Here is a 57,671-nt window from a genome sequence, read left to right as displayed (position 1 = left end):
GAGCAGGGCTACATCGTGCCGGGCCTCGGCGACGCGGGCGACCGCCTGTACGGCGCGGCGGAGTAGGCGCCGCGGGAGCGCGGGGGTCGCGGATCGCGCCGCCCCGCGGCCGGGAGGGCTGTCGTGGTGGCCGTACGGCCGCCTCAGCAGCCCTTCTTCGTGACCGCGGGCTTAGGCGCGGTGAGCGCGGTGAGGGCCTTGGTGGCCTCCGGCGCGGTGGCGAGGGTCTTGAACCCGTTGCCGATGATGAGGTCGACGGCGGCGCCCTTGCGGGCGGCGTCGGTGCGGCGTTCGGCGGTCGCGAGCTGGGTGGCCAGCACCGGCAGCGAGGTGTTGAGCGAGGCGGCCGGGCCGAGCAGGACGCCCGTGCCGGTGACCTTTTTGTCGTAGACCTTGTCGGCGTTGCCGACCTCGCCGATGCGGAAGCCGCGCTTCTTCAGCTCGTCCGCGGTGGTCTTCGCGAGGCCGCTGCGCGTCGTCGCGTTGAAGACGTTGACGGTGACCTGCGCGGGCTTCGGCAGGACCACGGGGGCGGCGCTCGCGCCCGGCCCCGCCTTGGTCGTGCACCCGGTCCGCGAACCGGCCGCGGAAGCGGTGCCTCCGCCGCCGGTGAACACGTCGATGAGCTGGAGCGTTCCCCAGCCGGCCACGCCGAGCAGGGCTCCGCAGCCGACCACCACGACGGCCAGCCGGCCGCGCCGCCGACGGGGGCGCATCCGCGGGAACTTGTCCCCCGTGATCCGGTACTTTCCGCCCATGCCGGGGGGCGTCAGCATGCTCATGAGCGCAGCGTAGTGCGCCTGAGCGGCCATGCCTACTAGATGATCATTCGACTGGCCGCAAGGAGAACCCGAAAGAGCCAACCGGTTACGCCACAGGGGCCTGCCGGGTGGCGGAGGGAGGGCGTCCGGTGCGCCGGGGGGTGTTCCCGGTCCGGGGGCGTCGGCCCGGCCCCGTCTCAGTCCAGTTCGAGCACGCGCGCGTGCAGCACCTGGCGCTGCTGGAGGGCGGCGCGGACCGCGCGGTGCAGCCCGTCCTCCAGGTAGAGATCGCCCTGCCACTTCACGACGTGCGCGAAGAGGTCGCCGTAGAACGTCGAGTCCTCGGCGAGCAGGGTCTCCAGGTCGAGCTGCTGCTTGGTGGTCACCAGCTGATCGAGGCGGACCGGGCGCGGCGCGACGTCCGCCCACTGCCGGGTGCTTTCCCGGCCGTGGTCGGGGTACGGCCGGCCGTTTCCGATGCGCTTGAAGATCACACGGAAAGCCTACCGGCCCAGACCTTCCGGGCGCAGCCATGGCGGCGGAGTGCCAGGCTGGAAAAGATCTGACAAAAGAGGTCGAACGAAGCGGAAACGGAACCAGCGAAGCAGGGAACGACCACCAGGGAACGAGGGGCCGCCGATGACTCCGCCCACCAGCCCGTCGCAGAACCCGCCGCCCGGCCCGGACGAGGCGGCCGACGACGTCCCGCGCCGGATCGCCGCCGGGTACGCCTTCACCGGTCCCGCGCTCGACCTGGGCGCCCTGCTCTGGGAGGGGGCCTGCCGACCTCAGGCGCGGGTCAGGATTCCGCTGCCGATGCTGAACCGGCACGGCCTGGTCGCGGGCGCCACCGGCACCGGCAAGACCAAGACGCTCCAGCTGATCGCCGAGCAGCTTTCCGCGCAGGGCGTCTGCGTCTTCCTCGCGGACGTGAAGGGCGACCTGTCCGGGATCTCGGCCCCCGGCGCGCCGAACCCGAAGGTGGCCTCCCGGTCCGCCGAGGTGGGCCAGGAGTGGACGGCCACCGGCTTCCCCGCGGAGTTCTACGCCCTCGGCGGTCTCGGCCACGGCATCCCGGTGCGGGCCACCGTGACCAGCTTCGGCCCGGTCCTGCTCGCCAAGGTGCTGGGGCTCAACCGCACCCAGGAGCAGTCGCTCGGCCTGATCTTCCACTATGCCGACGGCAAGGGCCTGGAGCTGGTCGACCTCAAGGACCTGCGGGCGGTCGTCGCCTTCCTCACCTCCGAGGAGGGCCGGGCCGAACTCCGGGAGATCGGCGGCCTCTCCACCGCCACGGCCGGGGTGATCCTGCGCTCCCTCACCGCGTTCGAGGCGGAGGGCGCGGCGGACTTCTTCGGCGAACCCGAGTGCGACACGGCGGAGTTCCTGCGGTCGGCGCCCGACGGGCGCGGGACCGTCTCCGTCCTGGAGCTTCCCGCCGTGCAGGACCGGCCGCGGCTCTTCTCGACGTTCCTGATGTGGCTGCTGGCCGACCTCTTCCACGACCTGCCCGAGGTCGGCGACCTCGACCGGCCGAAGCTCGTCTTCTTCTTCGACGAGGCCCACCTGCTCTTCGCGGACGCCTCGAAGGCCTTCCTGGAGGCGATCACGCAGACGGTCCGGCTGATCCGCTCCAAGGGGGTCGGCGTGTTCTTCGTCACCCAGACCCCGAAGGACGTGCCCGCCGACGTGCTCGCCCAGTTGGGCAACCGCGTCCAGCACGCGCTGCGTGCCTTCACCCCGGACGACCGGAAGGCGCTCAAGGCGACGGTCAGGACCTTCCCCGACTCCCCCTACGACCTGGAGGAACTCCTCACCGGCCTCGGCACCGGCGAGGCCGTCGTCACCGTCCTCAGCGAGAACGGCGCCCCCACCCCGGTCGCCGCGACCCGGCTGCGCGCCCCGGAGTCGCTGATGGGCCCGGTCGACCCGGCGGAACTGGACCGGGCGGTACGGGAGTCCGCGACGTACGGGCGCTATGCACAGGCTGTGGACAGGGAGTCGGCGTACGAGCGGCTGACCGCGCAGGCGGGGGAGCGGGCGGCGCCGGACGCGCCGTCCCGGCCCGAGACGCATCCCGAGGCGCACCCAGGGGCGCACCCCGATCGGGAGCCCGCGCGGGAGCCGGAGCCGGAGCCGAAGCCGCGACGAAGGGCCCGGTCGGAGCCCGAAGACCGGTCCGTGGTCGAACAGGTCGTCGGCAGCGGGGTGTTCAGGTCGCTCGCCCGGTCGGTCGGCACGCAGCTCGGCCGCGAGATCACCCGCTCCCTGTTCGGTACGGCACGGCGGAGGCGGTGACCGTCCGGCACCCGTCCGGGCGCCCGGCCGGGCCGCCTCCGCCGTCGGGTCAGCGGCTCCGTTCGCTCTGCGGGAGCCGGGACGGCTTGTCGTGATCGGTGAGCCGGGCGGTGGCGCGCGGCTTGGGCGCGTTGCGGGCGGCCTCGGCGCGCAGCAGGGCGCGCAGGACGGCGTACGGGTCGAGGGGCATGGCGGAACCGGTCCTGTCTGTGGTCTCGGTGGTCTCTGCGGTCGGTGGGGCTGACCCGGTCGCCGGGCGCTCTCCCCGGACAGGGGGAGGGGCCGGGACACGGCGAGGGACCGGTCAGCAGCGCAGGACCACCGCCCGCAGCACGTCCAGGACGTACCGCGGCCGGGGTGCGGAGGGCCGGACGGGGCGCGGGGGAGCGCCGCCGGGCGGGGCCGCGGGGACGGGACGGGTGCGGCACGGCCGTACGGCGGCGGTGCGGCGGACGGCCGGGGCCGGGCGGGCCGCGGTGTCGGAGACGTCGTACTCGACGATCTCGGCGGCGGCGGGCGCCGACGCCGCGGCCCCGGTGGGGGCGGTCGGCAGGAGGACGGCGAGCAGCAGCACGAGGACCCGGAGCCAGGAGCGGCCACGGGGGAGGAGGCGGGCGGTGCTGCGCATGGGGGACGTCTCCCCGCGACACGCCCACCGCCCAGCGTCCGGCGGGCCGGAACCGCCCGATCGGGGGAGAGCGAAGGGTGCGCGGCGGCGCGGAGAGGGGCGCGAGCCCGCCGGAGCCGCCCCCGGGCCCCGTCGGGGGCTGGGCAGGGGGACTACTTACCGCGTGACGTCGTCTTCTTCGTGGCCCGCTGCGTCTTCGCGGGCTTCTCGCCCTTGGCCGCCTTGGCCGTCGTGCCTGTACTGCTCGTGCTGCCCGTGCTGCCCGTACTGGCGGTCTTCGCCGTCTTCGCCGCCTTGGCCGCCGCCTTCATCTCCTGCTTGTGGGCGCGGACCTTGGTGAGGGAGTCCGGGCCGGTGATGTCGGCGACCGAGCGGAAGGAGCCGGTCTCGCCGTAGGCGCCCGCCGCCTCCCGCCAGCCCTTGGGGCGGACGCCGAGCTGCTTGCCGAGGAGGGCGAGGAAGATCTGTGCCTTCTGGCGTCCGAAGCCGGGCAGGTCCTCCAGCCGTTTCAGCAGCTCGGGACCGGTGGCGACGCCGTCCCACACGGCGCTCGCGTCACCGTCGTAGTGCTCGACGAGGTACCGGCAGAGCTGCTGGACGCGCTGGGCCATCGAGCCGGGGTAGCGGTGGACGGCGGGCTTGTCGGCGAGGAGGGCGGCGAACGCCTCGGGGTCGCGGGCGGCGATGTCGTGCGCGTCGAGATCGTCGGCGCCGAGCCGGTCGGCGATCGTCCGGGGGCCCTTGAACGCCCACTCCATCGGGACCTGCTGGTCCAGCAGCATCCCGACCAGCGCGGCGAGCGGGGACCGCCCGAGGAGCGCGTCGGCCTCGGGGTCCTGGGCGAGGTGCAGGGTGACGTCCATGCCCCGATCATCCCGCGGACCGGCACCGCCCGCCCGCCCGCGCGCCGCGGGGCGGGCAGGCCCGGCCCGGCCCCTCAGGTCTCGCGCCAGTACCCCAGCGCGTGGACGCGGTCCTTCGGGACGTCCAGCTCCTTGCGGACGTACGCGCCGAGGGTGCGGGTGGTGCGGGTGTCGCAGGCGATCCAGACGTACGGGGCCGGGGTGGCCGCCAGCAGGGCGGGGAGTTCGGACTTCACGCGGTCGACGAGTTCGGCGCGCGGCACGCGGCGCAGGTCGTGGCGGGCCGGGTCGGTCCGGAACGGCAGGTCCGCGCCGCCGCCCTCGAACCAGACGGTGGCCGGGGCCGTGCCGAGCGCGCCCAGCAGGGAGTTGATCGCGGGCAGCGAGGCCGGGTCGCCGACCGCGAGCACGTGCGAGGGCGCGGGGGACGGCTCCTCGAAGCCGGTGCCCTGGACGGTCGCCTCGATGGTGTCGCCGGGCCGCGCCGCCCGCGCCCAGTCGCTGGCGGCGCCCTCGTGCAGGGCGAACTCCAGGGAGAAGGTGCCCGCCGCCGGGTCGGGGTCGACCAGGGTGTAGGCCCGCTGGTGCGGCTTCCCCGCCTGGGGGAACCACATCCGGACCCACATCGTCGGGTGCGTGCCGGTCGCGGCGAGCAGCCCGCCGTCCGTGAAGCGGAGCCTGCGGTACTCCGGCGTCACGTCCTCGGCCCGCGTGACCGTGAACGTGAAGTCCTTCGCCCTCATGAGCCTGAGGACCGCGCCCTCCCAGCCCCTCCCCTGCGCCATGGCCCCTCACCTCTCGCGTACGATTCCGAAACCCAGCAACTAATTAGGTGAGCCTAACCTAATAACGGTGCGGACCGACCGTGCCGGACAGCCGAGCCCGGTGAGGGGTGCAGGGGTGACGAGCGAGACCAGGAGACCAGCCCCGGAGACGGACCCCGCGGCGGGCCCGTCGGCCGGTCCACGCACCCACGACGGTCCACGCGCCCAGGCCGGTCCACGCACCTCCGACGGTCCGCGCGCTCAGGACGGCCCGCGCACCCCCGACGGCCCGGTGGCCCCCGGTGTCTACCGGGACGCGTGGGGCATCCCCCACCTGCGGGCCCGTGACGTCCTCGGTCTCGCCCGGCTCCAGGGCCTGGTCACCGCCCGCGACCGGGCCTGGCAGCTGGAGGTCGGACGGCACCGCGCCCGCGGCACCTCCGCCGCCTTCCTCGGCCCCGAGGCGCTCCCCTGGGACCTGTTCGCCCGCCGTGCCCGCCTCGACGACACCGCCCGCCGCTGCTGGGCCGCCCTGGAGGAGAACGACCCGGAGTCCGCGGCGTGGACCAGGGCCTACGTCGACGGCGTCAACGAGGGCTTGGCCGCCGTGGCCGCCGCCCCGCGCCCCGCGCCCGGCTTCGCGCGGACCGGTCTCGCCCCCGGCCGCTGGGAGCCGTGGACCCCGTTCGGCGTGTGGCTCGCCACGCACATCCTGTGCGCCGGGTTCCCCGCCAAGCTCTGGCGCGAGGAGGCCGTCCGCCACCTCGGCGAGGACGCCGTCGGCCTGTTCGCCACCGACGGCCCCGGCACCTCCGGCAGCAACGGCTGGCTGCTCTCCGGCGCGCGCACCGTCACCGGGCGGGCCGTCCTCGCCGGTGACCCGCACCGCTTCGTCGAGGACCCCGGCGTCCACCAGCAGATCCGGCTGGCCTGCGACGAGTTCGACGTCGTCGGCCTCGCCGTGCCCGGGGTGCCCGGCATCGCCCACTCCGGCCACACCGGCACGGTCGCCTGGGCCGTCACCAATGCCATGGCCGACCACCAGGACCTCTACCGCGAGCGCCTGCGCCGCACCGGGGCGGGCGTCGAGGCCCTCGGCCCGGACGGCACCTGGCGGCGCGTCACCCGGCACACCGAACGCGTCGAGGTCGCGGGGGAGGAGCCCGTCGAGACCGAGGTGCTGGAGACCGCCCGCGGCCCGGTCGTCGCGGGCGGCCCGGAGGGCCTGGACGACGGCACCCCCCTCGCCGTCAGCCTCCGCTACCCGCCCCGTGTCACCGCCGACCTCGGCTTCGGCGCCCTGCTGCCGCTGCTGCGGGCCCGCCGCGCCGCCGACGTCGACGCCGCCTTCGACGCCTGGGCCGAGCCGGTCAACGTGGTCCTGGCCGCCGACACCGAGGGCGGCCTGCTGCACCGGGTCGCGGGCCGGGTCCCGTTCCGCTCCGCCGCCAACCGCACCCGCCTGGTGGCGGCCTGGGAGCCCGGCCACGAGTGGACCGGCTGGCACACGACACCGCGCGCCGGAGTGACCGACGGCGTCGCCGTCATGGCCGACCAGCGCGGCCCCGCCACCCCGCTGGGCGTCGAGTTCGCCGCCCCGCACCGCGCCCACCGCATCCGCGACCTGCTCGCCGCGCGGCGCGCCTGGGCCGCCGACGACATGGCCGCCGTCCACACGGACACCCACCTCGCCTCCGCCGACTCCCTCCTGTACCTGCTGGCCTCCCTCGACGGCCCCACCGGACCGGCAGAGCCCACGAGCCCCGTGGGCCCGGCAGGCCCGGCAGCACTTGCAGGCCCGACAGCACTGGCAGCACCCGGTGGCTCCGCCACGCCCACCCCCACCTCCGCCACCACCTCCTCCCTCTCCACCCCCCTCACCCCCGCCGCCCGTGCCCTGCGTGATCGGCTCCTGGCGTGGGACCGCCGGATGGACGCCGGGAGCGAGGGGGCCGCCCTGTTCGCGGCGCTGCGCGGTGCCGTCGTACGCCGCCTGGCCGCCCACCCGGCCTTCGCCGCCCTGACCAGCCCGCCCGCCTACCCCGAGGTCTTCCAGCCCTGGCTCGCCCTGGTCCCCCGCGTCGGGTACGCCCTCGACCACCTGCTGCGCGCCGACCGGCTGTACGGCGTCGACCGGCCCGAACTGGTCCGGCAGGCCGCCGAGGAGGTCGCCGCCGCCACCGCCGGAACGCCCGCCCCGCGCTGGGGCGACACCCACCGCCTGGCCCTCTGGCGAGCCCTCCCCCCGGAGCCCGGCTCCGACACGGGCACCGTCACGGACCCCCTCGCCCCGCCCCTCTCCGGCGACCACGACTGCGTGCTCGGCACCTCCTCCGTCCCCGGCAGGACCGACCTCGCCGCGCGCGGCCCGGTCGCCCGCTTCGTCTGGGACCTCGCCCGCCGCGAGGACAGCCGCTGGATCGTGCCCCTCGGCGCGCACGGCGACCCCGACCACCCCCACCACCACGACCAGCTCCCCCTCTGGCTGCGGGGCGAGCCGGCCCCGGTCGTCACCGACTGGGCGCACCTGACCCGGGAGAGCGAACACCCCGATGCCTGAGCCGACGGCGACGACCGAGAGACCTACGACCCGGCGGCCGACCGCGTCGGCGACCGCCACCCGGTCGAGCCAGGCGACGACGCGCGTCCACCTGCCGGAGAAGACGGCTCAACTCGCCTTCCTCCGCCGGAAGGTACTGTTCCCCGCGTGACCCCCGAGGACCTCGTCGCCCACTACGGGCTGGAGCCCATCCCCCGCGAGGGCGGCCTGTTCCGCCGTACCTGGTCGGGCCCCGAAGGGCCGGACGGAACACCGGCCGGTTCCGCGATCGTCGCCCTGCTCACCGCCGACGGCTTCTCCGCCCTGCACCGCCTGCCGGGCGACGAGATCTGGCACTTCTACGGCGGCGACCCGCTGGAGATGCTGCTCCTCGCCCCCGACGGCACCTCCCGCACCCCCGTGCTCGGCCCCGACGTCCTCGCCGGACAGCAGCCGCAGCTCGTCGTGCCCGCCCGCACCTGGATGGGCGGCCGGGTCCGGGCGGGCGGCGCCTGGACCCTCTTCGGCTGCACCATGGCCCCCGCGTTCACCTACGAGGGCTACGAGCACGGCGACGCCGCCGACCTGACGGCGCGCCACCCCGACCGGGCGGCCCGTATCGCGGAACTGTGCCGCCCATGACCTTGCTGACGGGCCGTACGGCCCTGATCACGGGCGCGTCCGGCACCGTCGGCCGCGGCATCGCCCGGCGCTTCGCCGAGGAGGGCGCGGCTCTCGCCCTGCACTGCCGGACCGGTGTGGCGGCGGCTCGCGCGCTCGCCGAGGAGATCGGGGCCGCGGGCGGCCGGGCCGTCGTCCTGCGCGCCGACCTGACCGCCGAGGCCGACGCGCGGCGGCTGGTCGCGGAGGCGGCCGCGTGGGCCGGGGACGTGGCGGGCGGGCGGCTGACGGACCTGGTCAACAACGCCGGTGTCCAGCCGGTCCAGGACCTGCCGTCGATGACGGCCGCCGAGTGGCGCCGGGTCGTCGACACCAACCTGACCAGCGTCTTCGCCACCACCCAGGCCGCCGCCGAGGCCATGCGCGAGCGGGGCGGCGGCACGGTCACCCACATCGCGTCGGTGGAGGCGGCCCTGCCCGCCGAGGGCCACGCCCACTACGCCGCCGCCAAGGCCGCGGTCGTCGTCCACGCCCGCGCGGCGGCCCGCGAGTACGGCCCGTACGGCATCCGCGTCAACACCGTCTCGCCCGGCCTGATCGAGCGGGACGGCCTCGCCGAGGACTGGCCCGAGGGCGTACGGCGCTGGCGGGACGCGGTCGCGGTGGACCGGCTCGGCCGCCCCGAGGACGTCGGCGACGCCTGCGTCTTCCTCGCCTCGCCGCTCGCCTCCTGGATCACCGGCCACGACCTCGTCGTCGACGGCGGGGTGTCGGCCCGCACCCCCTGGTGAACCCGCGCCTCCCCCGAGGGGCGCTCCGGGGGACCCCGGTGAGACGGACGGCCGTCGCGTCCGTACCCTTCCCCGAGCACCCGGGCACCTGAGACCGTGCGCGCGTGACTCGGAGGCCAGGCGGCGGCACCGCACCGGTGCGGCCGCACGGAAGCGGTACGGAGCGGTGACGACGTGGGCGAAGGGCGCGAGGGCGACCGGCACGGGGGCGGACGGCGGCAGGCCGGAGGGCGGCCGGGCGCGGCGGGACGGGCAGCGGGGGCCGACCCCGTGGACCGGTCGGCACGGTCGGCGGGGGCCGACCCCGCGAGCCGGGCGCCACGTACGCCACAACCCCTGAGGATGAGCCCGCGCCGTCCGGCGGCCGCCCGCGCCGTGCGCGCCCCGCTCCGCGCGCTGACGCTCCTCGGCACCGTGCTCCTGCTGGTCCTGCTCGGCGGCGCGGGCCAGGCCTCCGCGCACGCCGCCCTGGTCCGTGCCGACCCGGCCGACGGCTCGGTCGTCAAGACCGCGCCGACGAGCATCACGCTCACCTTCACCGAGTCCGTCGGCCTGCTCGACGACACCTTCCGCGTCTTCGACCCGCGCAACAACCGGGTGGAGACGCGGGACGAGGGCCACGCGGCCGGCCGCTCGGACACCGCCCGCGTCACCCTCCCGACCGGCCTCGGCACGGGTACGTACACCGTGGCCTGGCGGGTCGTCTCCGAGGACGGCCACCCCATCGCGGGCGCCTACACCTTCTCGGTCGGCAAGCCCTCCGCGACCCTCGCCACCGTCCCGACCGGCGACGTCGAGGACCCGGCCACCGAGGGCCTGCACAAGCTCGCCCGCTACCTCGCCTACGGCGGCGTGACCCTGCTCGTCGGCACGGCCGCCTTCGTCGCCCTGTGCCGCCCGCCCCGGCTGCGTCCCCTCCGCGGCCCGCTGCTCACCGGCTGGACGGCCCTCGCCGTCTCCACGGTCGCGCTGCTCCTGCTCCGCGCGCCCTACGAGTCCGGCGCGGGCCCCGCCCAGGCCCTCGACCCCGACGGCCTGGCCCGCACCCTCTCCGGCCGCCCCGGCATCGCCCTACTGGCCCGGCTGCTCCTGGTCCTGGTGGCGGGCGCCCTCCTGCTGCTCCGGCAACGCACCCGGCCCGGACGGACGGGCGTCTCCCGCCCGGAGCTGGTGACCGGCACCGTCCTCGCGGTGGCCCTCGCCCTGACCTGGGCGGGCGCCGAACACGCCTCGGCCGGTATCCAGGTCCCGGCCGCCATGGTCTCCTCGGTGCTGCACATCCTGGCCACCGCCGCCTGGATCGGCGGCCTCACCGCGCTCCTGGTCCTGCTGCGCCGCACGGTCGTGCCGGCCGCGGTCGCGGTCCGCTTCTCCCGGCTCGCCACCGTCTGCGTCGTCGTCCTCGCCCTGACCGGCCTCTACCAGTCCTGGCGCGGCCTCGGCACCCTCGGCGCCCTCACCGACACGGAGTACGGCCGCGTCCTGCTGGCCAAGCTCGCCCTGGTCAGCCTGCTGCCGCTGGCGGGCGCCCTCAGCCGGGGCGCGGTCCTCCGCCTGGCACGCGCGGAGGAAGAGGAGCAGGGCGAGAAGAACGAGGGGGCGGAGGCGCCGGTGAAGGAGAAGACGGAGACGCGGACGGAGACGGAGGCGGTCGTGGACGCGGAGACGGAGGCGGACGCGGAGGTGGAGGCGCCGGTGAAGGTGAGCGCGGGGGTGACCGCCGCGGTCGGCGCGCGCACCGAGGACACGGTGAGCGCGCTTGCGGAGGGCGCGCGGGAACGCCGTACGGAGGAACCCGGTATCGGGAAGCCCCGTACGGAGGAACTTCGCGCCGGGGAACCGCGAACCGGGGAAGCCCGTGCCGAGGAAGCCCGTACCGGGGAACCCCGCGTCGAAGAGCCCCGTACGCCTGCCGAGGACGCGCACCGCAAGGCGCTGCGCCGCTCGGTCGTGGCCGAGGTGGCGGTCTCCGTCCTCGTCCTGGGCCTGACCACGGTCCTCACCGGCACCCTGCCGGGCCGCGCGGAGGCCGAGGCGGCGACCACCCCCGCCTCCAGCCAGGCGATCGGCCTGCCGGTGGCGTCGGTGACGTACGTCCCCTTCGACCTGAGCAGCCCGGAGACCCCCGGCGCCCGCGGCAACGTCCAGGTCACCCTGGACCCGGGCCGGGTCGGCGTGAACAGCCTCCAGGCCGTGGTCTACGGAATCGACGGCGGCTTCGCCAGCATCCCCGAGCTGCGGGTCTCCTTCAGCCTCCCCAGCAAGGACATCGGCCCGCTGACCGCCAAGGTCACCGACCAGGGCGGCTACTGGGCCGCCGACGCCGTCAACCTGCCCATCCCCGGCACCTGGGAGATGGCCGTGACGGTCCGCGTCTCGGACATCGACCAGGTGACGGTGAAGCGGCCGGTACGCATCACGCGCTGAGCGGGGACTCAGTGGCCGAGCGTCGCGACCCCGGCCCGCGCGTACTTCTCGTCGAGGTCGCCGGAGGGCGCGCCCGCGACGCCGATCCCCGCGACCGGGCCGCCCTGGGCGGCGACGGGGGCGCCGCCGCCGAGGAAGAGCGTGCCGGGGATGTCCTTCAGGTTCGGCGTCTGCGCGAGCCGCTTCACCAATTCGGAGGTGGGCGCGTTCCAGGAGACGGCGGTGAAGGCCTTGCGCGCGGCGGACTCGGGGGACTGCGGTCCGGCGCCGTCGCCGCGCAGGGCGACCAGGGTGGTGCCGTTCCGGTCGACGACGGCCACGGACACGTGCTGGTTCTCCTTCTCGGCGGCGGCCACGGCGGCCTGCGCGGCCTCGGTGGCGGCGGCGAGCGTGAGGTGCGTGGTCCGGGTCAGCTCGCCCTTGCCGGGCGCGGACGCGGAGGCGGCCTTCGCCGGTGCGGCGGCGGGTGCGTCGGCGTAGGCGTAGGCGGTCCCGAGGCCCCCGGCGGTGAGGACGGCGAGCAGGGCGCCACCGGTGAGGAGCCGGGTGCGGGGGGCGAGGGGGCGACGGCCCTGGGGGCGGGTGGCGGCGGCGCGGGTACGGCTGGAACGCATGGCGGTGGGCCTTTCAGGAGGCTCGAACGGGTCGGTGCGGGTGCTGGTCGGCTGGTCCGGGAGCCACCGGAGCGGCTCCCGCCATCGATCCTGACCCCGCGCCCGCCTCCTCCGGATCGACGGACCGGACGCCCTCCGGGTCGTCCGAACGGACGACCCCGCCCGCCCCCGACCGGGCAACAATGCAGAGAGGCGCGCCCACACCTCCACTCCTCTCCTTCCGGGCGGCGTCCGTGTCGGCGAAGGGAGGCGACGCGCCATGTCCGACCACCACCCCGGTCCCCGCACCGACGAGGACGACACCCGCGTCCTCACCCTCGTCATGCACGCCGCGTTCGCCGTCCTGCTGGCCGCGTCCCTCGCCCGCTACCTCGCCCGGCACGCCGCGGAACCCCGCACCCCGTGGGTCGTCGCCCTCACCGCCCTGCTCGCGCTCCTCTACGTCCTCGGCCCCGCCCTGGGCCGCGTCGGCACCGCCCCGCCGGCCACGCGCCCCCGTACGAGGCTCCGCCCCCGGCCCGCCACCAGCACGCACCGCACGCACCGCACACACCCGACACCGCCGGGCCCGCCCTCCCAGCGGACGACCGGACTGCGGCGCGCACCCGCCCCCGGCGTCCGCCTCACCCACCTCACGCGGCTGGCCCGGCTGGCCCGGCTTGCCTGGCTGGGCCCGACGGTCGCCGCGTGGGCCGTCCTCGTCCTGCTCGCCCCGAGCTACGCCTGGTGCGCGGTCCCCCTCTTCTACGCGGGCCTGCGCAGCTTCCCGCCGCGCACCGCGATCCCCTTGGTCGTCGTCCTCACCGCGCTGGCGGTCGCCGCCCAACTGCGCCTGGCGGGCTGGCCCGACCCGAACGTCCTGCTCGCACCCCCGGCCGTGGCCGCCGTCGCCACCACCGTCTACGTCGTGACCCAGCGCCAGACGGCCCGCCGCGCCGTCCTGATCGACGACCTCGTCCGCACCCGCCGCGAACTGGCGGCCACGGAACGCCGCGAGGGCACCCTCGCCGAACGCGAACGCCTGGCCCGCGAGATCCACGACACCCTCGCCCAGGGCCTGTCCAGCCAGCGGATGCTGCTCCAGGCGGCCGACCGGCTCTGGGACACCGCCCCGGACACGGCCCGCGACCACGTCCGCACGGCGGCGGCGACCGCCGAGCGCAGCCTCGCCGAGGCGCGCCGCTTCGTGCACGACCTGACACCGGCCGACCTGGCCGAGGGCGGCGGCCTGGCCCGCGCCCTCGACGCCCTGGCAGCCCGCGAGACGACCCCGGCCCTGACGGTCGAGGTCCGCACGGACGGCACCCCGACCCCGCTCCCCGCGGCGGTCGAGTCGGCGCTCCTGCGGATCGCCCAGGGCGCGCTCGCCAACGTCCGCGAACACGCCGCCGCCACCACGGCCACCCTCACCCTGACCTGCCTGGACGACCAGGTGGTCCTGGACATCACCGACAACGGCCGCGGCTTCCCCGCCCACGGGGGACACACCAACGAGAACCCTGCACCCGACGGACGCACCCAGGACGGAGCCGTACGCCACACCGTCGGCACCCTCGGCACCGATGACTCCGCCGCCCGCGGTCACGGCCTCCCCGCGGCCCGCGCCCGCCTCCGCCAACTGGGCGGCACCCTCACCATCGAGTCCACCCCCGGCGAGGGCACGGTCCTGTCGGCGTCGATCCCCTTGGAGCCCCGATGACCCCCGACCCTTCCCCTTCCCCTTCCCCCTCTCCCTCCCCTCCGACACCGGTCCGGGTGCTGGTCTGCGACGACCACGCGGTCGTCCGGGCGGGCCTGCTGGCCCTGCTGGGCAGCGCGCCCGGCATCGAGGTGGTCGCGGAGGCGGGCAGTGGTGAGGAGGCCCTCGCCCTGGCCCGCCGACTCGCCCCGGACGTCGCCCTGATGGACCTCCAGCTCGGCGACGGCAGCGACGGCGTCGAGACCACCCGCCGCCTGCGCGCCCTCACCCCCGCCCCGTACGTCCTGGTCCTCACCACCTACGACACGGACGCCGACGTGACCCGCGCGGTCGAGGCGGGCGCCACCGGCTACCTCCTCAAGGCCGAACGCCCCGAGGACCTCTTCACCGCGATCCACGCCGCCGCGGCGGGCCGCCCCTCCCTCTCACCCCCGCTGGCCGCCCGCGTCCTCACCCACCTCCGCACCCCCCGCCCCACCCTCACCCCCCGCGAACACGACATCCTGACCCAGCTCACCCGGGGCCTCGCCAACAGAGACATCGCCCGAGCCCTCTACATCAGCGAAACCACCGTGAAGACCCACCTCCGCCGCATCTACGACAAGCTGGGCGTCGACACCCGCTCGGGAGCGGTCGCCCTGGCGAAGGAACAGCGGCTGGTCTGACCCGCCCCCCAGGGCGACCGATGACTTCAGGGCTCCCGACCGGTCCAAGCTCATGACGCGACACCCGAGGAAAGGGCAGTGCCATGTCAGAGCTTCTGGTCGACTTCATCACCTCCCTCGACGGCTACGCGTCGGGAGAGGGCTGGCCCGGCTTCTGGGGTCTGGAGGGCCCGGAGTACCTCGCGTGGCTGGGCGAGCAGCCCGAGGCGACCCACCTGATGGGGGCGAACACCTACCGCCTGATGTCGGGCTTCGCCGCAGGCGAGGTCCCGTCGGGCCAGGACGAGTTCAGGCCCGAGGAGGAGGCGTCCGTCGACGGCCTCACGCGGGCCGCCAAGGTGGTGTTCTCCACCACCCTCCCCGACCCGCTGACCTGGGCCAACTGCACCCTCGTCCGCGAGGACGCCGTCGAGACGGTCCGCGCCATGAAGGCGACCGGCTCGGGCCTCCTCACCACCATCGGCAGCCTCAGCCTCGCCCGCTCCCTCCTCCGGGCGGGCCTGGTCGACCGCTTCCGCGTCGTGATGTTCCCGGTGATCACCGGAGCCACGGGCGAGGAACGCATCTACGACGGCTACCCCGACGTCTCCCTGGAAATGACCGACCACCGCACCTTCGACCACCGCATCCAACTAGTCGAATACAGGCCCCACGTACTGGACCACGCCCCACTCGCCACACCGGCGTGACGGCCACCCCGGCCCGGCCCTGTCCCGATCGGCGGGGGCGTCCGCCGATTCTCAGGGGTCCTGCTCAGCTCGGCGGGCCGTTGCTTGCGGTATCCGGCTCAAGCGTCCCCTGGCGCCGTGCGTACAACGCGATCCTGGCCAGGTGCGGCAGCGCTTGCGGGGCGGCGCCGGGAAGCGCGGGGAGGGCGCGACTCCAGGCGCCCGTCCGCAGCAGTCGCCTCACCGTGTGCCGAGCCTGACCCTTTCTCGACGGGCCGTCCCCGGTGGCCGCGGCCCGGGCCAGCGCGAGGCAGATCCTGACGGTGCGGTCGGCCGCGCGCGGATCGATGGCCTGCGCGGTCTCGACCCCTGCCAGGTGAGCCGCTACGGCACCGAGAGCGAGTGACCGTTCCGCCGGGGTGCGAAGGGACTCGGCGTGTCGCCACGCCAGGCCGATGTCCCCCTCCACGGCGGCGAGCAGCGCCACCTCCGCTCCGGAATCCGGACCCGGCCGGAGTGAACGGCGCCATCGGTCGACGGCCGCCTCGGCGCTCTCGGCGCTCTCGTCGGAGAGGCATCCGAGCCGTCCGAGCAGGGTCAGGACGGTCATCGTCGGCGCATGCCGCGGAGCGGACGAGCCGGCCACCTCCCGCACGGCTTGGTGCAGGGCTTCCCGCAGGCGCGGGCCGGGCTGTTGCGCGTCCGGTGTGGCGAGGAGCAGAGCCGCCAGCTCAGGGAGAGATCGGAAGGGGCCGGTCCGGTTCGGTTCCGCGATCCGGCGGGCCACTTTCGCGGCGAGGCCCTCGGCGAGACGTACTGCCTCCTCGGGACGGTGCCGGGCGAGCCCGACGGCCATGGCAGCCTCCGCCTGGCGCCTCTGCGCGCCGGTACCACCGGTGAGCGGAGCGGCGGCCGTGCTTTCGGCTCGGGCATACGCAAGGGCTTGGTTCACCTCGGCGGCCAGGACGGGACCGGCGTCGTCCGGTAGCCCTTCCCGCGCCGCGGTGGCGTATGCGGCCGCCGCGCTGCCGTGCCCGCCGAGGGCGCAGCCGAGGGCGAGGGCTGCCAAGTGCCTTGCCTGTTCGGCCGGTTCGGACAATGCAGCCACCAGTGCGTCGGCGGCGTCGAATCCGCCGACCGTACCAAGGGCCTGGCAGAGATCCGCGGACCAGAGTTCCGGGGCGAGGGGGCCGTCGGCACCGCCCCGGGCCTGCTGGCGGGGCGCCTCCCGCAGCGCCGCGTCCAGCAGTACCCGGCTCTCCGCCCGGCTGCTCGGAGAGTTCTCCGTGCTGAGACGCTCGTCCACCTCCTGGAGCAGGAGGAGATGCGGCGCGGCGGTCTGCGCATCACCGGCCAGGGCGGGAAGACCCCACGTCCTGCGACGAGCGGGAGTACGCCGAGGGGCTGGAGGCCGCTGACTGCGCGGTTTGGGGGAGGCCTTTGCGGCAGGCACCTGCCCGCTTCGTTCTCCTGCCTTCCGCTCGGCCTGATTCCTCCGGTACTGGTTGTTCCCGCTCTCCCTCTCCCGCCGCTTCGCCAGTGCCATCGCGTGCCGCTTCTCGTCCTGCTCCGCTTCTTCTGCCGCGGCCTCTCGTTCCTTCTCGGCCAGGTGCTTGTCGGCCTCGTCGAGAATCCAGCGGGCGCGTTCCGTCGTGAGATCCCCGAAGGCGCCGACCCGCAGGGACGTCCGCAGGGAGTCCAGTTGCCGTCCGAAGTCGCGAAGGTCCGCTCTTGTCGCCTTGGTGTCCCTCAGAGCTTGCGCGAGGTGGGCCAGGATTCCCTTCAGCGCATGGTGAATCTGATCCTCCTCCGGCAGCGGCCCGGTCTCCGTGGGCGAGCGAGGCCCGACGGCGAGGGCTGCCTGGGCCAGGGCCTCCCGTGCCGGGGCGGCTGCCTGCTTCGGCCTCGCGGCGGGAAACAGTGCGAGCGCCGAAGCCGCCGCCGCCAGGACGTCCACCGCCCCCAGCCCCTCGTCCGGGTCCAGTTCGGTGTAGATGTCCTGGATGCGGTCGCCCGCGAAGGAACTGAGTACGGGCGTCGCGCGTGCCAGTGCGCCCCAGAGGTCCACCGCGGCCGCCCGTGCGTGCGTGTCTCCGGCGCTCAGCATTTCCGCCCGGTCGACCAGTACGGACAGGAGGTCGAGGTCACGGGACAGGTCCAGCGGTCCGATCGTTGCGCCGAGTTCGGAGGTCCCCGCACCGGGGTCGCGGATCACGGCCAGGAGCAGCGGCCGTGCGGTGCCGGGGCCGGTGATTCTGCCGATCTCGCGTGCGGCGGACAAGAGCCTGGTGAAGACGCTGGACTGCGGGTGGGCCGCGGGGGAGTCGTGATCGGCACGGTTCGCGGAGAAGCAGGTGACCGCTTCCCGGACCACGGCATCCACGCTCGGCTGTCGCGCGTGGGCCAACTCGACGGCCAGTTCAGCCAGATGGACTGCACGGGCGGTGGGCACGGGGGCGGAAAGGGCCAGCCCGCGAGCTCGCTCGGTGTCTCCCAGGCGGGCCATGAGCGCGGGCGCCCCGTCGGGAACCTCACGGGAGGCGCGCCGCACCAGGTCCCGCGCCGACGCCAAGGGCACCAGCACCGAGAGAGCGGCAGGAGTGTCACCTAACGACTCTTCGAACGCCGTGAGTTGGTCCATGACGGCCCCCGCTCCGGCCGTCACGGAAAGCCTGTGCAGCCGGGCCGGATCGAGGACGTACGCCGCATGTTCCGTGTAGTCGGAGAACGGTTCCCGCGGCATCGCCAACAGGAACGACGGTGTCCCCTCCGGCCAACCCGCGTCTCGCCAACTCCCCGACCAGGCACGCAGCGTGCGGCGGCACTCCGCGGCGCCGGTGTCCCCGAGCCGCTCCTCCACGACCCGTTCGAGCCGGCGGTCGGCCAGCCGGTACGTCCCGGCGACGGGGTCGTCCAGTACCAGGGAACGCCCGGCCGGCCCCTGGATCAGCCGGTCCAGCCGGTCGGCGGGCACCTCCGCCAGCTCCGCCAGTTCAGCCGTACGCAGACCACCACCTGAGACCGCCAGCAGCCCAGCCACCCGCATCCCCACATCGGCCGGCTCGGGGCGCGGTTGCCGGACGTGAACAGCCCCCGCGACGGGACCGAGGGGGTACCGGCACGTGATGTCGCGCAGCGGATGGCCGGGCGGCAGGTCGTCCGGCGGGCGCAGTCCGCTCCGCAGCGATACGACCACGCGCATCCCCCGGGGCGGGGACGCCGGGAGCATCCCGGCGATGCTGTCGGCGGCGCGGCCGGACCACGCCCTGTCGTCGTCCACCGCGTCGACCACGAGGAGGAGGGACCGCTTGCTCCGCCTGCTCCGTGCGGCGGCCCTGCCGAAGAGCCGGTCCCAGTCCGCAGCCTCGCGAGGGGCGTGCTTCAAGCGCTCCCCGAGGAACGTGCCGATCCGACGGACCATCTCCTCCTCGAACGCGGCCAGGGTGTCGGTGTGGTGGGCCGGGGACACGAAGTAGTGCAGGACGTCGACGGCAGCCGGCCGGTGCCGCAGCACGTAGTCCGCCAGCAGCGAGGTCTTGCCCACGGGGGAGTCCGCGTACCAGCACAGATACGCAGGCGCTCCGGCACCGGAGTTCCGCACGAAGGCGTCCATGACCGCCCGCTCGCTGGCGCGGTCCCGCGGAGGCGTCACGGGCACATCCTGAGCCGGCCGGTGCACGCCGAGATCCGCCCGGCGGGCCTGGCCGACCGCACTCTCCTGCTGTGCGGCATCCAGGGCCTGCTTCCATTGGGCATTCGTGGGACCCGGACTGTCCGCTGTCTGTTGCAGCACCCGTACGACGAGCCAGAAGTCGTGCTCGCGGCCAGCCTCGGGCGCCGATTTCCCCTCCCGCCAGCTCCGCAGGGTGCCGAGACGCACTCCGCTCGCCCGTGACGCCGCCCTGAGCTCGAGCCCTGAGTGGGTGAGCAAGCAGCTCAGCATCTTGCCCAGATCCGCTCGTGCGGGCCTCTTCGTCTCGGCCACCTCGCGTGCACCCCCAGTCCGTCGCCCGAGGGCCGAACCGTTCTGTATCAGCCCCTGGACCTGCGGAAATCGCCAATTTGGGCTCGCCGCCACTCGCCGCACAGCGGCCGTCTCCCGGATGCTGAGCCCCTCACCGCAGCAGCCGACGATCGGCCCTCAGCGAAGGATGGCACGTGTCCCAGATCCCTGACCTGCTTTTCAACAGCGCCCTGCTGACCGGCTGCGCCGCCCTGCTCTACGCCTGCGGCCTGGTCTTCGTCGCTCTCGTCTCCGTCCTCGCGCCCAGCCCGGAACGCCGCAGGGACGCCCGCGCGACCCTCGGCATCCTGCTACGGCGGCGAACGCGGTGAGGGGGAGTGCGCAGCCGGCGGCGCCGACCGGATCTCGTCGAGAGGGAACGGGGTACCAGCGGTCGATCCAACACCCCTCTCGGGCTGCACTACCCGATCAGATCTGGTCCGGAGGCGGTTTGCCCGAACCGCTGCGGCCCATCGAGGCTGAACGGTTGACTGATCGTCACGCGGGCCGTCCCGTCGACCGTGTCGACGCCGATGCTCCGTCGGGCAGGGCATGAGGCGTCGACTTGGAAGGTGGACATGGGCAGGTTCGTGCGGGCGTCGTGTCTCGCCTGCGGGAGAGTCCCGGCGACTTGGGCCGGGGCGTTCGTGGAGTGCCCCCGCTCTCCCCGTACGCGGAGGTGTTCACCTTGAGGGATCGATGTCCTGCTCCGGCGTCCCTGTTCACGTACCCGAGAACCGTGGCGGAGAAGAGTGCCTGACGACCCCCTCCCCCCTGACGCTTTAGCCCCCGCACACCCTCCCTTCGCGTGGGACCCCCGCCACTCCCCCTGCATTCCCACCGTCACCGTCGACGGCCACTCCGCTCATCACTCCCTCTGTGCCCTTCTCCGGCAGGCAGACGAACTGTCCGCGGTCGACTGCACGTCCCCCGGAGAGGGCGTGGCCGTGATCGAGTACCTGCTGGCGATCTGCTTCGCCGCCGGCGTCTGCCCGGCCTCCGACGAGGAGTGGCGGGAGTGGATCGACACCGGGCGGGATCTCTCGTCCGCCGCCGACTGGCTGGACGGCAGCCCCGACGACTCCTGGAACCTGTTCCACCCCAGTGCCCCCCTCGCCCAGAGCAGCGAGCTGGCCGAGGACTTCGCGGAGAGTGGCACCGGAACAGCCCAGTTGGTCATCGAGCACGCCGGGGACTACAACCAGCACTTCGACCACCACCACCTCGAACGACGCACCCCACTCCCCGCCGCCGAAGCCTTCCGCGCCGTACTGACCCAGCACGCCTACGGCCCCTACGGGCGGGCCCGGATGTCGGGGAAGCGGCTCGGCGCCAAGGTGACCAACCTCGCCGCCGGGAGGCTCACGGGTCGTATCCGGGTCGTGGCCCTGGGGCGGACGCTCGGCGAGACCGTGCGCCTCAATCTCTATCCGCCCCACGGCCCGACAGGCTCGCTCAACACCTCCTGGACCGCGCCGGACGGATTCCGGCGGCGCGAGTTCAGGGGTGAGGCCGCGCCCCGCGCCCCCCACGGCCCGGCGGACCTGCACAGCACACTGGGACGTTCGATCCTCCTGCGTCCCGCGGCCGGACCGCACGGCCAGACCGTGGTCGACCGGGTACTGATCGGCGCGGGTGAAGTCCTCGCCCTCGACCCGGAGACCCACCTCCAGGACGCCGTCTTCGGCACCACCACGAGCGGGGTACGCAAGCCGCTGTGGCCGTCGCCGACCAGGGCGCTCTGGCAACAGGCCCACGCTCTCTACAGCTCCGTCCGCGACGACCGCACAGGGCTGTACGCCCGGCTCCGGTCCCTCCGGCCCCGCGGGGGCGTTGGGGCGCCGTATCAGCTGTGGGCCGTGGGGCTCCTCGCGAACAAGACTCTCCCGGTCATCTGGACGCAAGGTTCCTACCCCTACGCGCCGCACATGGAAAGGCACCTCCACACCGCCTCCTACCGGGGGTCCGTGCTGGCCGAGTACCTGGCGTGGTCGCTCAAGAAGGCGGCGCTCGTGGCGGCCGAGACGGCCTTCCCCGCCATGCGGGCGGCGGACGAGGCGGGCCAGGTGGCACGGCTCGACGCCCGCCATATGTTCTGGCCCGCTGCCGAAGACCCCTTCCACGAAATGCTGGACGACGTGATCGACAGAGGACCGGAGGACGATGACCCGGTCTCCGAGCCCTGTCTCGCCTACGCGGCCGTCCTCCTGGAGACCGCCCGCGCTCAACTCCTGCAGCGCCTGGACGGGTTGCCTCTCAGCGACCGCAACAACCTCGCGCGGGCCCGCGCCGTACGGCTCTTCGAGAATCTCGTCACCGCCGGGAAGGCGCCCGCCGAACTCCGAGGGGAGACCACCCATGACTGAACCCCCGGTCCGGACCGGAGCGGAGACCGTGCGCGTTCCGTTCCCGCACGACAGCGCGGGACTCACCGAATGGCTGGCGGCCCTCCTCCGCAACCGCGACTACGGCACCCTGGCCGAGTTGCGTCGGGCGAGGGGCGGGACCAACGCCCACATCCGGGCCGGCTGGTACGGAGGCGACGAGCACCGCGACCTGTTCGAACGGGTGGCCTTCCTCTTCGCCGTCTACCACCAAGGCCGTTCGGTCCCTTCGTACGGCGGAGGCAGCCTGGGTGCGGCGGCCCGCCGGATCGGCGACGGGGCCGGGCGTGGGCCCGACAACCCAGGCGCCCGGCGTCTGCTGGCCAGGGTCGTCGCCAGCCGCCGCATTCCCTGGCGGCACCTCCAGCACGCGATCGTCCGTCTCCGGTCCTGCGAGCAACCACCGCCTTCCTGGACCGATTTGACCGAGGACCTGATCAAGTGGGACGACCGCCGGGAGCGCGTCTCGTACCGCTGGTCGGTCGAGTTCCACATGCCCGCGTCGATGGCCCGGGGCGCGATGCACGCATCGGCCCCCCGGCCGGGAGCCGACGCTCAGACCGAACGGAATGCCCGGAAGGACTCCACCTCGTGACCGAACCACCCCGAAGCAGGGGCCAGTTCCTCTCCCTCCACCTCATCGAGACCCTGGCCGCCGTCCTCCCCGTGCGCGACGAGAACGGCCAGCCGAAGACACTGGTCTTCGGCGGCGTGGAACGACACATGATCACCAGCCAGGCCCGTCGGCGCGCCGAACGGGTCCACGCCCGCGACCGCGCCAACGCCGGCCGCGGCGCCCTCCGCGGACGCAGCATGGGGGTCCGTACCCGCGAATGGGCCCTGTTGGCCGGCCGCGAACTGGAATCGGCACACGGATGGGACCGCGAGCGCGCCGTGGCCGTCGTCCGTGCCGTCATGGAGGGGTGCGGCCTCAAGTTCGGCGACCCGCAGAAGAAGACAGTCGCCAACCTGACGAAGGTACTCGTCTTCGCACCCGCGGACACGGCGGCGAGAATCGCGGAACACGTCGCCACCCACCAGGCCGCGGTCGAGGAGTGGTACACCGGGTACGTCGAGGCGCTGGCCCGAGCCGAAGCCGCGAAGAAGGTGCGCCGCCCCGCTTCCCGGAAGAAGGCCGACGTCACGGAACCGGAAGCACCGGCCGAGAACGCGGCGACCGGGCCCGCGGCTCCGCCACCACCCCTCCCCAGAGCCATCCGCGACGCCGTACTGCTCGCCCTGGCCCCCCGCGACGCGGTGGACATCGCTCTCTACGGACGCTTCCTCGCCGAGATCCCCGACTCCCCGAACGTCGACGGCGCTGTCCAGACCGGACACGCCTTCACCGTGCACGAGTCCGAACAGATCGAGGACTTCTACGCGGCGGCGGACGACGCCAAACTCGACCGTAGACGCAACGCCCTCAGTTTCCTCGACGCCGCCGACGAGGCGGGCGCCGGCATGACCGGCTACCAGTCACTCATCTCCGGTACGTTCTACCGGCACGCCGTCCTCGACCGTGTCCAGCTCCGGACCAATCTGCGCGTGGCCGGAATGGCGGAGGAAGAGGCCGAGCGGACCGCGGCCGACGCCGAACGGGAGTTCGTGAACTCGTTCGTGGAGGCATTCCCGGCGGCGAAGAAGAACTCGACCGCCTCCACCGGCTCCCTGCCCGTGCTCGTCCTCGCCTTCGAAGGCGATCGTCCGTACAACTACGCGTCCGCGTTCCAACGGCCGGTCGACGAAGTGGCCGAAGGACCGGCCGGCCCCGTCGCCGTGGGCAGGCTGCTGCGCCACCACGTCTTCGTCAGCGGCCGCCGCGACGATCTCCACGCGGCGAAGCTCCTCACCTACGACCCCGAGATCGACTCCCTGCTCACGGAGTTGAGGCTTCCGGAATCCCTCGCGACGGTGACACGAGCCGAGGAACTCACCTCGTGACCGGCCCCCATGTCCTGCTCATCCGATTGGCCGGTCCCCTCCAGTCCTGGGGACTGGCCGGCCGGTTCGCCCACCGCGACACCCACAGCCGCCCCACCAAGTCGGGGGTGATAGGCCTCTGCGCGGCGGCCCTCGGCCTGGATCGTGAGGAACCGCTCGGGGATCTCGCCGAGGTCCGCTTCGGCGTACGCGCCGACCGCCCCGGCATTCGCGTCCGCGACTACCACACCGTCGGCGGCGGCACCTTCCCGCTGCGCCCGCGTGACCTCCTGACCGACCACCAGCGCGCCACGAAGGCCACCGCCGCCGCCGCTGCTTCCGAGCCTCCCGACGTCTTCGGCCGCGTCGACCTGGCGGCCTGGTACGGCTCCCCGAAATACGTCACCGCCGACCCGGCGTCCGGCGCCCTCGTCTCCCAGCAGGTCCGCCGCCACGCCATGATCACCGAACGGTGGTACCTGTCCGACGCCGCGTTCCTGGCCGGCCTGGAGCACGAGGACCAGACCCTCCTGGAGCGGATCGCCTACGCCCTGGAGCACCCGAAGCGCCTGCTCTGGCTGGGCCGCAAGGCCTGCCCGCCGACCGGCGACCTCGCCCTCGGCGTCGTACCGGGGACCCTGCGGAACGCATTCGAGTCGTCCGCCCTGCTCCCCGACGCGACCGGCCCGCAGGCGGCCTCAGCCGAGCGCCCGTGGGCGTGGATGGAGAGCCCCCGCCCACTGCCCGGCGCCGGTCTGCCGGACCAGCCCGTCCGCTACGACGCGGACGGCGGCCTCCACAGCCTCCGCTGGGAAACCCGCCACCGCATCACGATCACCCCGAACGCCCCTGGATGGGACATCATCCTGTGAACACGACGCCGACCGCCCCACCTCCGACCCCGGCACCCGCACCGGGCCCCGCCAGGTTCGTGGCCACCCAGACCCTGCTGACCCTGGACGCCCGGCACCCGTTCGCCGCCAAGTCGCTCATCGACGCCCAGGACATGCACCGGACGGTGATGAGCGGCTTCCCGGGCTGGGTGGACGACGGCAGCCGCGACCCCCGTGCCCAGATGGGTGTCCTGTCCACCTGGACCGTCGACCTTCGTCGCGCCCGGCTCAACCTGGTCGTCCAGTCGTCCGTCCCCGCCGACTGGACCGGCATCCCCCGCGCGGCCCTGGCCGAGCCCCCGCACACCCTCACCCTCGACCGCACGTTCCGGCCCGGCGACCGCGTCGACTTCCGTACGACCGTCAACCCGGTCCGCACGCTGCCCCCGCCCCCCGGCTCCCCGCCCAAGACCCGCGGTACCCGCGTCCCGCACACCCGCCCCGAGCACGTGAAGCGTTGGTTCGCCCGTCGCCTGCAACCGCTCGGCGATCCTCCGACCGCTCCCGACGGGGTCGTACGCATCGGCGCCGACTCGGACCTGGAGAAGCTCGCCGTGCGCATGCTGCCGCAGATCTCCAGCCCGGCCCCGCACAAGGGCCTGCGCATCGCCCGAGCCGAACTCAAGGGCACCCTCACGGTCACCGACCCCACCACTCTCGTCACCGCCCTCACCCAGGGCATCGGCCACGCCAGGGCCTACAGCTGCGGACTGCTGCTGGTGCGGTGAAGCCCCCTCGCCGGCATCGTCCGCCCCGCCGCCGGGTGGCGGGAGAGCAGTTGTCGGCACTCGGGCCGCGCGCAAGGAGCGAAGCGGGCCAGCCCGAACCAGTGGGAAGCCGCACCTCAGTAAGCCTGCTGGGGTTGTCACGTCTGGATTTACGCGTGGGCGCGCACGACGACAACACCCTGACGGCTGACGGCTGACGGCTGAGGGGCTGGGCGAGGAGTGCAAATACGCCGAGCTGCAGACTGTCCATGTGCTACGTGTGACCAGGAGAGTGACAGACTCCATGGAGTTCACGTCGCCCACCATGACCCGGCCCCGGAACCCCGACCTCTACGACGTTCCTCTGCTCACGTTCGGCTGACCGGCAGGAGCCGGCGCATCCAGGGGTGGCTGGGTGCCGCCATCTTGATCGAGCCCAGCAGCCAGGCGCGTGCCGGAGCGTCGAGCAGCGGCAGCACCGCCTCGAAGTCGGTCTCGTCCTTGTCCCGGGTCGCCTTCGCCTTGTAGAAGAGCTGCACCTCGGGCGCGAGATACGGGATGCCTGACTCGCTCATCCGCCCGAGCTAGTCGACCGGGAGCCGGATCGCCGGGTCACGCCGCGAGACCCACTGCGTGCCCTCGGCCTCGTCCAGCAGGAGCTGCACCGACCAAGGCGCCGTGGTCGCACGGCGGCACCAGATGTCGTGGAGCGGCGGCCGAAGGACCTCGCCAGGACACCACGGTCGCAACTCCCCCTGGCCGGGCGGATCGGCCACGTGCAGGTCCCAGTCGGCCAGCAGTTCATGCACGAGGGCCTGGTCGCGACGGAGAACAAGGACGTCGAGATCGCCGTGTGGACGCAACTCGCGGCCGACCGCGAGTTCGATCGCGTAGCCACCGGCGATCCACCACGGGAAGTCCGCCTCGGCGAACACCGCGGCCACATCCTCGGGTCGCTCCGGCACCCAGCGTCCCCACACGTCAGCACTCACCCACCCATACTCTCAGTGACCAGGCGGCCGGAAGCGCGGCCCGACGTGGTCCCCCACTCTCGGCCTCGCGCACCGCCCACAGCATCAAACCGCCAGGGAAGGCCGCGCGGTTATGTGACGTTCGTGCGGGCTACTCCGGCGGCGTCGGAAGATACGAGACGTACTCATCGAGCAGATTGGAGGAAACCCGCTCCTTCACCGAGCGGCCCCACATCGGACAGCCGCACGATCACACCCATCGCATGGGCCTGCTGACGGCAGCGCGAAAGTCCCCCTGACCACCCACCTCTGAGAGAGAAGATCCCCCATGAAGCACGAGTACGAAGCGAAGTTCCTTGCCGTGGACACCGCCGGTCTCCAGGCGAAACTGTCCTCCCTCGGCGCCGTCCAGGCTTTCCCCCGCACGCTTCTCACGCGCAAGATCTTCGAGAACGACTCGTTGGACGGCGGTGCCTGGATCCGCCTTCGCGATGAGGGCACCCGCTCGACGCTCACGCTGAAGCAGGTCACCGACGCTACGACCATCGACGGCACCAAGGAGATCGAGACCGAGGTCACCGATCTGCACGCCATGGCCGACATCCTGCGACGGGTCGGCCTCACCGAGGTGCGCTACCAGGAGAACTACCGCGAGGAATGGCGCCTGGGTGAGGTCGCCTTCGACTTCGACACCTGGCCCGACCTGCCCACCTTCCTGGAGATCGAGGGGCCCGACGAGGCATCGGTGCGGCAGGCCGCCGTGCTGCTGGATCTCGACTACTCCCAGGCCCGGTTCGGCAGCGTCGACGAGATCTACAAGAGCGAGTCGGGCCGCGACATCCTCGCCGACCCCACTCTCCTGTTCTCCGACGCCGAGAAGCAGGAAGTCGCCTCTCCTGCGGCCCAGGGCCGTTGATCGCACAGGCGGAGGGGCGATGTTCACGGACGGGGTCTGCTGGCTCTACTGAGGGCAGTGGTGGACGCGCGTTCTGTGGATCGGCCCCGCCAGCGTCGTCGGCGCCCAGGCGCCCATGTACGCCTGCGGCCCCTGCATCCGCCAGCTACAAGAACGGGCCTGGCCGTCCCACCTTCGAGAGGACAGCCCACCCCAACCGGCGCCGCCGGGGCCCACGGTTTCCGGTGCGCGGGGCGCGTTCGGGCGCAGTCCCCATGCGGGTGCCCAGAAGCGCGGTGCCTCGGTTCATCTGCGTCGATACGATCTTTCCACCCATCCTGGGCGCCCTGGAGGAGCAGACGTGGCGCAGCAGAGCACGGACGAGCGGCCGGGCATCGCCGCCGCCATCGTCGTTCACGAAGGCCGGGTGCTCATGGTCCGCCGCCGGGTCAGCGAAGGGCAGCTCTCCTGGCAGTTCCCCGCCGGCGAGGTCGAGCCCGGCGAGGAGCGTGAGGCCGCCGCCGTGCGGGAGACTCAGGAAGAGACGGGGTTGATCGTGGAGGCGGTCAAACTGCTCGGTGAGCGCGTTCACCCCAAGACGGGCCGACTCATGTCGTACACCGCCTGCCGGATCATGGGCGGCACAGCTCATGTCGCTGATACCGAGGAGCTGGCCGAGCTTGCCTGGGTCGCGCCGGACGGGATCCCGGGGTACGTGCCGTATGGGCTGTTCGAGCCGGTGCAGGAGTATCTCGCCGATGCCCTGTCCCCTTGACCGTGCAGTTGCTTGTGCCGCCCTGCTCCTTGCTCGTGTCCGGGTGGCGATCTCAGGGCCGTGGAGCTTCCGCTGGGCATCCTGATTCGCCCCTCCGACAGCGAGGCTGTGGTCGGCCCTTCTGCTGGCCGGCTCAAGAAGCCGCCTCGGCCGGTGCGGCCCGTAGGTTGTCGAGGCGCCTCGCGCGGGGTACCCAGGAGGATCTTGCTCTCGACGCGCTTGACCGTTAGGCCCTTGGCCGCCCTGATCGCGGGCTGCGAGCAGCTGGAGTGTGTCCGCGGAGGGCAGCGGCTGTCCGTCCCGCGCAACTGAGACCACCCAACGACGAAGGGGCCCGGCCGCTGAGCGGTCGGACCCTTCATCTGCCGTGGTGGGCGGGCGCGGAGGATACGAGATTCGAACCCGTGAGAGGTTGCCCCAACACGCTTTCCAACTGTTCGTGTTGCTGTTCGGTGGGGTTCGTGGGAGTTAGTTCTGGCCTGGGGCTGAGCCGCCCCGTCAGGGCGCGCTGAACGGGCCTGGACGGGGGTGACTGCGACCCGAGCCGCAACGCTCCTGTCAGGATGCGGCGAGCGCCTGGGTGGGGGTGAGTCGGGACGCCTTGACCGCGGGGTAGACGCCCGCGGCCACCCCCACCAGCAGGGAGCCGACGACGCCGGCGGCCACCGTCGCCGGTGGGATGACGGGTGGCCAGCCCTGGGTGGTGGCGTAGCCGAGCGACGCCAGCACGCCGAGCAGGGTGCCGGTGGCTCCGCCGAGGCCGGACAGTGCCGCCGACTCGGTGAGGAACTGGAGCCGGATCTGGCCGCGGTGCGCTCCCAGAGCGCGGCGGAGGCCGATCTCCCGGCGGCGCTCCAGGACGGAGATGACCATGGTGTTGGCCACCCCGATACCGCCGACCAGCAGAGAGACCGCGGCGAGCGCCAGGAAGAGGGCCGACAGCGTGCTCTGGGTGGCCCGCTTGGCGGTGAGCGCGTCCGAGGGGCGGCTCACCTGGACCACTCCCGGCAGGGAGGGGTTGACGGCGGCTGGAAGGACCGCCTGCACGTCCTCGACCGCTGATTCCCTGGCCTTGACGTAGAGCACGGTCGGATGGCCGTCGAAGCGGAGTTGACGTTCCGCCGTGTGCCAGCCGACGAGTACCGAGCGGTCGATGTCGGGAGAGAGCGGGGTGCGTGCGAGGATGCCGACGACGGTGAACCAGTCGTGGTTGATGAAGATCTGGTTGGGCTTGCCCGGTCCCAGTCCGGGAAAGCCCAGCCGGGCCGCGGCGACCGAACCGAGGACCACGGTGGGGAAGTTCTCGTTCGTCCGGTCGAGGAAGCGTCCGGCCCGCACGGTCGCGTTGATCACCGGCAGCAGGTCGTCCCGGGTGGCCAGTACGGTCAGTCCGGCGTAGTCCGCCGGGTCCGTGCGGTCGGAACGGTGCACGGTCGCGTGGGTGTTGGCGACGGCGCTGACCGCGGTGACGGGGCCGATCCTGGATGCCCTGGCGGGGGCACCCGCGTCCAGGGCTACGGGCGGGTCCTGTTTCTGCACCTCGACCTTGAGCATGTTGGGGCCGAGCGCGCTCAGCTGGTCCAGCAGCGCCTGCCGGCTCGACGCCGGGACAGCGGTCACCACGATCATGGTGGCGATGCCGAGCGAGATGCCCAGGGCGGACAGTGCCGCCCGGACCTTGCGGGTGCGGATGCCCAGCATGCCCAGGACCAGGACATCGCGTGGCGACAGCCGGGCCGGACGGGTCAGGGGGGCGCGTGCCCGCACCGGGGCCGAAGGGCGGAGTGTGGGCATCAGGAGTGCTCCGGATGGGTGTCGGCGACCAGCCGGCCGTCCCGCAGTTCCACCCTGCGTGGCAGGGAAGCGGCGATGTCCCGGTCGTGGGTGATGACGGCGACGGTGGTCCCCTCGTCGTTGAGCGTGGTGAGGAGTTCGAGGATGGCCCTCCCGTTGGCGGTGTCCAGGGCTCCGGTCGGCTCGTCGGCGAGGACGAGTGCGGGCCGGTGCACCAGGGCACGGGCGATGGCGACCCGTTGGCGCTCCCCACCGGACAGTTGCGGCGGGCGGTGGCCGTGGCGATGGGCCAGCCCGACCCGGTCCAGGGCTTCCAGGGCGAGCGGGCGCCGGTCGCCGCGCGGGATCCCCGCGTACAGCAGGCCGGTTTCCACGTTCTCGGCGGCCGTGAGGCCGTCGGTGAGGTGGAACTGCTGGAACACGAAGCCCAGCCACCGCCCCCGCAGGGCCGACAGCCGCCGGTCGGAGAGCGTGGCGATGTCCTGGCCGCCGCAGTGGACCGTGCCGCTCGTGGGCCGGTCGAGGGTGCCCATGATGTTCAGCAGGGTGGATTTTCCCGATCCCGACGGCCCGGTGATGGCCAGGAGTTCCCCCTGGCGGATGGTCAGCGAGACGCCGTCCAGCGCGGTGACCCCGCCGGGGTAGGCCATGGTGGCGTTCCGCACCGCGAGGACCGCGTCCGCCGCCGGCCCGCTCGCGGGCGCGGCGCGGAGTGCGGGGGCGGGGGTGCCGGGACGGGCGGCCGCCTCACCGGTGGCGTGGCCGGTCACGAGGTCGTCACCACGGCCATGCCGGCGGTGAGTCCGCTGCCGCTGACCTCGACCATGCCTTTGGCGAACAGTCCGGTGGTGACGGCGACCAGGCCGCCCCGGGGTTTCTGCACCGCGTACCCGCCCTCGCGCAGCGCCACCAGCGCACCCAGCGGCACGACCAGGACGCCCTTCCGGGTCCGCCCGGGGAACTCCACCTGCACGGGCGCGCTGTCGGTGCCGCGGAGGGCGGAAGCGTCGTCCAGCAGCACCGTGACGGTGCGCTGCGGTTCGGAGTCGCCGTCCTCGGCGGCACCCCCGTCCTGGACGGACGTGCTGATCCCCGAGATGCGGCCGGCCGCGGCCGTGCCGTCGGCCAGCGTCACCCGTACCGGTCTGCCGCGTTGGAGCGAAGAGGTCAGGTTCTCCTCCACCTTGACGGTCACGCACTTGCGGGTGCCCGTCAGGGTCATCAGGTCCTCGCCGGAATCGCCGCCGACCTGCGCCGAGAGGGCGGCGACCCGTACCGCGGAGCCGGTGACCGCCACGTCGGCGTCGCTCAGGACGCCGGTGGCGGGCAGGCCCCGGTCACGCTGCCAGCGCTTGACCGCGGCTATCAGCCCGCTCGTCAGCACGGCGTCGCCGCGCTCGACGCGCACGGCGGCCGGGGAGGCCGTGCTGACCGGCATCCCGGAGGGGTCGCCGACGGAGTCGCCGGAGGGACCGGTGGAGGGATCGGTGGAGGGTGCCTCGGCGGTGTCCTTCTCACCGGATGCGGCGTCCTTCTCACCGGAGGCGGTGTCCTTCCCACCGGATGAGGTGTCCTTCTCACCGGACGAGGAGTCCTCGTCTCTGTTCTGTGCAGGCCGCGGGGTGATCACGCTGCCGATGGCGGGCTGCGTCCCGGTGTCGTAGCCGAGGGCACGCAGGTTGTCCGCGACGACCTTCACGTCGCGTCCCACCATGCCCTCCGTGTCCAGCGTCCGGAACAGGGGTGTGGTCCCGAAGAAGACCACCACCGCGTGGTCGTCGGCCCGGTACAGCTCCCGGCCCCGGCCCACAGTCGTCCCCGCCGGTGGCAGCCAGGTGACGATGCCCTTGCCGGACCCCCGGAAGGTTCGGGGGGGTCCGAAGCCGAGGCTGCCGCTGAGGGCCACCGAGTCGGACAGGTCGGCCCTGGTGACGCGGGCCGACCCTACGGCGATCGGCGCACCGGCCGACGGATGGTCGCCGTCGCCGGTCCGGGCGAGACCGATGCCGGCGCCTCCGAGCCCGATCACGGCCGTCACGGCGGCGGCGATGGCCAGGGTGCGACGCGACGGCGTCCGCCTAGTCCTTGCCACCGAAGCCCTCCAGTTCGCAGCGCTTCTCCAGCTCCCGGGCATTCGGCGGGATCGGGCCCTCCGGGAGGTCCCAGCCCCCGCCGTCCGCCAGGGGGATCACCATGTAGTGGTGGCGGTGCAGGCAGGCGATCTCCTTGCGGTAGTCGTCCATGTAGTGCGGGTTGGTCTTCGGATCCAGCTCCGGTGGCGGAAGGGGCATCAGGTTTTCGCACTTGTTCGCGGCCGGCGTGTACGTCGGATCCTCGGTGTTGGGAACACGGAACCCGTCCTTGATGATCTTCTGGAAGCGGTGGAAGCCGTTCTTCTCCAAGCAGGCGTTGAAGGCGTTGGACAGCTTCACCTTCTCCTCCTGGCTGCTGTCCAGGCGCAGCTGGGGGCGGCCGGAGCCGCCGGTGTCGGACGCCGTCCCGCCCGCGGAGCCGCTGGTGTTCGCCGGTGCGCTGCTGAGGGAGGCGACATCGGGATCCGATCCCGTGGCTGCCCCGTCCTTCCCGCCGCCGCAACCGGTCAGGAGGGCCAGCGAGAAAGCGCCGACGGCGACGGCGAGGCACACCGGATCAGTGAAGCCCCCTCGCGGGCTGAGACCCCTTCGCGGGCGGACCGCGGTGTCCTTGAGCTGGTGTCGATCCATGCCCGTCACCGTGGCGGACACTTATGAAGGAAATGTCAGCCTGCCGTCAGCGCCTTGTCTTCCGCCGTCCGGTGCCTAGGCTTCCCTTCCATGTGCGCATATGTCCTGGTGGCCGAGGACGACACCAAACAGGCCGGGATCATCGGCCGCTACCTGGAACGGGAGGGACACTCGGCACGCCTCGTGCACGACGGGCGGGCCGCTCTGGAGCAGGTCCGCCAGGCTCCCCCCGACCTGCTGGTCCTCGACGTGATGATGCCCGTGGTCGACGGCCTGGACGTATGCCGCATCCTGCGTCGCGAATCAGCGGTGCCGGTACTGGTGCTCACCGCCCGCAGCACGGAGAACGACCTCCTGCTCGCCCTCGACCTCGGTGCGGACGACTACCTGACCAAGCCCTACAGCCCTCGCGAGTTGATGGCCCGGATACGCAGCCTGCTGCGGCGGGCCGAACGCTTCACCCCCGCGCGGTCACCCGTCCTGCGCGCGGGCCCGCTCCTGGTGGACCCGGCCCGCCGTACGGTGAGCCTCGACGGTCGGGCGGTGGAGTGCACCGCCGGGGAGTTCGACATCCTGGCGGCGCTTGCCACGGAGCCGGGCCAGGTCTTCACCAGACGGCAGCTCCTCGGCCGCACGCACGGCTCCGCCGACTTCATCACCGAGCGCACGGTGGACGTCCACGTGCTCAACCTGCGGAAGAAGATCGAGCCCGACCCACGCCGGCCGGCACACCTGCTGACCGTCTACGGGGTGGGGTACAAGCTCTCCGGCGGTACCGCCACCGACCCGGCCTCTTCCCGTATACCGGACGACCCGTCATCGGGCCCGCACCGTGACGCCTGACCGGCCCCGCACCGTGACGCCTGACCGGCCCCGCACCGTGACGCGTGACCGGCCCCGCGCCCGTCTGCCCCTGCGCCGCAGCCTGATGTTCCGGTTGCTGGCCTCGGCCCTGCTGATCGCCGTGTGCGCGATCTGCGCCACCGCCTGGCTCGCCGTCCGCAGCACCGCTGCCGCGCTCCACCAGCAGCAGGGCCAGGTCCTCACCGACGATGCCGAGGTCTACCGGAAACTGATGGGCTACGCCGCGACCCATCGCGACTGGACGGGCGCCACCAGCCTGATCGCCGACCTCGCACGCCACACCCAGCGTCGCATCGTTCTCACCACCCGGGACGGGCAGCACCAGACGATCGCCGACTCCGACAGCAGCGCGGGCAACCCGCCGTCGCAGGTGTTCGCCGTCATCGACCCCCTGCGCACCGACCCGGTACTCGCCCCCTCGGCGGACAACGAGCCCGGCCGCATCGACCCGCACGTCGTGGGCCCCTACCGACTGTCCGCGGCGGTCCGGCACCGCCTCGCCGACATGGCCGACAAGGCCGCCGCGTGCCTGGAGAAGGAAAAACTGACCTTCAGCCGGGACGTCACCGCCTCCGGACGCCCGCGTATCACCCTCACCGACCACACTTCGCTCGGCGAAAAGATCGAGAGAGGCGAATTCGCCACAGTCCCCTTCAAGATGGCCCAGTCCTGCGGCCTCGACGCCCTGAACACACCCACCGCGAGTGAGCGCGCCGCCCTCGCCGAACTCAACACCCTGCTGGCCGACTGTCTGACCCGCCGGCACCTGCCCCGGTTCCTCCTGGGCGCCGACTTCCTCCCGCTCCGCCCGCTGCCCCGGCAGGCGGGCAGCACCGTCGCGGCCCAGAACTGTGTGGACAGCAGCCGACGCGAACAGCTCACCTCCTCCGTGGCACCCGCCGCCCAGCTGTACGTCAGCAGCGACCCCCACTCGCCGATCCCCGGCTTCGACCTCTCACCCGCCAACACCTCCCGCATCGTCACCGTCACCGCGTGCGTCCTGCTCCTCACCATCGCGGTGACCGTCCTGGTCGGCACCCGGCTGGTCAGACCGCTCCGGGCTCTGACGCAGGCGGCACGCCAGACGGACGGGACCGACGTGCGGGTCCCGGTCACCACCCGGGACGAGATCGGCGAGCTGACCGCCGCGTTCAACTCCCTGTCCGAGCACCGCGCCCGCGCCGAGAGGCTGCGCACTGCCATGGCCGCGGACATCGCCCACGAACTGCGCACCCCGCTGAGTACCATCCGCAGCACCCTGGAAGCCACCCAGGACGGTGTGCTGGACGTAGACGAAACGGTGACCTCATCCATGCTGGAGGAGGCCATGCTGCTCCAGCACATCATCGACGACCTCCAGGACCTGTCCGCCGCCGACGCCGGCACCCTGGCCCTGTACCCGGAGCCCCTGTGGGTCGCCGACGTGCTGCACCAGGTGGCCGCCGCGCACCGGGCCCGCGCCGAGAGCGGCGGGGTGACGATCACCGTCGAGGTCGCCGAGGGGCTCGGAGCGAACGCCGACCCGGTCCGGCTGCGGCAGATGATCGGGAACCTGGTGTCCAACGCGGTGCGCCACACCGGCCCCGGCGACATCATCGCCCTGCGCGCCCTCAGCACGGGCGCACAGGTCGTGATCGAGGTCGCCGACACCGGCAGTGGCATCGCGCCCGAGGATCTCCCGTACCTCTTCGACCGGTTCTGGCGCGGTGAGAAGTCGCGCAGCCGGCAGACCGGCGGAAGCGGTCTGGGCCTGTCGATCGTCCGCAAGCTCGCCGAGGCCCACGGCGGAAGCGCGTCCGCCGCCAGCACACCAGGCGCGGGTACGGCCGTCACCGTCCGCCTGCCCCCGTGACGTCCCGCGCCGGCCGGCCGCCGGGAGCCGCGCTGCCCGCGTCAGGCACTGGCGGAGGATACGAGATTCGAACTCGTGAGGGGTTGCCCCCAAGACGCTTTCCAACTGTGGTGGTTGGGCCGGGCGCCCCGGACGGGGCCGTTCACCTGCGTTCATGGGCGGCCGGTTGAGCTGGCGGCGACTGGCTCCGGTCTTGTCCGAACGTCCGCGAACGGCGCTGAATGAGACGGAAACTGAGACGGAAGAGGGCGAGCCTCGCTCCTGACGCCATGGCTGTCCCGCGTGCCATCATCTGCACGTGCTCAAGATCCCCGGATACGAAGGCGGCCCCTTGGTGCGGGGCGACGCCTACCTGGACGACCCGTTGTTCTGGCCCGTGCACCTCGGCTCCTGCCTGCGTGGGGAGGACGCACGACGAGCCGCGTTCGGCGCCGACGGGGAAAGACTGCGACCAGAAGGGCAGACCTGCGCCCCGCCACCGGCTCGGCGGATCAGCACACCCCGGGCCTTGAACTGCCCTTCACTCGGGGAGCGCTGTTGTGGAGCCGACTAACGTTTTACCCGTCCGCGGATAGCAAGGGCGGCAAGACCGAGGAGGACCGGCTCGGTGAGTCGGGAAACCATCTCAGTGTAGGTACCGGCAGTGGTCAGTTCCTGATCAGAGGACCGGAAGACAACTGAATTGATAACTACTCGCAAGGATTTCTCAAAGCGTTTGGTCGAGAGACGATCGTGATAGGGACCTTGTGGGTTTACCGGAGCAGGCGTGTCAGTGGTCATCGTGATGCTATCGCCAGTCAGCGTGCCCATGGCATTCGACTGTGGGTCGTTCTGAGGCAGACCCCACAGCATCATCACGAACACAGTGGCGAGCATGCCCGCCACTAGCCACCCCAAGGCGCGGGAAGCCCGTAGTCCGTAGCCAGAAAGCGCCCAGTATGCGCTGAGCAACGCTCGCTCGGCGCGAGGGGTTTCGCGGTCGTGACGGCGCATCTCCATCTCACCGTAGTAGAAGTCGGCGGCACCAGGCTCGTCCTTGCTGTCCTCGAAGGCTTTGCGTAGTTGCCGGTACACCGGCGCGAGTGCGGCTGGCTCAAGCACCTCTGCCCCGTCCGGAGCGGATGTCCAGCCGCTAGAGGCGGAGCCACGAGAAGCACGCCAATGGTGTTCTTCAGCCAGCGTCCTCCGTGGTGTCCAGTGCGCCGGCCAGCCGCGCCAACGTACCCCTGTGGGAACGGGTGCGAGGGGGCATTTTCCCTCCAACCGCAGCTGGTCAAGGTGAACAGTCCCGGCGAATAGGCATTCGGTGAGATCAATATCGGTCAGCACGAGGTGCGCCGCGTCCACGCCACGCAGAGATATCGCTCGTACGCGAGGGTCTGAGAAACCGGTCTCTGTCATTTCCTCACCGTCTACGGCGAACGTGCGGCACCGGGTAGAGATGCTCACTGGATATTCCAACACCGCATCACTTAGGTCCACGGCGGCGTGCCGTAGTCGTAGAGCTGCAGTCGAGACCCACCGTGTCCGTCGGCAGCGCAAGGTGGACGTTGCTGCCTCGATAGTCACGGCAGTTCCGAACACGGCCTCCGAAAGGTCCAGCGTCCCCCGACATATTAGCGGTCCGATTGATGCGGTGCGCTCGAACACAACGGTCTGGAAGTTAGCATCGCCACCGATCTTCGTCCCATCGAATTTGGCCTCACCGCCAATCTTCGCCCGTCCGAAGTGGGCAGTGCGGCCGATTTGCGCCCGTCGGAACAGCGCGCGGCCGCTGATTTCTGATCGGCCGAACTGCGCAGGGCCGCCGATCTGTGCCCGGTCGAAATCTGCGTCACCCTCGACCCTGACACGGCTGAATCCAGCGGTTCCGCCAATCCTCGCGTGGCTGAACTGAACGTGGCCGCGGATCTTTATGCCGTGAAACTCGGCGTCATCATGGATCTTCACCCATTTGAAATCAGCGTGACCACCGGTCTCCCCCCAGACAAACCGAGCGGATTTTCCGATAACCGCCCGGACGAAAACAACGTCGCCACCGAACTTTACTCGGTCGAACTCTGCGACGGAGCTGATCTTCGCCGAGTTGAACCGGGTGTGGCCACCAATCTCCGCGCGGCTGAAATCGGCCTTTCCTTCGATCTTGACTCGATTGAATTCGGAATTGGCGGCGATCGTCGCCCGGTGAAAGTAGGCATCACCGTCAACCTCTGCCAAGTGGAACTCGACGTTTCCTCCGATGTTTGCCAACCGGAACACTGCATTGCCACCGATCATGGCGCGGGCGAATGTCGCGTGAGCGCCGATTTTCGCCTGCTCGAACCGGGCGTCTCCGCCAATCACAACTCGTTCGAAACTGGCATTTTGCCGGATCTCAACCCGATCGAATCCAGCATCGCCGCTGATCTTCACCTGATCAAACCGAGCATGCCCGCTGAACTGTGCCTCTTCAAACTGGGCTTGTCCTATGAAAGGCCAATTGGTGATGGGATCCCTGACCGCGGAAAGCAAATCACTCAGCAGTTTCTCGGTGAAGGGAGTGCCCCGGTGATCGAGATCTGCTCCAGGCTCAAGGCTGGCGAGATGGGTGCAGCGATCACTGTCGCTGAGGTGGGCCAAGCAGGCAGCGTACGGCTCGACGCGGCGGCCGCGGCACCCGATGCCGTCCGACAACGTGTTGCGCCCGCAGTGTGGCCAGGAGGGTGTTGTGCTGGTTGTGTCGGGAGTCCCGGTCATGCCTAAGGGACGCGAAGCGGCTGGTAGCCGGTTGCGGTGATCACTGCCAGTGTCCTAATGGCAGAGTGCGGTTACGTCCGGTGGCGACGGTAGGTGCCCGCGCTACGGCGCTGTGGTGAGGTGCGCCGATGGCGATGAGCTGACGGCCGAGGTTCGGGCCCGGTCTGAGCAAGTTCACCTCGCGGCCTCGGACTTGATCGGGGCAGGGGTCAGTGTCCGGAAGGCGGCGGGCTCTCCATCATTGAGCGTTCAGGGTGGTCACTGATCGGGTGACGCCGTTGAGGTCGAGGTGAGGGCCGCAACGCACAGGGCTGCCGTGCCGTTGGGGAAGTGTTCGCAGTCTCAGCCCATCGGCACAAGAATCCTGTTGGTTCCCTGTCCTGCCGCACCGGCCTCCCGCACGGCCTCGTCGAGCGGGTCACGATGCTCATCGTCACCCGTGAGGGTGACCGACGGTGCAGACTCCCGCCGCACCAGCGGGCGCTCGTCGCTCTGGTGCACCTGCGCCGCCACGACACCCTCACCCGGATCGCCTCCGGCCTCGGGACATCTGCCGGCACCGCCCACGCGTATGCCGCCGCCGTGCCCGGCCTGCTCGCCGACCGCGTGCCGGGCCTGCCCAAGACTCCGCGCGAGCACGATCCGGAGTCCGTCCTGCCGGACGGGACCCTCGCCGAGTGCGACCGCGTCGGCGGCAGCCCGGCCGACTGCCCGGCCAAGCACCGCCGGCACGGCGTGAACGTCCAGGTCGTCACCGCCCCCGCGAGCACGATCCGGTGGATCTCGCCCGCGCTGCCGGGCCGCACCCACGACCCGACCGCGACCCGCGCCCACCGCATCATCCGAATCTGCGGGCGTCAGGGCGCCCCGATCCTCGCCGACCGCGCCTACCAGGGCGGCGGCCCCGGGGCCACGACCGGACTGAAGCAGCCACCGGCTGGTGAACTCGCCCTCACCCGGCGCGCCGTCAATCGGGCCCTGGCCGCAGCCCGGGCACCGGTCGAACGCGGCACGGCAAGGCTGAAGTCCTGGCAGATCTTCCGCAGGTCCCGGATCAGCCCCAACCGCATGACCGTCATCACCAAAGCCGTCCTCACCCAGGAGAGGCAACGCTGAAAACGCTCACTGGGAAGACGTCGACCTGGACGCGGGATACGTCCGCATCTGCAAGAACCGGCTCCGCCCCAAGTACGCCCACGGCTGCGGCGACAACCCGTGCGGCCGGAAAGCTGGCTACTGCCCCCAGAAGCAGCAGACCCGCCGCGAGCACAAGTCCACCAAGTCCCGCGCCGGTCGTCGCACGATCGGTCTGCCTAACCCACTGATCAAGCTCCTCCGCCAACACCAGGAGGTGCAGGAGAAGGAGAAGAAAGCGGCCGGTGCCGACTGGGAGGACAAGGGATACGTCTTCGCTTCCCTGACCGAGTGTCCAGCATCGCGGCCGACCTTGAACACTGATCTCCACTGAGACGGCAAGTGAGACGGACCACGACGAAGGGCCCCACCGCGAACGGTGGGGCCCTTCGACATCGTGCCCGGTGAGGCACTGGCGGAGGATACGAGATTCGAACTCGTGAGGGGTTGCCCCCAACACGCTTTCCAACTGTCCGCGCGGCCGTCCGGGGGCGTTCACGCAGGTTCGCACGGTAGGTCAGAGCGGGTGTGCGAACTGCGGTGAACGGTGGCGGCCGTCTGCGCACTGGACAAAGACCAGGACAACGAACGGCAGTCGCAGACGGACACACTGCCCCTTCGGTACGGCATGGACGTCATGGCAGGGACCGAGCCCGGCTGAGGGTATGTCGAGAGTGCTTGCCTCCCCGGGTGTCAGTGGCTCGACGTAGCATCCGAATGCCCTGCCCCCGTGGCGCCGGCTGGTCTTGGAAGCCAGCTTGGTGTTGACCTTCGGCATTGGGCCCCCATGTGGAACACTGGAAACCTTCTGGGGAGGGGGCGGTATGCATCGAGACAGAATCAAGGAACTGCACTACATCACGCCGAAGGAAAATTTGCGCTCGATTGGCACGTTCGGAATTCTCAGCCATATCGAAGCGGAAAGATTGGACCATAAATCAGTTGCCTGGGAGGTGATCCAAGATCTGCGCAAAGGTAAAAGTGTGCCAGGTGGCAATCTTCTACACTCTTATGCGAATCTCTATTTCGACGCTAGAAACCCGATGATGTCGAAGCTTCTATATGACGGCAAGACTGGACTGGTCGTTCTTCGAGTCCGGCATGAGGTGCTTGATCTTCCCAATGTTGTCATCACGGACGGCAACGCGGCAAGTGGGCCCACGCGCTTTCTCTCGGCACCGCAAGGTCTTGACTACCTTGATGAAAATCGCGTGTTTGCCGAGTATTGGACTCACGCGGATGTTATTGAATATCATGAGCGCAAGCGTCAGCGTTGCGCCGAGGTGCTAGTGCCAACGCGCGTATTGCCGGATTACATCAATGGTTGCTATACTCTATCGGAAAGCGATCAGCGGTGGTGTGTCGATTCACAACCAAGCTGGAAAGTGGAGGTGAATAAAAGTGTCTACCTCCGGTAGCAGTGTGCGAATCGTTCAGGGTGACCTTCTGCGGTCGCCAATGCATGGCTTGATTAACACTGTTAACACGGTCGGTGTCATGGGTAAGGGTATCGCCCTCGCTTTCAAAAAGGCGTACCCCGAAATGTTTGCGGACTACGTCCAGCGATGCCGTGCGGGGCAACTGCATCTAGGTAAGCCGTATCCGTTTGAAGTCGCAGGGCACTTGGTCATTAATTTCCCGACCAAGGGTCACTGGCGCAGCGTGAGCAAGCTAAGCGACATCGTGGCTGGCCTTGAGTACCTGGAAGACCACTATCATGAGTGGGGGCTCAAGAGCCTGGCAGTCCCGCCCCTGGGATGTGGAAATGGGCAGTTGGAATGGTCGGTTGTGAAGCCTACGCTCATGGAACACCTCGAACGTCTGACGATTCCGGTGGAGCTGTACGCTCCCTTTGGGGAGAAAATTGATGGACCGGAGCAGCTAGACCTCTGGCAAGTACCTCAAGAGCGATCCGATTCCCGTATCGCTCCGTGGGAAGTCGGCCTGGTGGAAATTCTGGCGCGACTGGAACAGCAAGCGTACCGATGGCCGGTCGGGCGAGTGATGTTCCAGAAGATCGCGTATTTTGCTACCGCCGCAGGTATTCCAACCGACCTTGAGTATGAGCGAGCCAGTTATGGACCGTTCGCGGCTAAACTGAAGCCAGCTATCGCCCGGCTGCAGAACAATGGAATCATCACCGAAATTCAATCTGGCAGCAGATTTGAAGTACGCGTTGGTGACACTTTTGGGAACGCGCAAAATGAGTACGGCGAATATCTTTCCAAGTGGAGTGATGCGATCGACGCGACATGTGATCTAGTTGCTCGATTCGACACCACCCAAGCGGAAATCGCCGCAACCGTGCATTTCACGACCGATTTTCTAGCGAGGAAATACGGCAGGACGCCTACCGCATCAGAGGTGCTTCGCGCCGTTGAACTTTGGAAGGTTCAACGGAAGCCCCCTCTGCGTCGGGAGGACATCCTTCGGGCGATCGTGAACCTGGCCACACGGCGTTGGATCGAAGTCCAGGCTGATGAGAGCATCGAAGCGGCTCTTGAGGAGCTTTCCTCTGTTTGATTCGTCGGCGCATCAGGAAAAGACCGGGGCAACGAATGGTGCTGAGCGAAACGGGAAGTACGGAAACCAAGACAGGCGCGGCTCCCGGTGAGGCCGTGCCTGTCTTCTGTTTGTGCAGCTCAGGAGGGGAGGAACCCAGGCTTCTCCCGGCCCAGGTCTTGCAGGTGATTCAGGTAGTCCTGTGCAGCCGGTTCGGTGCTGTAGCGCTGCCTCATGACGGCCGCGAGTTCTCGACTGGTCATGATCAGGGACGGGACAGACTGACGCTCGCCCAGTAGGGCGCGCTCGCCGTGGATGAGGGCTTCTTCGAGGTCGCCCTCTCGCGCTGCGGTGACCCCCAGGGTTACCCGCGCTTCAGCGTTCCGCATGGGCGACCGCTCCGTGCCGTCGAAGTCCGTTCCCGCCCGCAGAACCTCTTCCGCGAGTGTTCGCGCAAGTCGGTCTTCCCCAACCAGCCGGTAGCAGTCCATCGCGTAGAAGTCGAACTTGGCAGGGTCGACGACGAAATGGTTGTCCAGATTCTCGGGATAGGGCATCCCCTCCAACATCCGACGTCCCTTGTCGAGAGCCACCTCAACCTGCCGACGGTCCCCGAGCCGCGCCCATGCCTTGGCCTCCTGGCCAGCGAGCTGCACGGCGACGCCATGGTGTGCTGCGGTCTCTGCCCCGGCCTGCGCTGCCGCGATGACCCCTCGATAGTCGCCGGTCGTGAGGGCGAACCACGCTCGCATTTCGTGAGCCCACCCCGCCACCTCGGGGTGGGCTGCCTCCGTCGCGAGCGACAGGGCGGCGCGGCGCGTCGACTCAGCCGCGTGGCGGTCTCCCGTGTCGTACTCGACACAGCCGACCAGCAGGGCGAGCCAGCCCGACAGGGCGAGCACTTCGCGGTGCTGGGCGAGCGTGAGATTCCTCGCGGTCAGGTCAACGACGCGGCGAAGCCATTGCCGCCCCTCGATGAGGAGCTGACCGCTCGGCATGAACGGGTACTCGGAACAAAGGCGGTCCGTGGTGATCCGGAGAGCATCGAGCGTCGCGCTGTCGACGTCGGACCGGTTCAGGCGACTCACGATCTCCAGAGTCTCCATGCCGCTCGCTGCCAGGATCTCCTTGTCTCCATCTCTGCGGGACGGCGCAGGGAAGAGGGCGTGCGTTACCGTGCCGAACACGGCCGCGATGATCGGTTGATAGAAGTCGTTCGGTGCCTGGCCGGACTCCCAGCGCTTCCACTGGCGAATCATGCTGTCCTCTGCCGGCAGCTCCGTGGGTGCGTGCGCACGCAGAGCCCTGACCGCGTCACGCTGTGACCAGTCGCGCGCCTGCCGTTCGGCAGCGATGCGTCGCGCCCATGCGGGCCTGTCGTCAGTCATGCGCCCTCCTCCGAGTGCCTACTCCGAGTCTCGCGCGCGGGCAGGGGGGACAGGGAAGGGGACAGGGGGGTGTCACTGGACATGTCCCCACCCCCCTCCCGCCGTCCCCTGGCTGTCACTTACCTGACACACTCCGTTACTCCCATGCTGGTTGCAGATCAAGCGCCACCCGGTACGGAGCGGCTTTCCAGCGCTTCGAGCCGTTCGGTCAACGCCTTCAGTTGGGAGCGGATTTCCTTGATGTCGTCGCGTACGTCGTCACCCGGGGTAGACCCGTCGCTGACAAAGTTGCCCAGGTTCCCCGCCGACACGATCAACCCCTCGGTCCGCAGTGCGGCTAGCCCGTTCTGGATGGTCTGGCTGGCATAGCCAAAGCGGTCCATCAGCTCTCGCTGAGAGGGGAGCTTCTCCCCCGGCTTCATCTTCCTGATGTCGTCCCGTAGCGCGTCCGCGACCTGCACCGCCTTCGGCTTGGGCCCTCCTGTGACAGTCATGCCTTGAGGGTACCCACCACAGCGAACTAGTGCGCATCACCCTGTAGGGGTTGTGAACCACAGCAGACTAGTGCAGGCTAGTTAGTAAGAGGTCGCCCCGACTCAAAGGGGAAGCCGCTTGACCTGCATGGACAGCGCCCGGAGGAAAGCCCGAGGGGGTGAGTACGAAGGAAGCGCCAGTTCCTTGAGAACTCAACAGAGTGTTTTGAGATCGACGGGGCTTGCCCCCGTCCCCGTGGCGGCCGGGTGACGACCGTCGGCCCCGGTATCCAGCCGTGAGGGCGCGGAATCGACTTCCGCCCGGGGTCACGTGGCCCGCCGCGACGCGGCGTTGGCCCTCATCTCCGGACGCGGCGGCACTCCCGGACAGGACAGCCCGCCGCGCCGGATCACCCATTCCCGACGTTCCAAGGAGAGATCCATCATGCGTATGCGCATGTTCGTCGCCGGCCAGGAAGCGCACGGCGACACCGAGTTCGCCGAACTGGCGCTCGGTATCGACGTCGACCTGTTCCGGGGCCCGCTGGAGTCCGAGACGGACGACGAGCGGGCCGCCCGTGAGGACGCGGCCCGTGACGTCCTCGCCGACCTGCGGGCGGAGGCGGAGGCCGGTGACGAGATCGCCGGTTGGGACGCCCTGTACGCCGACGCGCTGACCCGCACGGTGCCGTTCCTGCGGTCCGTTCGTGGCCTGCGGGCGGGGACGGGGGAAGCGGCGTGAACGAGACCCGCAAGCCTCTGACCAGGGTTCAGATCGGTGTGCTGACGGCCGCGTTCGTGCCGATGCTCGCCACGGGCGTGGTCGGCGGCATCGGTACCTACAGCAACATCGGCCACGCCTACGGCACGGGGACCGCACTCGGTGCCCTCGGTGCCGGCGAGGGCGCCACGGCCGTGCTCGCCCTGGTCCTGCTGGGACTGACCATGCTGGGACAGTCCTCGCCCCGCGTCGTACGGATCGGACTGTGGGCGCTGCCGGCCGCCGCCGCTGTCATGGGCGCCATGGCCGCGCCGGACCCGGGTCGTACCGTGGTCTACGCGCTGACCCCGATGGGCATGTCCGTCTCGGCTGAGGGCATGGCGTTCCTGGCCCGCCGGATCGTCGTGCACACCGACGGCCGCGACGCGGAACACGAACAGCGCACCGCCGACATCGTTCAGGCCCTCGCCTACCACCGTGCCCGTGCCGCACACCACCCGGTGAGCCGGGTGCGGAAGCGGTCCGATCGGGCGTCATGGCGCCTCGCCCGCAAGGTCGGGGTCGGGGACGCGGCGCTCGGATCGAGGCTGTTGGACGTCCAGCGCACCCGGATCACCGACGGTGCGGACGCGGCCCTGGCCTCGATGTTCGGCGCTGCGGCCTTCGATTCCTTCCCGGTCACAAATGCGGAGCAATCGTCTGTAAGTAGTCGAGAACGGTCTACCCCTGACCTGCCGGTATCGACCCCGGCCACGGTCGTCCTGACGCGGCTTTCGGTGCCCGATCCGGCGCCGGTCGACCTGGGCAAGTCGGGCGGCGGCATGAAACCGATGCCCACCGTCGCCCCGGCGGTGAAGCCGGTCCCGATCGCCCCGGCGCCCTCCCGCTCGGTCCCGGCCGCGTCGACCGTGGCGCGTCGGGCGACGGGCCGTGTCCCGGTCGCCGCCAAGTCGACCCGCACCCGCCGCACTCCCGATCAGCTCATGACGGAAGCGCGGAAGGCGGCGGCCGGATGGACGGACGCTGAGGTGACGGGGGAGGGCATCCGCCGGGCCCTGCGCACCTCGCCGGCGAACGCCCGCATGCTGCGTGACGCCCTGCTCGCCGAGCGCGCCACTGCGGCGGTGACGCCGTGAGCACCCTCGCCGCGCTCTTACCGGCCGTGCCGCCCGCCCTCGGGTGGGCGGTACACGCCCGGTGGCTGCATGGACGGCTGACCACTGCCCGACGTGACCCGCTCACCGGGCTGTGGACGCGGGACGCGTTCACCCGGCGGGCCCGCCGTCTGCTGCGCGACCCGCGTGCCGTGGTCGTGCTGGCGGACGTCGACCACTTCAAGCAGATCAACGACCGCTTCGGCCACGCGGCCGGTGACGTGCTGCTCGCCGCGGTTGCCGCCCGCCTCGCCCACGGCACCACCCCCGGCGGGGTGGCGGGGCGGCTCGGTGGGGACGAGTTCGCCGCCGTGGTCGTCGATCGCGACGGTACGGCCGCCGACCGGTTGTACACCCTCGCCCGCGTCCTGGCCCGGCCGGTCGACACCGCGCCCGACGTGCACACCACGGTGTCGCTCGGGTGGGTGCGGGCCGCTGACCACCCGGGCGAGGACTTGTCCGCGCTGCTGCGTCGCGCTGATGAGGCCATGTACGCGGCCAAGCGGTCCGGCCGGTCGGGTCCTCGCCGGGCCCCTCTCGGGCGGCTGCTGGGGGCGGTGGCCGGTCGCCGTCCCGGACGGCGCGGCGCGGCGTGAGCGCGCTGCCGGTCTTCCGGTGGCACTTGGCCCCGGACGGCTACGCCACCCGCCGGCAACTGAGGGCCCGTGGCCTGCGACCCGGTGGTCAGGAGGTGGCCGCCCAGGTCGAACGCCCCCGGCGGCGGGGCCGCCCGCCGCTGGTCGCCTACCTGTACCGCGTCGACCTCGCCCGCCCGGTCCGCCCGATGACCGCGGCGAGGTGGGCGGCGCTGGACAAGGCGAACGCCGCGCGCCGTGTCTGCCCGCAGTGCAGGCGCGATGCCGGATACGTGATCCCGCCGACGCTCGGATCGTGCGTGCCCTGCGCCTACCCCGAGGAACAGGGCGTCGCCTGACCGCCATCAGCGTGGCGAATGCAGAGCGTGAGGCTATTGCCGTAGCTGGTATGAACCCATACCAGTTACGGCTCCTTTGCTGCCTCACAGTTGATTCCTGGGTCCGGCCGCCCGACCTTCCACAGCAAGTCGGCCGGACCCGTCGACTCCCGAAGGAGTAGGTACATCGTGACCGAGACGACGCCGTTCACGCCCGCCGGGGGGCCGGAGGACACCGAACAGCCGACGGCCGCCATCGTGCCGTTCCCGCTGAAGAAGACCGACCCCGCCCCGGTCGCCCCGGGCGAGGGTGTGGTGAAGCCGGGGGAGTGGGAGGCCGAACTCCCCGACACCGACGACCCGGAGGCCGACGGTCTGACCGATGGGGAGCCGGTCGACCCGCCGCGCGAGGTCTACCCGCCCTCGGCCGCGGAGTGGATGGAGGCGAAGGACAAGGCCCGTTTGCCGGTGCTGCCGGACTGGGTGAAGCTCCCTGACCAGCGCACGGCCGTCCGCAAGTGGGCGATTCGGCACTACTCGGCTGTGGCTGGCTACCACGCGGTCCGGTTGCCGCTGGTGTACACGCCGAAGATCTGTGTGTACTCGCCGCGCGGCGCGTGGCGATGGTCGACGGCCATCGGCCGGTGGGTGTTCGACGCGGAGGGCAAGGCGCTGCGTCTGGCGGCCGTGGCGAACGAGGACGCGGCGGAGTACCTGAAGCTGTCGCGTCAGCGCAATGACCGCGTCAGGCTGCGGGGGATCATGGCGACGGTCGCCGGGTTCGCTGGTCTGGCTGCCGCGCTGACCCTGTACGTCATGGCGCCGTCGTGGCTGCTTGTGCTGGCCATGGCCGCCCTGACCACCACCCTCGGTGTGGCGGGAGCTCCGGCGGACCGGCCGCTGATCGACCTGGCCAAGGTGACGTTCCGCAAGCGCAAGCTGTCCTCCGACATCGTCATCCGCGCACACGACGCGTCCGGGCTGACCACCAAGGACCAGACGATCGCCTTCCCCCGCCCGATCGGACGGGACGGCGACGGGTGGCGCGTGGTGGTCGACCTGCCCTATGGCAAGACGTTCGAGGACGCGATGAAGGCTCACGCCCGTCTCGCGTCCGGTATGGACATCGCCCCCACTCAGCTCTTCCTCGACAAGGACGAGACGAGCGGGCGGCGGGTGTCGTACTGGATCGCCGACCGTGACCCGCTCGCCGTGCCGTCGGGCAAGTCGCCGCTACTGGGGGCGACGCGGGTGGACTTCTGGAAGCCGTTCCCGTGGGGCGTGGACGAGCGCGGCAACCCGGTCATGGGCACCATGCTGTGGCTGTCGCTGCTGGTGGGCGCCGTGCCGCGTCAGGGCAAGACGTTCTCCGCCCGCACGATCGCGCTCGCCGCCGCGCTGGACCCGTACGTGCGCCTGTACGTGTTCGACGGGAAGGCGTCGCCGGACTGGCGCACGTTCGCCAAGGTCGCCCACCGCATCGGGTTCGGCATCGTGCCGAAGAACGGGGTGGACCCGGTTCAGCACCTGCTGACCTCGCTGCGGGAACTCAAGGCGGACGTCGAAGACCGGTACCACCGGCTGTCCGAACTGCCGCTGCACGTCTGCCCCGAGGGCAAGCTCACCCCGGAGATCAGCCGGGACAAGAAGCTGAACATGCCCCTGACGCTGTTCGTGGTGGACGAGGTGCAGGAGTACCTGACCCACCCCGAGCACGGCAAAGAGATCCTGTCCCTGATGGTCTACCTCGCCCGGGTCGCCCCCGCGGTCGGTGTCTCGGTGATGACGGCGACGCAGAAGCCGGACGACAAGGCGTGCCCCTCGGAGCTGCGTGACCAGCATCAGGCCCGGTTCGCCCTGCGGGTCGGCGCCTACCAGGTGTCGGACACCATCCTCGGTGCGGGCTCGTACTCGGAAGGGCTGGACGCGTCCAAGCTGCTGAAGTCCCACAAGGGTGTCGGTCTGCTCAAGGGCATGTCCGACGACTCCGGGATCGTGCGGACCTACCTCGCCGACGGCCGCGACGCCGACCGCATCCTGACCCGCGCCGCAGCCCTGCGCGAGGCGGAGGGCACGCTGTCGGGTGACGCGGTCGGAGAGGTCCCGACGGCGGAGACGTCCGCGACGATCCTGGACGACGTTGCGGCCGTGCTCGGCAATGGCGAGGCCAAGGTGTGGTCCGAAACGGTCGTGGACCGCCTCGCCGACCTGCGCCCCGACGTCTACGGCCCGTGGGCGGAGCTGGAGGCCAAGCCCAAGGCGGAAGCACTCACCGCAGCGCTCAAGCCGCACGGCGTCGGCACCGTGCAGATCAGCCGACGCATCGACGGCGAACAGGTCAACAAGCGCGGCATCAAGCGCGACGACATCGCCACCGCGATTACACAGCGCAACCAGAAGCGGGACGCCGGATAGGTCCCCCAGCCTGCTACCGGTAGCGGCGGACGTCGCTACCGGTAGCAACCCTGCTAGCGACCCAAACCAGCTCTGATCAGGTCGCTAGCACGTAGCAGCCGACCTGCGGAGACCCCCCTTCAATCCCTCTGAGAGGCCCCTGATGAGCCTTGCAGCGCTCGCTACCGCCTTCCTGCTTGCCGTCACTCTAAGTTACATCGTCAAGTGCTGGCTGAGCCCGTTCGGGGACTGCCGCAGGTGCGACGGCATGGGTCACGGCTTCAAGACCGACCGCAAGGGCAAGTCGCGGCGCGGCAAGGACTGCCGACGCTGCGACGCCACCGGCAAGCGCATACGCGTCGGCCGCTGGATCTACAACCGCGCCGCGCGCACCTACCGCGCCGGCACCCGCTGACCCTCCCGGAGATCCCGTGACCCTCACCATCCCGCTCGTTCTGCTGCTCGCCGTCGTCGTCGTGCTGCTGCTGCGGTTCAAGGCCGTCGGCGCCGGAGCGGCCGTGGCCGTCGCGCTCTTCGGCTTCTACCTCGCCCACACCGACGCGGCCGACACCATCAACCAGCTCGTCACCGCCTTCACCGACGCCACGCCCGGCGTCGGCCGCTGACCCGAAAGGGAGACCAGCACCATGAACGAACCCACCACGTACGGCCGTCCGACCGGACACGAGACGGCGGCCGTGGAAGTCCACACCCCCACCCCGATCGTCCCCGCCCACACCGCCCCGCTCATGCCCGTGCAGCCGAGCACCATCCCGGCCGTGGCGAGCGTCGTCCTGCCCGACGGCCGCGTCGTCACCGGCTACGCCATCGAGCCCGCCAAGCCCGAACCGGTCGCCGTCAAGCCGGCCGTCTCCCGGGCAGCGGTGAACATCGCGCTCGGGGGCGTGGGGTTCCTCGCGGTGTGCAGCGGACTGCTCATGCTCACCGCGTTCATCACCGCCCTGACCGCCCTGGTCGCCCAACTCGTCATCCTCGTCGCCGTCATCTTCGGCGGCTGGATCGCCGTGCAGGTATTCAGCGCGATTGGCCACGGCGGCGGGACGACGGTCAACATCCGCAAGGCCGTGATCAAGCGGAACAAATTCTACGGCTGACAGCGGAGTCCAACACCCGTGATCCGACTGCGTATCCAGCGCACCGCGCTGCCTCGTAACGCCCTGATCCTGACCGACACGCCCCGCCCGGACTGCCGTGACTGCGACGGCGTAGGCAGCATCCCGCACGACTACGGCGACCACACCGGCGAGTACGCCGGTACCGAGTGGGAGCCCTGCCCCTGCTGGACGGAGTGGGGCATGGTTCTGCTGCCGCTCCTGAGCCTGCCCCGGTGGCTGCGTCGTCGGCACAGCGGCCGTGACCCGTGGGGGCCCGGCGGCTACAGCGACGAACCGCCCTTCTAGCTCTGCCCGTGGGCGGCGGCACTCCCGGACAGGACAGCCCGCCGCCCACGGTCTCCGATCCCGACGTTGCAGAACAGGAGACCTACAGCATGACCCAACCGCGTGTTTTCGGCGAGGGCCCTTCGGCCCCTGCCACCCGATCCGGGCGAGTGCCCGAAGTTCTGCGGGCCGCCCTCGCCCTCGCGGCGGCTGGGGTCCCGGTCCTGCCCCTGCGGGCGGGCAAGGTCCCGTTCGGCAACTGCCGCACCTGCGAGGGCACCCCGCCCCGGTGCGGCGGGCGGCCGGTCATGAAGAGCGCGGGCCCCTGCCAGTGCCCGGCGCCGTGCCACGCGTGGGCCGCCGCGACCACCGACCCCCACACCCTCACCTCGCCCCTGTGGGCGTCGGCGTGGCGTGAGGCGGTGGCCGTCGCCTACCACCCGGGCGGGGCGGGGCTGACCGTGGTCGACCTGGACAACGCGGCGGCCGTCGCGTGGGCCCGTGAGAACCTGCCCGCCACCCGCACGGTGCCGACGACGCGGGGCGAGCACTGGCTGTACCAGGGCGCCATGCCGTCATCGAACGCGGTACGGCCGGGCGTCGACATCAAGTCCCTGATGCAGTACACCCGTTGGCTCGGACCCGGAACCGGCCGCATGGCCGTGCTCCCGGCGGCCGTGCGGGCGCTCCTGGTGAAGGAAGACACCACCCCCTCCCGGGGGGAGGTGGCATCTTCTCTCCCTGACCGCGCCACGTGGTCGCGGGAGGTGGCCACCGGGTGTCGCCACACCGAGCGCTACGTCCGCACCGGCCTGGAACGCGGCCTCGCCCTCGTACGGGCCCGCGCCGAATCCGGCGCCGGATCACAGGCGTTCGGTGTCGCCCGGTTCCTCGCCGCCCAACACACCGCCTGTCCCGGACCGTGCGGCCTCGCCGCGATCGGCGAGGAGATCGTGACGGCCGCGGTCTCCGTGGGCGTCCCGGAGTCCTACGCCGGCCGCGCGGTCGCCAACGGCCTTGAGACGGCTGTGGAGCGCGCAGTATGAACAAAGCAGCCCGTACCCCCGCGAACGGCCTTCAGTACGCCGTGCAGGGTCCGCCACGGCGGCGCGTGGGCGAACCGAAGGTCGCCGCCCGCAAGGGCGTCCTTTCTGTCGTTGCTTCTGGCCCGCAGACGGTTACCGTCACCGGCATCACCCCGGGGCTTCAGATCCAGTGCGAGGGCATCCCCGTCGCGGACTGGCTCTGTGCCTGCGGGCACCACGAACGCGCCCGGGGCCGTGCCGCCGTCATCAGGCTGACCGCCCGTGTCCGCGTCGGCGTCTGCCCCCACACCACCGCCGAAGGGAGGGCGGCCTCATGACTCCAGAGCGTGTGGACAGCCAGGACCTGTGGGCCGGACTGCCCACCCTGGACGAACCGCCCGGCGAGGACGACGCGGCACCGGACGTGTGGGAGGCCCCCATTCCCCTCACCGGCCGCAGGGAGCGTCCGACGTTCCCCGCCCACGTCCTCCCCACCTGGTTGGGGGAGTTCGTGACGGCCGTCGCGGAAGAGACGCAGACCCCGGTGGACCTCGCCGGATCGATCGCCCTCGCCGTGCTCGCCACGGCGGCCGGCGGCCGGTCCGTGGTCCACGTACGCGGCAACTGGCGTGAGCCCACCAACCTCTACACCGTGGTCGCGCTCCCGCCCGCCAACCGCAAGTCCGCCGTATTCGCCCTGCTCACCAACCCCGTCTACGAGGCGGAAAAACAGCTCAAGACCGCGATGCAGCCGGTGATCGTGGAAGCGGAGCTGACGGCGCGTTTGGCCAAGGAAGCCGCGGACAAGTCCGCCGCCAAGGCCGCGTCCGCCGACAGCGACAAACGCGACCAGATGGTGGCCACCGCTGTGGGCCTCGCGCAGACCGCCAACACACTCACCGTCCCGGCCGAACCGGTGCTGCTGGCGGACGACTCGACACCCGAGACGGTCACCTCACTCATGGCCGAACAAGGCGGTCGGCTATCGGTGATGAGCGCGGAGGGCGGCATCTTCGACATCATCGCCGGACGCTACTCCGGGACCCCCAACATGGAAGTCTTCCTGAAAGGGCACGCCGGGGACCGGCTGAGGGTCAACCGGCAGACCCGCCGCGAGTACATCGACGCCCCCGCCCTCACCATCGGCCTCGCCGTACAGCCGGACGTGCTGCGGGACATCGGAAAGGTGAAGGGGTTCGAGGGGCGCGGACTGCTGGCCCGCTTCCTGTACTCCCTGCCGGTGTCCACGGTCGGTGACCGCGAGATCATCACCGACCCGGTACCGGAAGAGACGGCCGCCGCCTACACCGCCCGGGTCATCGACCTCGCCCTGTCCCTGGCGGAGTGGACCGACCCGGCCGTCATCCAGCTCACCCCGGAAGCCGACGCGGCCCTGATCGCCTATCAGAGGCGCATCGAACCGCAGCTCAAGGCACGCGGCGGCAAGCTGGGCCACATCTCCAACTGGGCCGGAAAGCTTGCCGGGGCGACCGCCCGCATGGCTGCGCTGCTGCACCTCGCAGAACACGGCGGCAACGGCTACGCCCACCCGGTCACCGAAGACACCATGCGCGCAGCCATCGAGCTGGGGGAGTACTACACCGCCCATGCCCTCGCCGTCTTCGACGTCATGGGCGCCGACCCGGTCCTATCCCGCGCCCGTAGCGTGCTGGAAGCGCTGAGGGACAACGGATGGGAGGACGTCAGCCGGCGGGACGTCTTCACCGTCCTGTCCCGCAGCGAGGTCCCTACCATCGCCGACCTGGAACCCGCCCTCGCGCTGCTGGAAGACCACGGATACCTGCGGTCCTACCAACCCGAGCGCACCGGCAAGCGCGGACGCCCCCCGGCGCCCCGCCTCTTGGCCCACCCCGCCCTGCGGCAGGGCGGCCGGTGACGCGGTCCGCGCGCACAACCCCTCCCGCACAAACCGCAAAATCCGCGATAAACCCCGGACACCCACGCTGACCTGCGACGCGGCCCTCGACCCATCCCGGCTGGGGACCGCGTCGCACAATCCCACGATATTCCGCAAAAAACCGAGCGCCATCCCTCCGCCTGGGGTCTGCCGACAGCCGCCCCTGATTTTTGCGGAATATCGCGGGTTTCTGCGGAGGCCCGTCCGCCCCCGCTCGCACGCCGCATCACCGCAGGTCAACGACCTCCCTCGGCTTTTCTGCGGATTTTGCGGTTTGTGCGGCGGCATCTGGCCATGAACTCAGCCGTACAGGAGTGAGCTGTGGACGAACCCACCACCCCCCGCCTCGCCGCTTCCGAAGACCCGACCCTCGTTCTCCTCACCGTCGAAGAGGCCGCCCGCCGTCTCCGCATCGGCCGCACCACGTGCTTCGCGCTCATCCGCACCGGAGAGCTGGAATCCATCGACGTCGGCCGTCTCCGCCGTGTCCCCGCCGACGCGCCCGCCGAATACGTCGCCCGCCGACGCGCGGCCAAACGAGCCGCTTGACGACGCCCGGGGCGGTGGCACTCCCGGACAGGACAGCCCACCGCCCCGACTCCATCCCGACACCACGAAACAGGAGCCTGCCTGTGGCAGAGAAGAAGAAGCGCCGTGTCGCCAACGGCGAAACCTCCATCTACTTCGGCAAGGACGGTCGTTGGCACGCCCGTGTGCCGATGGGCTACAAGGACAACGGAGAGCCCTACCGCAGGCACATCACCCGCCCCTCGGAAGACGCTTTGAAGGATGAGGTCAAGCGGCTGGAGAAGCAGCGTGACCAGGGAACCGCTCAACAGCCGGGGAAGCTGTGGACGGTTGAGAAGTGGCTTCAGCACTGGGTTGAGAACATCTCCAAGCCGGTCGTCAGCGAGAACACGTATGACGGGTACGAGGTGGCCGTTCGTGTGCACCTCGTACCCGGCATCGGCAAGCACCGCCTTGATCGCTTGCAGCCCGAGCACCTAGAAAGTCTGTACCGCCGCATGCAGGCGAACGGGGAGCGCAAGGCCGGTACGGCTCACCAGGTTCACCGCACCGCCCGAACCTCGTTGGGGGAGGCGGTACGGCGCGGCTACGCGGCGAAGAATGCGGCCGAGTTGGCGAAACCGCCCCGGATGGAAGAGGCCGAGGAAGAGGTTGAGCCCTACTCGGTGGAAGAGGTCCAGTGTCTGTTGCTCGAAGCCAACAAGCGGCGGAACAGCGCCCGTTGGATGCTGGCATTGGCGCTCGGACTGAGGCAGGGCGAGACGCTCGGACTGCGCTGGTCTGACGTCGACCTCGCCAACGAGTACTTGAAGCTGCGGCGGAACCGTCTGCGCCCCAGGTACAAGCATGGATGCTCGGAAGCATCCCCCTGCGGCCGGAAGCCGGGGTACTGCCCGAAGAAGGAGCAGATCCGGCGCGAGACCAAGAACACCAAGTCCCGTGCGGGTCGCCGAGCCGTACCGCTGCCGGGCCCGCTGGTGGCCATGCTTCGGGCCCATGCCGAGAGGCAGCAGCGCGACCGTAGTGCGGCCGGTGACCTATGGGTCGAGTCGGACTACGTGTTCACCAAGCCGCTGGGCGGCCCGCTGAGCCCGAACACGGACTATCACGACTGGAAGCGGCTGCTGGGTGACGCAGGGGTCCGTAACGCCCGGCTGCACGACGCCCGGCACACGGCCGCCACCGTCCTTATGCTGCTGGGCGTCCCGGACCGCGTCATTGATCAGATCATGGGGTGGGAGCCGGGGACATCGGTGAGCATGCGGGCCCGGTACCTCCACGTGCCGGACGCCATGCTCAAGGACGTCGCCCGGAAGATCGCCGATGCCATCTGGGGACCCCCGGAAACGGCGCCCGTGGACAAAGAACAGAACAACGGGGTCTAGAGGACAACGTCGAAGGGCCCCACCCTGAGGTGGGGCCCTTCGACGTATTGCCCGGTGAGAGCAATGGCGGAGGATACGAGATTCGAACTCGTGAGGGGTTGCCCCCAACACGCTTTCCAAGCGTGCGCCCTAGGCCTCTAGGCGAATCCTCCGCTCGGAACATTACATGACCGAGAGAGGTGCTCGCGAACTCGTTGACTGCCCCTGGCATCGGGTAACCTGTGGCGCAGCCCCTCACGCGGCGCTATCTGACTGAACTCCCCCAGGGCCGGAAGGCAGCAAGGGTAGGTCGGCTCTGGCGGGTGCGTGGGGGGCGTCTGCGTACCCGGCCGGCGTACGCTGCGTCTCAGCCGCCCCGGCCCCCCTGCTCGGCGGGACCGCTTGTCGGTGGGCGCCTATAACCTCGTATGCGTGTCGTCTCTCGCGCTGTACCGCCGTTATCGCCCGGAGTCGTTCGCCGAGGTCATCGGGCAGGAGCATGTCACCGACCCGTTGCAGCAGGCGCTGCGGAACAACCGGGTCAATCACGCGTACCTGTTCAGCGGTCCGCGCGGCTGCGGCAAGACGACCAGTGCCCGGATTCTCGCCCGCTGCCTGAACTGCGAGCAGGGGCCCACGCCCACCCCGTGCGGGGAGTGCGACTCCTGTCAGGACCTCGCGCGCAACGGGCCGGGTTCCATCGACGTCATCGAGATCGACGCCGCGTCCCACGGAGGCGTGGACGACGCCCGTGACCTGCGGGAGAAGGCCTTCTTCGGGCCCGCCCGCAGCCGCTACAAGATCTACATCATCGACGAGGCCCACATGGTCACGTCGGCCGGCTTCAACGCGCTGCTCAAGGTCGTTGAGGAGCCTCCGGAGCACCTCAAGTTCATCTTCGCCACCACCGAGCCCGAGAAAGTCATCGGGACGATCCGGTCGCGTACCCACCACTACCCGTTCCGGCTCGTCCCGCCGGGGACGCTGCGGGAGTACCTGGGGCAGGTGTGCGCCAAGGAGGCCATCCCCGTCGAGGACGGCGTGCTTCCGCTCGTCGTGCGGTCCGGCGCCGGGTCCGTCCGTGACTCCATGTCCGTCATGGACCAGCTCCTCGCGGGCGCGACCGAGGCCGGTGTGACGTATGCCATGGCCACCTCCCTCCTCGGGTACACGGACGGCTCGCTCCTCGACTCCGTCGTCGAGGCGTTCGCCACCGGTGACGGCGCCGCCGCCTTCGAGGTCGTCGACCGCATCATCGAGGGCGGCAACGACCCGCGCCGCTTCGTCGCCGACCTGCTGGAGCGGCTCCGCGACCTCGTCATCCTCGCCGCCGTCCCCGACGCCGCCGAGAAGGGACTGATCGACGCCCCCGCCGACGTCCTCGACCGGATGCAGGCCCAGGCCGGGGTCTTCGGCGCCGCCGAGCTGAGCCGCGCCGCCGACCTCGTCAACGCGGGCCTCACCGAGATGCGCGGCGCCACCTCGCCCCGCCTCCAGCTGGAGCTGATCTGCGCCCGCGTGCTGCTCCCCGCGGCCTACGGCGACGAGCGCTCCCTCATGGCCCGCCTCGACCGCGTCGAACGCGGCGTCAACTTCACCGCCGGTCCGCCCGCCGCCGGGATGCCCGCCATGGCGTACGTACCAGAGGGAGGGGGCGCTGATACCGGTGGGCACGGTCATGGTGCGGGGCATGCTCATGCGGCTGCCGTCGCCGGTGGTCCCGAGCCCGTCATTCCGCCGGGGGGTGGCGCCGCTGCCGCCCGTGCCGCTGTCCGTGGGCCCGGCGCCGCCCAGCCCGCGGTGCCTCCCGCGGCCGCTCCGACGCCCGCTCCCGCCCCGACGCCCGCTCCCACGCCCACGCCCGCTCCCGTCGAGGCTCCCGCAGCCCCGGCTCCCCCCGCTGCCCCGGCTCCGCAGCCCCAGGCGGACCCCGCCCCCGCCGCCTCCGCTCCCGGTGCATGGCCCGCCGCCACCGCCGTGGGGAGTGGGCGTCGGCCCGGTGGCTGGCCCACCGCCACGCCCGCGGGGAGCGGCCCCCGCCCCCAGGCGGCCCCGGCTGCGGCACCCGCCGCGGGCGGTGCCCCCGGCCCGTCCGCCGCCCCGGCCCCCGGCGCGTACGCACCGCCGGCCGGGGGCCCCGACCCCCGCTCGCTCTGGCCCAACATCCTGGAGGCGGTGAAGAACCGCCGCCGCTTCACCTGGATCCTGCTCAGCCAGAACGCCCAGGTCGCGGGGTTCGACGGCACCACCCTCCAGATCGGTTTCGTCAACTCCGGCGCCCGCGACAACTTCAACAGCAGCGGCAGCGAGGACGTCCTGCGGCAGGCGCTCGCCGAGCAGTTCGGCGTGCAGTGGAAGATCGACGCCGTCATCGACCCCTCCGGCGGTTCCGCGCCCCCCGCCCACGGCGGCTTCGGCGGTCCCCCCGCCCCGCCCGGCCCGTCCGGCTTCGGCGGTGGCAGTGGTGGCGGCGGTGGCTACGGTGCTCCCGGCCCCGCGGGCGGCTACAGCGCCCCAGGCGGCTACGGCAACGCCCCCGGCGCCAGCAGCCCGGCCCCGCAGGCGGCCGCCCCCGCTCCCGTACGCGCCCCCGCCCCCGCCGCACCGCAGAACCACTCCGCGCCCGGTCCCGCCGCGTCCCCCTCCGCCCCGGCGCCGCAGCACCGCGCGCCCGCCCCGGAGCACGTCGCCCCCGAGGACGACATCCCCGAGGACGACGACCCCGACCTCAACGAGACGGCCCTCTCCGGCTACGACCTCATCGTCCGCGAACTCGGCGCGACGGTCGTGGACGAGTTCACCAACGACTAGGGAGTGTCTTTCCGATCATCGGATCGTTGGTCTGGTTGTGAGGGATGGGGAGATTTCTGACGCTGCCTGGGCGGTGATGGGGCCGTTGTTG

Annotated in this window: 50 protein-coding genes, 1 tRNA gene, 1 other RNA gene and 2 pseudogenes (1 of these 54 running past the window's edge); 37 read left to right on the top strand and 17 right to left on the bottom strand. The window is 71.2% G+C overall.

Annotated features, from left to right (window positions below; all coding sequences use genetic code 11):
- Positions 1-66: the 3' portion of a uracil phosphoribosyltransferase gene (gene upp / locus ACIQPQ_RS21455; protein WP_383768454.1), read on the top strand. It extends 570 nt beyond the left edge of the window; 66 of the gene's 636 nt are visible here — the last part of the coding sequence; its start codon lies off the left edge, out of view; it ends in the stop codon at positions 64-66.
- A 77-nt stretch (positions 67-143) separates the two neighbouring features.
- Here upp and ACIQPQ_RS21450 read toward each other — a convergent pair whose 3' ends face one another.
- Complete coding sequence (locus ACIQPQ_RS21450) at positions 144-758, bottom strand: LytR C-terminal domain-containing protein (protein ID WP_401306458.1); 615 nt, start codon at positions 756-758, stop codon at positions 144-146.
- Between the two features lie 200 nt (positions 759-958).
- Positions 959-1,255, bottom strand: coding sequence for a type II toxin-antitoxin system VapB family antitoxin (locus tag ACIQPQ_RS21445; RefSeq protein ID WP_004943146.1), 297 nt, complete (start codon positions 1,253-1,255; stop codon positions 959-961).
- A 145-nt stretch (positions 1,256-1,400) separates the two neighbouring features.
- Here ACIQPQ_RS21445 and ACIQPQ_RS21440 point away from each other — a divergent pair, with 145 nt between their 5' ends.
- A complete protein-coding gene (locus ACIQPQ_RS21440; protein ID WP_401305987.1) occupies positions 1,401-3,059 on the top strand; it encodes a helicase HerA-like domain-containing protein in 1,659 nt (552 codons plus the stop codon).
- 49 nt (positions 3,060-3,108) lie between these two features.
- Here the strand turns inward: ACIQPQ_RS21440 and ACIQPQ_RS21435 are convergent, their stop codons facing one another.
- From ACIQPQ_RS21435 to ACIQPQ_RS21420, 4 genes are all read right to left on the bottom strand, one after another.
- Positions 3,109-3,249 carry a hypothetical protein gene (locus tag ACIQPQ_RS21435; protein WP_383768458.1) on the bottom strand — a complete coding sequence of 47 codons (141 nt, stop codon included), beginning with the start codon at positions 3,247-3,249 and terminating at the stop codon, positions 3,109-3,111.
- 114 nt (positions 3,250-3,363) lie between these two features.
- Positions 3,364-3,687, bottom strand: a complete 324-nt coding sequence (locus ACIQPQ_RS21430; protein WP_401305985.1) for a hypothetical protein — start codon at positions 3,685-3,687, stop codon at positions 3,364-3,366.
- 152 nt (positions 3,688-3,839) lie between these two features.
- The gene (locus tag ACIQPQ_RS21425) at positions 3,840-4,550 is read right to left on the bottom strand and encodes an HhH-GPD-type base excision DNA repair protein (protein WP_401305984.1); all 711 of its coding nucleotides are present in this window, start codon (positions 4,548-4,550) and stop codon (positions 3,840-3,842) included.
- 74 nt (positions 4,551-4,624) lie between these two features.
- Positions 4,625-5,335, bottom strand: coding sequence for a siderophore-interacting protein (locus tag ACIQPQ_RS21420; RefSeq protein ID WP_401305982.1), 711 nt, complete (start codon positions 5,333-5,335; stop codon positions 4,625-4,627).
- A gap of 271 nt (positions 5,336-5,606) precedes the next feature.
- Between ACIQPQ_RS21420 and ACIQPQ_RS21415 the strand changes: the two genes are divergently transcribed.
- From ACIQPQ_RS21415 to ACIQPQ_RS21400, 4 genes are all read left to right on the top strand, one after another.
- Positions 5,607-7,874 carry a penicillin acylase family protein gene (locus ACIQPQ_RS21415; protein ID WP_401306456.1) on the top strand — a complete coding sequence of 756 codons (2,268 nt, stop codon included), beginning with the start codon at positions 5,607-5,609 and terminating at the stop codon, positions 7,872-7,874.
- A 147-nt stretch (positions 7,875-8,021) separates the two neighbouring features.
- Positions 8,022-8,495, top strand: a complete 474-nt coding sequence (locus ACIQPQ_RS21410; protein WP_401305980.1) for a cupin domain-containing protein — start codon at positions 8,022-8,024, stop codon at positions 8,493-8,495.
- The gene (locus tag ACIQPQ_RS21405) at positions 8,492-9,265 is read left to right on the top strand and encodes an SDR family NAD(P)-dependent oxidoreductase (RefSeq protein WP_401305978.1); all 774 of its coding nucleotides are present in this window, start codon (positions 8,492-8,494) and stop codon (positions 9,263-9,265) included. The genes ACIQPQ_RS21410 and ACIQPQ_RS21405 overlap by 4 nt, the downstream gene beginning before the upstream one ends.
- Positions 9,266-9,607: 342 nt before the next feature.
- Entirely contained in the window at positions 9,608-11,692 is a 2,085-nt protein-coding gene (locus ACIQPQ_RS21400; RefSeq protein ID WP_401305976.1) for a copper resistance CopC/CopD family protein, read from the top strand.
- A gap of 8 nt (positions 11,693-11,700) precedes the next feature.
- Here ACIQPQ_RS21400 and ACIQPQ_RS21395 read toward each other — a convergent pair whose 3' ends face one another.
- Positions 11,701-12,306: a heme-binding protein gene (locus ACIQPQ_RS21395; protein ID WP_401305975.1), complete on the bottom strand. Its 606-nt coding sequence runs from the start codon at positions 12,304-12,306 to the stop codon at positions 11,701-11,703.
- Positions 12,307-12,565: 259 nt separating this feature from the next.
- Between ACIQPQ_RS21395 and ACIQPQ_RS21390 the strand changes: the two genes are divergently transcribed.
- The 3 genes from ACIQPQ_RS21390 to ACIQPQ_RS21380 all read left to right on the top strand — a co-directional run bounded on the left by ACIQPQ_RS21390 (position 12,566) and on the right by ACIQPQ_RS21380 (position 15,359).
- On the top strand, positions 12,566-14,005 hold the full coding sequence (locus ACIQPQ_RS21390) for a sensor histidine kinase (protein WP_401305973.1): 1,440 nt from the start codon (positions 12,566-12,568) through the stop codon (positions 14,003-14,005).
- A complete protein-coding gene (locus tag ACIQPQ_RS21385; protein ID WP_401305971.1) occupies positions 14,002-14,670 on the top strand; it encodes a response regulator in 669 nt (222 codons plus the stop codon). Before ACIQPQ_RS21390 ends, ACIQPQ_RS21385 begins: the two co-directional genes overlap by 4 nt.
- 83 nt (positions 14,671-14,753) lie before the next feature.
- Positions 14,754-15,359: a dihydrofolate reductase family protein gene (locus ACIQPQ_RS21380; RefSeq protein WP_401305970.1), complete on the top strand. Its 606-nt coding sequence runs from the start codon at positions 14,754-14,756 to the stop codon at positions 15,357-15,359.
- Between the two features lie 64 nt (positions 15,360-15,423).
- Here the strand turns inward: ACIQPQ_RS21380 and ACIQPQ_RS21375 are convergent, their stop codons facing one another.
- Complete coding sequence (locus ACIQPQ_RS21375) at positions 15,424-19,323, bottom strand: hypothetical protein (protein WP_401305968.1); 3,900 nt, start codon at positions 19,321-19,323, stop codon at positions 15,424-15,426.
- 173 nt (positions 19,324-19,496) lie between these two features.
- On the opposite strand from ACIQPQ_RS21375, the gene ACIQPQ_RS21370 reads away from it, so the two are divergent.
- From ACIQPQ_RS21370 to ACIQPQ_RS21345, 6 genes are all read left to right on the top strand, one after another.
- Positions 19,497-19,673, top strand: a complete 177-nt coding sequence (locus ACIQPQ_RS21370; protein WP_401305966.1) for a hypothetical protein — start codon at positions 19,497-19,499, stop codon at positions 19,671-19,673.
- 420 nt (positions 19,674-20,093) lie between these two features.
- A complete protein-coding gene (locus ACIQPQ_RS21365) occupies positions 20,094-21,707 on the top strand; it encodes a type I-E CRISPR-associated protein Cse1/CasA (RefSeq protein ID WP_401305964.1) in 1,614 nt (537 codons plus the stop codon).
- Positions 21,700-22,320 (top strand): type I-E CRISPR-associated protein Cse2/CasB, encoded by a 621-nt coding sequence (gene casB, locus ACIQPQ_RS21360; protein ID WP_401305962.1) that lies wholly within the window; start codon positions 21,700-21,702, stop codon positions 22,318-22,320. The genes ACIQPQ_RS21365 and casB overlap by 8 nt, the downstream gene beginning before the upstream one ends.
- On the top strand, positions 22,317-23,666 hold the full coding sequence (locus ACIQPQ_RS21355) for a type I-E CRISPR-associated protein Cas7/Cse4/CasC (protein WP_401305961.1): 1,350 nt from the start codon (positions 22,317-22,319) through the stop codon (positions 23,664-23,666). Before casB ends, ACIQPQ_RS21355 begins: the two co-directional genes overlap by 4 nt.
- On the top strand, positions 23,663-24,517 hold the full coding sequence (gene cas5e, locus ACIQPQ_RS21350) for a type I-E CRISPR-associated protein Cas5/CasD (RefSeq protein WP_401305959.1): 855 nt from the start codon (positions 23,663-23,665) through the stop codon (positions 24,515-24,517). Before ACIQPQ_RS21355 ends, cas5e begins: the two co-directional genes overlap by 4 nt.
- A gap of 59 nt (positions 24,518-24,576) precedes the next feature.
- A complete protein-coding gene (locus ACIQPQ_RS21345; RefSeq protein WP_401305957.1) occupies positions 24,577-25,266 on the top strand; it encodes a type I-E CRISPR-associated protein Cas6/Cse3/CasE in 690 nt (229 codons plus the stop codon).
- Between the two features lie 347 nt (positions 25,267-25,613).
- Here the strand turns inward: ACIQPQ_RS21345 and ACIQPQ_RS21340 are convergent.
- Positions 25,614-26,237 (bottom strand): annotated as a pseudogene (locus ACIQPQ_RS21340) (nucleotidyltransferase domain-containing protein).
- Positions 26,238-26,544: 307 nt separating this feature from the next.
- Between ACIQPQ_RS21340 and ACIQPQ_RS21335 the strand changes: the two are divergent.
- Entirely contained in the window at positions 26,545-27,132 is a 588-nt protein-coding gene (locus ACIQPQ_RS21335) for a class IV adenylate cyclase (protein WP_401305956.1), read from the top strand.
- Positions 27,133-27,472: 340 nt separating this feature from the next.
- Positions 27,473-27,886, top strand: coding sequence for an NUDIX hydrolase (locus ACIQPQ_RS21330; protein WP_401305954.1), 414 nt, complete (start codon positions 27,473-27,475; stop codon positions 27,884-27,886).
- Between the two features lie 558 nt (positions 27,887-28,444).
- Here the strand turns inward: ACIQPQ_RS21330 and ACIQPQ_RS21325 are convergent.
- The 4 genes from ACIQPQ_RS21325 to ACIQPQ_RS21310 all read right to left on the bottom strand — a co-directional run bounded on the left by ACIQPQ_RS21325 (position 28,445) and on the right by ACIQPQ_RS21310 (position 32,403).
- Complete coding sequence (locus ACIQPQ_RS21325; RefSeq protein ID WP_401305952.1) at positions 28,445-29,680, bottom strand: ABC transporter permease; 1,236 nt, start codon at positions 29,678-29,680, stop codon at positions 28,445-28,447.
- Positions 29,680-30,330, bottom strand: coding sequence for an ABC transporter ATP-binding protein (locus ACIQPQ_RS21320; RefSeq protein WP_401306452.1), 651 nt, complete (start codon positions 30,328-30,330; stop codon positions 29,680-29,682). Before ACIQPQ_RS21320 ends, ACIQPQ_RS21325 begins: the two co-directional genes overlap by 1 nt.
- A 116-nt stretch (positions 30,331-30,446) precedes the next feature.
- Positions 30,447-31,772, bottom strand: a complete 1,326-nt coding sequence (locus ACIQPQ_RS21315) for a peptidoglycan-binding protein (RefSeq protein WP_401305951.1) — start codon at positions 31,770-31,772, stop codon at positions 30,447-30,449.
- A complete protein-coding gene (locus ACIQPQ_RS21310; RefSeq protein WP_401305949.1) occupies positions 31,759-32,403 on the bottom strand; it encodes a hypothetical protein in 645 nt (214 codons plus the stop codon). The genes ACIQPQ_RS21315 and ACIQPQ_RS21310 overlap by 14 nt, the downstream gene beginning before the upstream one ends.
- A 90-nt stretch (positions 32,404-32,493) precedes the next feature.
- Here ACIQPQ_RS21310 and ACIQPQ_RS21305 point away from each other — a divergent pair, with 90 nt between their 5' ends.
- Positions 32,494-33,246, top strand: a complete 753-nt coding sequence (locus tag ACIQPQ_RS21305; protein WP_401305947.1) for a response regulator transcription factor — start codon at positions 32,494-32,496, stop codon at positions 33,244-33,246.
- Positions 33,247-33,283: 37 nt separating this feature from the next.
- On the top strand, positions 33,284-35,119 hold the full coding sequence (locus tag ACIQPQ_RS21300) for a sensor histidine kinase (RefSeq protein ID WP_401305945.1): 1,836 nt from the start codon (positions 33,284-33,286) through the stop codon (positions 35,117-35,119).
- Between the two features lie 549 nt (positions 35,120-35,668).
- Here ACIQPQ_RS21300 and ACIQPQ_RS21295 read toward each other — a convergent pair.
- On the bottom strand, positions 35,669-37,738 hold the full coding sequence (locus tag ACIQPQ_RS21295; RefSeq protein ID WP_401305943.1) for a pentapeptide repeat-containing protein: 2,070 nt from the start codon (positions 37,736-37,738) through the stop codon (positions 35,669-35,671).
- A 484-nt stretch (positions 37,739-38,222) separates the two neighbouring features.
- On the opposite strand from ACIQPQ_RS21295, the pseudogene ACIQPQ_RS21290 reads away from it, so the two are divergent.
- From ACIQPQ_RS21290 to ACIQPQ_RS21280, 3 genes and pseudogenes are all read left to right on the top strand, one after another.
- Positions 38,223-38,971 (top strand): annotated as a pseudogene (locus ACIQPQ_RS21290) (transposase family protein).
- A 779-nt stretch (positions 38,972-39,750) separates the two neighbouring features.
- Positions 39,751-40,407, top strand: coding sequence for a DUF4433 domain-containing protein (locus ACIQPQ_RS21285; protein WP_401306450.1), 657 nt, complete (start codon positions 39,751-39,753; stop codon positions 40,405-40,407).
- Between the two features lie 40 nt (positions 40,408-40,447).
- Entirely contained in the window at positions 40,448-41,512 is a 1,065-nt protein-coding gene (locus tag ACIQPQ_RS21280; RefSeq protein WP_401306447.1) for a macro domain-containing protein, read from the top strand.
- A gap of 119 nt (positions 41,513-41,631) precedes the next feature.
- Here the strand turns inward: ACIQPQ_RS21280 and ACIQPQ_RS21275 are convergent, their stop codons facing one another.
- Positions 41,632-42,879, bottom strand: coding sequence for an XRE family transcriptional regulator (locus ACIQPQ_RS21275; RefSeq protein WP_401305941.1), 1,248 nt, complete (start codon positions 42,877-42,879; stop codon positions 41,632-41,634).
- Positions 42,880-43,037: 158 nt separating this feature from the next.
- Positions 43,038-43,373, bottom strand: coding sequence for a winged helix-turn-helix domain-containing protein (locus ACIQPQ_RS21270; RefSeq protein ID WP_401305939.1), 336 nt, complete (start codon positions 43,371-43,373; stop codon positions 43,038-43,040).
- 430 nt (positions 43,374-43,803) lie between these two features.
- On the opposite strand from ACIQPQ_RS21270, the gene ACIQPQ_RS21265 reads away from it, so the two are divergent.
- From ACIQPQ_RS21265 to ACIQPQ_RS21205, 13 genes are all read left to right on the top strand, one after another.
- The gene (locus tag ACIQPQ_RS21265) at positions 43,804-44,094 is read left to right on the top strand and encodes a hypothetical protein (RefSeq protein WP_401306445.1); all 291 of its coding nucleotides are present in this window, start codon (positions 43,804-43,806) and stop codon (positions 44,092-44,094) included.
- On the top strand, positions 44,091-45,209 hold the full coding sequence (locus ACIQPQ_RS21260; RefSeq protein ID WP_401305937.1) for a conjugal transfer protein: 1,119 nt from the start codon (positions 44,091-44,093) through the stop codon (positions 45,207-45,209). The genes ACIQPQ_RS21265 and ACIQPQ_RS21260 overlap by 4 nt, the downstream gene beginning before the upstream one ends.
- A complete protein-coding gene (locus ACIQPQ_RS21255) occupies positions 45,206-45,823 on the top strand; it encodes a GGDEF domain-containing protein (protein WP_401305935.1) in 618 nt (205 codons plus the stop codon). Before ACIQPQ_RS21260 ends, ACIQPQ_RS21255 begins: the two co-directional genes overlap by 4 nt.
- Positions 45,820-46,161: an RRQRL motif-containing zinc-binding protein gene (locus ACIQPQ_RS21250; protein ID WP_401305934.1), complete on the top strand. Its 342-nt coding sequence runs from the start codon at positions 45,820-45,822 to the stop codon at positions 46,159-46,161. The genes ACIQPQ_RS21255 and ACIQPQ_RS21250 overlap by 4 nt, the downstream gene beginning before the upstream one ends.
- 168 nt (positions 46,162-46,329) lie before the next feature.
- Positions 46,330-48,555, top strand: coding sequence for a cell division protein FtsK (locus ACIQPQ_RS21245; RefSeq protein WP_401305932.1), 2,226 nt, complete (start codon positions 46,330-46,332; stop codon positions 48,553-48,555).
- A gap of 142 nt (positions 48,556-48,697) precedes the next feature.
- Complete coding sequence (locus ACIQPQ_RS21240) at positions 48,698-48,949, top strand: hypothetical protein (RefSeq protein WP_401305930.1); 252 nt, start codon at positions 48,698-48,700, stop codon at positions 48,947-48,949.
- A 16-nt stretch (positions 48,950-48,965) separates the two neighbouring features.
- Positions 48,966-49,160, top strand: a complete 195-nt coding sequence (locus tag ACIQPQ_RS21235; RefSeq protein WP_401305929.1) for a hypothetical protein — start codon at positions 48,966-48,968, stop codon at positions 49,158-49,160.
- Between the two features lie 21 nt (positions 49,161-49,181).
- The gene (locus tag ACIQPQ_RS21230; RefSeq protein ID WP_401305927.1) at positions 49,182-49,649 is read left to right on the top strand and encodes a hypothetical protein; all 468 of its coding nucleotides are present in this window, start codon (positions 49,182-49,184) and stop codon (positions 49,647-49,649) included.
- Positions 49,650-49,667: 18 nt separating this feature from the next.
- Positions 49,668-49,955 carry a hypothetical protein gene (locus ACIQPQ_RS21225; protein WP_401305926.1) on the top strand — a complete coding sequence of 96 codons (288 nt, stop codon included), beginning with the start codon at positions 49,668-49,670 and terminating at the stop codon, positions 49,953-49,955.
- A gap of 149 nt (positions 49,956-50,104) precedes the next feature.
- Complete coding sequence (locus ACIQPQ_RS21220) at positions 50,105-50,980, top strand: bifunctional DNA primase/polymerase (protein WP_401305925.1); 876 nt, start codon at positions 50,105-50,107, stop codon at positions 50,978-50,980.
- Between the two features lie 313 nt (positions 50,981-51,293).
- The gene (locus ACIQPQ_RS21215) at positions 51,294-52,856 is read left to right on the top strand and encodes a YfjI family protein (protein WP_401305923.1); all 1,563 of its coding nucleotides are present in this window, start codon (positions 51,294-51,296) and stop codon (positions 52,854-52,856) included.
- A gap of 342 nt (positions 52,857-53,198) precedes the next feature.
- Positions 53,199-53,426: an excisionase family DNA-binding protein gene (locus ACIQPQ_RS21210; RefSeq protein WP_354597394.1), complete on the top strand. Its 228-nt coding sequence runs from the start codon at positions 53,199-53,201 to the stop codon at positions 53,424-53,426.
- A gap of 83 nt (positions 53,427-53,509) precedes the next feature.
- Positions 53,510-54,790: a tyrosine-type recombinase/integrase gene (locus ACIQPQ_RS21205; protein ID WP_401305921.1), complete on the top strand. Its 1,281-nt coding sequence runs from the start codon at positions 53,510-53,512 to the stop codon at positions 54,788-54,790.
- A gap of 64 nt (positions 54,791-54,854) precedes the next feature.
- Here ACIQPQ_RS21205 and ACIQPQ_RS21200 read toward each other — a convergent pair.
- Positions 54,855-54,942: transfer RNA gene (locus tag ACIQPQ_RS21200), tRNA-Ser, on the bottom strand.
- 73 nt (positions 54,943-55,015) lie between these two features.
- Here ACIQPQ_RS21200 and ffs point away from each other — a divergent pair.
- Positions 55,016-55,112: signal recognition particle sRNA small type (gene ffs / locus ACIQPQ_RS21195), an RNA gene on the top strand.
- Between the two features lie 89 nt (positions 55,113-55,201).
- Complete coding sequence (locus ACIQPQ_RS21190) at positions 55,202-57,580, top strand: DNA polymerase III subunit gamma and tau (RefSeq protein WP_401305919.1); 2,379 nt, start codon at positions 55,202-55,204, stop codon at positions 57,578-57,580.
- Positions 57,581-57,671: the final 91 nt, after the last annotated feature.

This window comes from Streptomyces sp. NPDC091281 (assembly GCF_044757425.1).
Classification (GTDB): Bacteria; Actinomycetota; Actinomycetes; order Streptomycetales; family Streptomycetaceae; genus Streptomyces.
The sequence above is the reverse complement of the archived record's forward strand: the minus strand, read 5'-3'. Positions and strand labels throughout refer to the sequence as shown.

Coding starts and splice junctions, on each gene's coding strand:
- ACIQPQ_RS21450 (WP_401306458.1), bottom strand. CDS start 758: ATGGGCGGAAAGTACCGGATCACGGGGGACAAGTTCCCGCGGATGCGC.
- ACIQPQ_RS21440 (WP_401305987.1), top strand. CDS start 1,401: ATGACTCCGCCCACCAGCCCGTCGCAGAACCCGCCGCCCGGCCCGGAC.
- ACIQPQ_RS21435 (WP_383768458.1), bottom strand. CDS start 3,249: ATGCCCCTCGACCCGTACGCCGTCCTGCGCGCCCTGCTGCGCGCCGAG.
- ACIQPQ_RS21430 (WP_401305985.1), bottom strand. CDS start 3,687: ATGCGCAGCACCGCCCGCCTCCTCCCCCGTGGCCGCTCCTGGCTCCGG.
- ACIQPQ_RS21425 (WP_401305984.1), bottom strand. CDS start 4,550: ATGGACGTCACCCTGCACCTCGCCCAGGACCCCGAGGCCGACGCGCTC.
- ACIQPQ_RS21420 (WP_401305982.1), bottom strand. CDS start 5,335: ATGGCGCAGGGGAGGGGCTGGGAGGGCGCGGTCCTCAGGCTCATGAGG.
- ACIQPQ_RS21405 (WP_401305978.1), top strand. CDS start 8,492: ATGACCTTGCTGACGGGCCGTACGGCCCTGATCACGGGCGCGTCCGGC.
- ACIQPQ_RS21400 (WP_401305976.1), top strand. CDS start 9,608: ATGAGCCCGCGCCGTCCGGCGGCCGCCCGCGCCGTGCGCGCCCCGCTC.
- ACIQPQ_RS21395 (WP_401305975.1), bottom strand. CDS start 12,306: ATGCGTTCCAGCCGTACCCGCGCCGCCGCCACCCGCCCCCAGGGCCGT.
- ACIQPQ_RS21390 (WP_401305973.1), top strand. CDS start 12,566: ATGTCCGACCACCACCCCGGTCCCCGCACCGACGAGGACGACACCCGC.
- ACIQPQ_RS21385 (WP_401305971.1), top strand. CDS start 14,002: ATGACCCCCGACCCTTCCCCTTCCCCTTCCCCCTCTCCCTCCCCTCCG.
- ACIQPQ_RS21380 (WP_401305970.1), top strand. CDS start 14,754: ATGTCAGAGCTTCTGGTCGACTTCATCACCTCCCTCGACGGCTACGCG.
- casB (WP_401305962.1), top strand. CDS start 21,700: ATGACTGAACCCCCGGTCCGGACCGGAGCGGAGACCGTGCGCGTTCCG.
- ACIQPQ_RS21335 (WP_401305956.1), top strand. CDS start 26,545: ATGAAGCACGAGTACGAAGCGAAGTTCCTTGCCGTGGACACCGCCGGT.
- ACIQPQ_RS21325 (WP_401305952.1), bottom strand. CDS start 29,680: ATGCCCACACTCCGCCCTTCGGCCCCGGTGCGGGCACGCGCCCCCCTG.
- ACIQPQ_RS21320 (WP_401306452.1), bottom strand. CDS start 30,330: ATGGCCTACCCCGGCGGGGTCACCGCGCTGGACGGCGTCTCGCTGACC.
- ACIQPQ_RS21310 (WP_401305949.1), bottom strand. CDS start 32,403: ATGGATCGACACCAGCTCAAGGACACCGCGGTCCGCCCGCGAAGGGGT.
- ACIQPQ_RS21305 (WP_401305947.1), top strand. CDS start 32,494: ATGTGCGCATATGTCCTGGTGGCCGAGGACGACACCAAACAGGCCGGG.
- ACIQPQ_RS21280 (WP_401306447.1), top strand. CDS start 40,448: ATGCATGGCTTGATTAACACTGTTAACACGGTCGGTGTCATGGGTAAG.
- ACIQPQ_RS21275 (WP_401305941.1), bottom strand. CDS start 42,879: ATGACTGACGACAGGCCCGCATGGGCGCGACGCATCGCTGCCGAACGG.
- ACIQPQ_RS21270 (WP_401305939.1), bottom strand. CDS start 43,373: ATGACTGTCACAGGAGGGCCCAAGCCGAAGGCGGTGCAGGTCGCGGAC.
- ACIQPQ_RS21265 (WP_401306445.1), top strand. CDS start 43,804: ATGCGCATGTTCGTCGCCGGCCAGGAAGCGCACGGCGACACCGAGTTC.
- ACIQPQ_RS21240 (WP_401305930.1), top strand. CDS start 48,698: ATGAGCCTTGCAGCGCTCGCTACCGCCTTCCTGCTTGCCGTCACTCTA.
- ACIQPQ_RS21230 (WP_401305927.1), top strand. CDS start 49,182: ATGAACGAACCCACCACGTACGGCCGTCCGACCGGACACGAGACGGCG.
- ACIQPQ_RS21215 (WP_401305923.1), top strand. CDS start 51,294: ATGACTCCAGAGCGTGTGGACAGCCAGGACCTGTGGGCCGGACTGCCC.